General features: G+C 72.3%; 52 protein-coding genes and 1 riboswitch (2 of these 53 only partly in view). Of the genes, 24 read left to right on the plus strand and 28 right to left on the minus strand.

What is annotated here, in order from left to right:
- The 4 genes from ACIBTV_RS13615 to ACIBTV_RS13630 form a co-directional block, all read left to right on the plus strand.
- Positions 1-425, plus strand: partial view of a sugar transferase gene (locus tag ACIBTV_RS13615; RefSeq protein WP_396704581.1) — the 3' portion only. Its footprint begins 376 nt before the window's first position; 425 of the gene's 801 nt are visible here — the last part of the coding sequence; the start codon falls outside the window, past its left edge; it ends in the stop codon at positions 423-425.
- A gap of 20 nt (positions 426-445) precedes the next feature.
- Entirely contained in the window at positions 446-1594 is a 1149-nt protein-coding gene (locus tag ACIBTV_RS13620; protein WP_396704582.1) for a DegT/DnrJ/EryC1/StrS family aminotransferase, read from the plus strand.
- The gene (locus ACIBTV_RS13625) at positions 1591-2235 is read left to right on the plus strand and encodes a NeuD/PglB/VioB family sugar acetyltransferase (RefSeq protein WP_396704584.1); all 645 of its coding nucleotides are present in this window, start codon (positions 1591-1593) and stop codon (positions 2233-2235) included. Before ACIBTV_RS13620 ends, ACIBTV_RS13625 begins: the two co-directional genes overlap by 4 nt.
- A 147-nt stretch (positions 2236-2382) precedes the next feature.
- Complete coding sequence (locus tag ACIBTV_RS13630; protein WP_396704586.1) at positions 2383-4257, plus strand: polysaccharide biosynthesis protein; 1875 nt, start codon at positions 2383-2385, stop codon at positions 4255-4257.
- 180 nt (positions 4258-4437) lie between these two features.
- Here the strand turns inward: ACIBTV_RS13630 and wecB (ACIBTV_RS13635) are convergent, their stop codons facing one another.
- Genes wecB (ACIBTV_RS13635) through ACIBTV_RS13650 form a run of 4 tightly spaced genes read right to left on the minus strand, consistent with a single transcriptional unit; the run spans position 4438 to position 8997 of the window.
- On the minus strand, positions 4438-5562 hold the full coding sequence (gene wecB, locus ACIBTV_RS13635; protein ID WP_396704588.1) for a non-hydrolyzing UDP-N-acetylglucosamine 2-epimerase: 1125 nt from the start codon (positions 5560-5562) through the stop codon (positions 4438-4440).
- Positions 5559-6791: a glycosyltransferase family 4 protein gene (locus ACIBTV_RS13640; protein ID WP_396704590.1), complete on the minus strand. Its 1233-nt coding sequence runs from the start codon at positions 6789-6791 to the stop codon at positions 5559-5561. The genes wecB (ACIBTV_RS13635) and ACIBTV_RS13640 overlap by 4 nt, the downstream gene beginning before the upstream one ends.
- Positions 6788-7903, minus strand: a complete 1116-nt coding sequence (locus ACIBTV_RS13645; RefSeq protein WP_396704592.1) for an NAD-dependent epimerase/dehydratase family protein — start codon at positions 7901-7903, stop codon at positions 6788-6790. Before ACIBTV_RS13645 ends, ACIBTV_RS13640 begins: the two co-directional genes overlap by 4 nt.
- Positions 7897-8997, minus strand: a complete 1101-nt coding sequence (locus tag ACIBTV_RS13650; RefSeq protein ID WP_396704594.1) for an SDR family NAD(P)-dependent oxidoreductase — start codon at positions 8995-8997, stop codon at positions 7897-7899. Before ACIBTV_RS13650 ends, ACIBTV_RS13645 begins: the two co-directional genes overlap by 7 nt.
- Positions 8998-9347: 350 nt before the next feature.
- On the opposite strand from ACIBTV_RS13650, the gene ACIBTV_RS13655 reads away from it, so the two are divergent.
- Together ACIBTV_RS13655 and wecB (ACIBTV_RS13660) are read left to right on the plus strand one after the other, a co-directional pair.
- Positions 9348-10538 carry a glycosyltransferase family 4 protein gene (locus ACIBTV_RS13655; protein WP_396704596.1) on the plus strand — a complete coding sequence of 397 codons (1191 nt, stop codon included), beginning with the start codon at positions 9348-9350 and terminating at the stop codon, positions 10536-10538.
- 24 nt (positions 10539-10562) lie between these two features.
- The gene (wecB, locus tag ACIBTV_RS13660; RefSeq protein ID WP_396704598.1) at positions 10563-11639 is read left to right on the plus strand and encodes a non-hydrolyzing UDP-N-acetylglucosamine 2-epimerase; all 1077 of its coding nucleotides are present in this window, start codon (positions 10563-10565) and stop codon (positions 11637-11639) included.
- Positions 11640-11764: 125 nt separating this feature from the next.
- On the opposite strand, the gene ACIBTV_RS13665 is transcribed toward wecB (ACIBTV_RS13660), so the two are convergent.
- Positions 11765-13009, minus strand: coding sequence for a lipopolysaccharide biosynthesis protein (locus tag ACIBTV_RS13665; RefSeq protein ID WP_396704600.1), 1245 nt, complete (start codon positions 13007-13009; stop codon positions 11765-11767).
- A gap of 161 nt (positions 13010-13170) precedes the next feature.
- Positions 13171-14583, minus strand: coding sequence for an O-antigen polymerase (locus ACIBTV_RS13670; RefSeq protein WP_396704602.1), 1413 nt, complete (start codon positions 14581-14583; stop codon positions 13171-13173).
- Positions 14584-14799: 216 nt separating this feature from the next.
- Here ACIBTV_RS13670 and ACIBTV_RS13675 point away from each other — a divergent pair, with 216 nt between their 5' ends.
- Positions 14800-15732, plus strand: coding sequence for an NAD(+)/NADH kinase (locus ACIBTV_RS13675; RefSeq protein ID WP_396704605.1), 933 nt, complete (start codon positions 14800-14802; stop codon positions 15730-15732).
- Between the two features lie 5 nt (positions 15733-15737).
- Here ACIBTV_RS13675 and pgm read toward each other — a convergent pair whose 3' ends face one another.
- Together pgm and glgC are read right to left on the minus strand one after the other, a co-directional pair.
- Positions 15738-17381 carry a phosphoglucomutase (alpha-D-glucose-1,6-bisphosphate-dependent) gene (gene pgm / locus ACIBTV_RS13680; protein WP_396704607.1) on the minus strand — a complete coding sequence of 548 codons (1644 nt, stop codon included), beginning with the start codon at positions 17379-17381 and terminating at the stop codon, positions 15738-15740.
- 79 nt (positions 17382-17460) lie between these two features.
- A complete protein-coding gene (glgC, locus tag ACIBTV_RS13685) occupies positions 17461-18693 on the minus strand; it encodes a glucose-1-phosphate adenylyltransferase (protein ID WP_396704610.1) in 1233 nt (410 codons plus the stop codon).
- Positions 18694-18763: 70 nt separating this feature from the next.
- Between glgC and glgA the strand changes: the two genes are divergently transcribed.
- Genes glgA through glgB form a run of 3 tightly spaced genes read left to right on the plus strand, consistent with a single transcriptional unit; the run spans position 18764 to position 24209 of the window.
- A complete protein-coding gene (glgA, locus tag ACIBTV_RS13690) occupies positions 18764-19984 on the plus strand; it encodes a glycogen synthase (RefSeq protein ID WP_396704612.1) in 1221 nt (406 codons plus the stop codon).
- A gap of 38 nt (positions 19985-20022) precedes the next feature.
- Positions 20023-22119, plus strand: a complete 2097-nt coding sequence (locus ACIBTV_RS13695; RefSeq protein WP_396704615.1) for an alpha-1,4-glucan--maltose-1-phosphate maltosyltransferase — start codon at positions 20023-20025, stop codon at positions 22117-22119.
- Positions 22107-24209: a 1,4-alpha-glucan branching protein GlgB gene (gene glgB / locus ACIBTV_RS13700; protein ID WP_396704616.1), complete on the plus strand. Its 2103-nt coding sequence runs from the start codon at positions 22107-22109 to the stop codon at positions 24207-24209. Before ACIBTV_RS13695 ends, glgB begins: the two co-directional genes overlap by 13 nt.
- 171 nt (positions 24210-24380) lie before the next feature.
- Here the strand turns inward: glgB and ACIBTV_RS13705 are convergent, their stop codons facing one another.
- Both ACIBTV_RS13705 and ACIBTV_RS13710 read right to left on the minus strand, forming a co-directional pair.
- Positions 24381-24812, minus strand: a complete 432-nt coding sequence (locus tag ACIBTV_RS13705; RefSeq protein WP_396704618.1) for a hypothetical protein — start codon at positions 24810-24812, stop codon at positions 24381-24383.
- A 142-nt stretch (positions 24813-24954) separates the two neighbouring features.
- Positions 24955-25995 carry an App1 family protein gene (locus tag ACIBTV_RS13710; RefSeq protein ID WP_396704620.1) on the minus strand — a complete coding sequence of 347 codons (1041 nt, stop codon included), beginning with the start codon at positions 25993-25995 and terminating at the stop codon, positions 24955-24957.
- Positions 25996-26127: 132 nt separating this feature from the next.
- Here ACIBTV_RS13710 and ACIBTV_RS13715 point away from each other — a divergent pair, with 132 nt between their 5' ends.
- From ACIBTV_RS13715 to ACIBTV_RS13725, 3 genes are all read left to right on the plus strand, one after another.
- A complete protein-coding gene (locus tag ACIBTV_RS13715) occupies positions 26128-27747 on the plus strand; it encodes a hypothetical protein (RefSeq protein ID WP_396704622.1) in 1620 nt (539 codons plus the stop codon).
- Positions 27748-27756: 9 nt separating this feature from the next.
- Complete coding sequence (gene yaaA, locus ACIBTV_RS13720) at positions 27757-28554, plus strand: peroxide stress protein YaaA (protein WP_396704623.1); 798 nt, start codon at positions 27757-27759, stop codon at positions 28552-28554.
- 102 nt (positions 28555-28656) lie between these two features.
- On the plus strand, positions 28657-29334 hold the full coding sequence (locus tag ACIBTV_RS13725; RefSeq protein ID WP_396704625.1) for a hypothetical protein: 678 nt from the start codon (positions 28657-28659) through the stop codon (positions 29332-29334).
- Between the two features lie 46 nt (positions 29335-29380).
- Here the strand turns inward: ACIBTV_RS13725 and ACIBTV_RS13730 are convergent, their stop codons facing one another.
- Complete coding sequence (locus ACIBTV_RS13730) at positions 29381-30334, minus strand: SDR family NAD(P)-dependent oxidoreductase (RefSeq protein WP_396704627.1); 954 nt, start codon at positions 30332-30334, stop codon at positions 29381-29383.
- An 84-nt stretch (positions 30335-30418) separates the two neighbouring features.
- Here ACIBTV_RS13730 and ACIBTV_RS13735 point away from each other — a divergent pair, with 84 nt between their 5' ends.
- Both ACIBTV_RS13735 and ACIBTV_RS13740 read left to right on the plus strand, forming a co-directional pair.
- Positions 30419-31324, plus strand: a complete 906-nt coding sequence (locus ACIBTV_RS13735; RefSeq protein ID WP_396704629.1) for a cupin domain-containing protein — start codon at positions 30419-30421, stop codon at positions 31322-31324.
- A gap of 121 nt (positions 31325-31445) precedes the next feature.
- Positions 31446-32396 carry a TAXI family TRAP transporter solute-binding subunit gene (locus ACIBTV_RS13740; RefSeq protein WP_396704631.1) on the plus strand — a complete coding sequence of 317 codons (951 nt, stop codon included), beginning with the start codon at positions 31446-31448 and terminating at the stop codon, positions 32394-32396.
- 15 nt (positions 32397-32411) lie between these two features.
- Here ACIBTV_RS13740 and ACIBTV_RS13745 read toward each other — a convergent pair whose 3' ends face one another.
- The 3 genes from ACIBTV_RS13745 to ACIBTV_RS13755 form a co-directional block, all read right to left on the minus strand.
- The gene (locus tag ACIBTV_RS13745; RefSeq protein ID WP_396704633.1) at positions 32412-33851 is read right to left on the minus strand and encodes an ATP-binding protein; all 1440 of its coding nucleotides are present in this window, start codon (positions 33849-33851) and stop codon (positions 32412-32414) included.
- 10 nt (positions 33852-33861) lie between these two features.
- Positions 33862-34530: a response regulator transcription factor gene (locus ACIBTV_RS13750; protein ID WP_396704635.1), complete on the minus strand. Its 669-nt coding sequence runs from the start codon at positions 34528-34530 to the stop codon at positions 33862-33864.
- A gap of 120 nt (positions 34531-34650) precedes the next feature.
- Entirely contained in the window at positions 34651-34962 is a 312-nt protein-coding gene (locus tag ACIBTV_RS13755) for a hypothetical protein (RefSeq protein ID WP_396704637.1), read from the minus strand.
- A gap of 133 nt (positions 34963-35095) precedes the next feature.
- Between ACIBTV_RS13755 and ACIBTV_RS13760 the strand changes: the two genes are divergently transcribed.
- A complete protein-coding gene (locus tag ACIBTV_RS13760; protein ID WP_396704639.1) occupies positions 35096-35434 on the plus strand; it encodes a DUF952 domain-containing protein in 339 nt (112 codons plus the stop codon).
- Positions 35435-35452: 18 nt separating this feature from the next.
- On the opposite strand, the gene ACIBTV_RS13765 is transcribed toward ACIBTV_RS13760, so the two are convergent.
- The 3 genes from ACIBTV_RS13765 to ACIBTV_RS13775 form a co-directional block, all read right to left on the minus strand.
- The gene (locus ACIBTV_RS13765; protein WP_396704640.1) at positions 35453-37210 is read right to left on the minus strand and encodes a CDP-glycerol glycerophosphotransferase family protein; all 1758 of its coding nucleotides are present in this window, start codon (positions 37208-37210) and stop codon (positions 35453-35455) included.
- A gap of 170 nt (positions 37211-37380) precedes the next feature.
- On the minus strand, positions 37381-39486 hold the full coding sequence (locus tag ACIBTV_RS13770) for a DUF6077 domain-containing protein (protein ID WP_396704642.1): 2106 nt from the start codon (positions 39484-39486) through the stop codon (positions 37381-37383).
- A 146-nt stretch (positions 39487-39632) separates the two neighbouring features.
- The gene (locus tag ACIBTV_RS13775) at positions 39633-40232 is read right to left on the minus strand and encodes a TetR/AcrR family transcriptional regulator (RefSeq protein ID WP_396704909.1); all 600 of its coding nucleotides are present in this window, start codon (positions 40230-40232) and stop codon (positions 39633-39635) included.
- 217 nt (positions 40233-40449) lie between these two features.
- Between ACIBTV_RS13775 and ACIBTV_RS13780 the strand changes: the two genes are divergently transcribed.
- From ACIBTV_RS13780 to ACIBTV_RS13795, 4 genes are all read left to right on the plus strand, one after another.
- Entirely contained in the window at positions 40450-41346 is an 897-nt protein-coding gene (locus ACIBTV_RS13780) for an ABC transporter permease (RefSeq protein ID WP_396704644.1), read from the plus strand.
- Positions 41339-42157: an ABC transporter ATP-binding protein gene (locus tag ACIBTV_RS13785; RefSeq protein ID WP_396704646.1), complete on the plus strand. Its 819-nt coding sequence runs from the start codon at positions 41339-41341 to the stop codon at positions 42155-42157. Before ACIBTV_RS13780 ends, ACIBTV_RS13785 begins: the two co-directional genes overlap by 8 nt.
- Before the next feature lie 145 nt (positions 42158-42302).
- Complete coding sequence (locus ACIBTV_RS13790) at positions 42303-43805, plus strand: D-ribitol-5-phosphate cytidylyltransferase (protein ID WP_396704648.1); 1503 nt, start codon at positions 42303-42305, stop codon at positions 43803-43805.
- 42 nt (positions 43806-43847) lie between these two features.
- Positions 43848-45557 (plus strand): CDP-glycerol glycerophosphotransferase family protein, encoded by a 1710-nt coding sequence (locus tag ACIBTV_RS13795; protein WP_396704650.1) that lies wholly within the window; start codon positions 43848-43850, stop codon positions 45555-45557.
- Between the two features lie 97 nt (positions 45558-45654).
- Here the strand turns inward: ACIBTV_RS13795 and ACIBTV_RS13800 are convergent, their stop codons facing one another.
- Together ACIBTV_RS13800 and ACIBTV_RS13805 are read right to left on the minus strand one after the other, a co-directional pair.
- Entirely contained in the window at positions 45655-45921 is a 267-nt protein-coding gene (locus tag ACIBTV_RS13800) for an alpha/beta fold hydrolase (RefSeq protein ID WP_396704652.1), read from the minus strand.
- Between the two features lie 29 nt (positions 45922-45950).
- Positions 45951-46418: an alpha/beta fold hydrolase gene (locus ACIBTV_RS13805; RefSeq protein ID WP_396704654.1), complete on the minus strand. Its 468-nt coding sequence runs from the start codon at positions 46416-46418 to the stop codon at positions 45951-45953.
- 17 nt (positions 46419-46435) lie between these two features.
- On the opposite strand from ACIBTV_RS13805, the gene ACIBTV_RS13810 reads away from it, so the two are divergent.
- A complete protein-coding gene (locus ACIBTV_RS13810) occupies positions 46436-47020 on the plus strand; it encodes a hypothetical protein (RefSeq protein WP_396704656.1) in 585 nt (194 codons plus the stop codon).
- On the opposite strand, the gene ACIBTV_RS13815 is transcribed toward ACIBTV_RS13810, so the two are convergent.
- From ACIBTV_RS13815 to ACIBTV_RS13830, 4 genes are all read right to left on the minus strand, one after another.
- A complete protein-coding gene (locus tag ACIBTV_RS13815; RefSeq protein ID WP_396704658.1) occupies positions 47008-47853 on the minus strand; it encodes a C39 family peptidase in 846 nt (281 codons plus the stop codon). The two genes, ACIBTV_RS13810 and ACIBTV_RS13815, sit on opposite strands and share 13 nt — an antisense overlap.
- Before the next feature lie 228 nt (positions 47854-48081).
- Positions 48082-48223, minus strand: a riboswitch (cyclic di-AMP (ydaO/yuaA leader).
- A gap of 285 nt (positions 48224-48508) precedes the next feature.
- Complete coding sequence (locus ACIBTV_RS13820) at positions 48509-49288, minus strand: hypothetical protein (RefSeq protein WP_396704660.1); 780 nt, start codon at positions 49286-49288, stop codon at positions 48509-48511.
- A gap of 152 nt (positions 49289-49440) precedes the next feature.
- Positions 49441-49956, minus strand: coding sequence for a hypothetical protein (locus ACIBTV_RS13825; RefSeq protein WP_396704662.1), 516 nt, complete (start codon positions 49954-49956; stop codon positions 49441-49443).
- 91 nt (positions 49957-50047) lie between these two features.
- Entirely contained in the window at positions 50048-51313 is a 1266-nt protein-coding gene (locus ACIBTV_RS13830; RefSeq protein ID WP_396704664.1) for an acyltransferase family protein, read from the minus strand.
- A 311-nt stretch (positions 51314-51624) separates the two neighbouring features.
- Between ACIBTV_RS13830 and ACIBTV_RS13835 the strand changes: the two genes are divergently transcribed.
- Complete coding sequence (locus tag ACIBTV_RS13835) at positions 51625-52773, plus strand: glycosyltransferase family 2 protein (RefSeq protein WP_396704666.1); 1149 nt, start codon at positions 51625-51627, stop codon at positions 52771-52773.
- A gap of 136 nt (positions 52774-52909) precedes the next feature.
- The gene (gene pseI / locus ACIBTV_RS13840) at positions 52910-53962 is read left to right on the plus strand and encodes a pseudaminic acid synthase (protein WP_396704668.1); all 1053 of its coding nucleotides are present in this window, start codon (positions 52910-52912) and stop codon (positions 53960-53962) included.
- An 86-nt stretch (positions 53963-54048) separates the two neighbouring features.
- Here pseI and ACIBTV_RS13845 read toward each other — a convergent pair whose 3' ends face one another.
- Genes ACIBTV_RS13845 through ACIBTV_RS13860 form a run of 4 tightly spaced genes read right to left on the minus strand, consistent with a single transcriptional unit; the run spans position 54049 to position 56761 of the window.
- On the minus strand, positions 54049-54519 hold the full coding sequence (locus ACIBTV_RS13845; RefSeq protein WP_396704669.1) for a hypothetical protein: 471 nt from the start codon (positions 54517-54519) through the stop codon (positions 54049-54051).
- A complete protein-coding gene (locus ACIBTV_RS13850; RefSeq protein WP_396704671.1) occupies positions 54503-55216 on the minus strand; it encodes an SDR family NAD(P)-dependent oxidoreductase in 714 nt (237 codons plus the stop codon). The genes ACIBTV_RS13845 and ACIBTV_RS13850 overlap by 17 nt, the downstream gene beginning before the upstream one ends.
- 34 nt (positions 55217-55250) lie before the next feature.
- The gene (locus ACIBTV_RS13855) at positions 55251-56513 is read right to left on the minus strand and encodes an AMP-binding protein (protein ID WP_396704673.1); all 1263 of its coding nucleotides are present in this window, start codon (positions 56511-56513) and stop codon (positions 55251-55253) included.
- Positions 56510-56761 (minus strand): phosphopantetheine-binding protein, encoded by a 252-nt coding sequence (locus tag ACIBTV_RS13860; RefSeq protein WP_396704675.1) that lies wholly within the window; start codon positions 56759-56761, stop codon positions 56510-56512. The genes ACIBTV_RS13855 and ACIBTV_RS13860 overlap by 4 nt, the downstream gene beginning before the upstream one ends.
- A 99-nt stretch (positions 56762-56860) precedes the next feature.
- On the opposite strand from ACIBTV_RS13860, the gene ACIBTV_RS13865 reads away from it, so the two are divergent.
- Complete coding sequence (locus ACIBTV_RS13865; protein ID WP_396704677.1) at positions 56861-57370, plus strand: GNAT family N-acetyltransferase; 510 nt, start codon at positions 56861-56863, stop codon at positions 57368-57370.
- Between the two features lie 104 nt (positions 57371-57474).
- On the opposite strand, the gene ACIBTV_RS13870 is transcribed toward ACIBTV_RS13865, so the two are convergent.
- Positions 57475-57671, minus strand: the end of a protein-coding gene (locus ACIBTV_RS13870; protein ID WP_396704678.1) for a hypothetical protein. 1534 nt of this gene lie beyond the right edge of the window; only the last 197 of its 1731 coding nucleotides appear in the window; its start codon lies beyond the right edge, outside the window; its stop codon occupies positions 57475-57477.

Below are 57671 nucleotides of genomic sequence, written 5' to 3' on the forward strand. Positions count from 1 at the left end.
TTGGCGACGGCGACCGGCTCACTCCGCTGGGACGCTGGTTGCGGGCCACCAGCCTGGACGAACTGCCGACGCTGTGGAACGTCCTGCGCGGCGACATGAGCCTGGTCGGGCCGCGGCCGCTGCTGCCGGAGTACCTCGAGCGCTACTCGCCGTGGCAGGCCCGCCGTCACGAGGTGCGGCCGGGCGTCACCGGGCTGGCCCAGGTCCGCGGCCGCAACAGTCTGAGCTGGGAGGAGAAGCTCGACTACGACGTGGAGTACGTCGACACGCGCTGCCTTCGGCTCGATCTCTCGATCCTCGTCGCGACCGTGCGCACGGTGCTGCGCCGCGAGGGAATCACGGCCGCGGGAGCCGCGACCGCCCCGGAGTTCCTCGGCACGCCCCATCGCCCGGCGCCGCCGCAGCGCGACCGGACAACGGTATGACGAGCCGAGGAACTGACCCGATGACCGAGCCGATCCTGCTCTCGCCGCCCGACGTCGGACCGCTCGAGGAGTCGTACCTGATCGCCGCCCTGCGCTCCGGCTGGGTCGCGCCGGCGGGCCCGGACCTTCAGGCGTTCGAACGCGACATCGCCGAACGCATCGGCACCGGCGGCGCCGTTGCCGTCAGCTCAGGTACGGCGGCCCTGCACCTCGCGCTGCTCGGCGTCGGCGTACAGCCCGGTGACGTGGTCCTCGTACCCACCCTGACGTTCGTCGCCACGGCGAACGCGGTGCGGTACATCGGTGCACGCGCGGTCTTCGTCGACTGCGATCCGCAGACCGGAAACGTCGACGTCGGCCTGGTCGCCGACCTGATCGGACGACTGCGCGCCCGTGGCGAGCGGATCGGCGCCGTCGTCCCGGTGGACATGTTCGGCAGCTGCGCCGACTACGACGCGCTGGTCCCGCTCTGCGCCGACGCCGGAATCCCGCTGGTGGAGGACGCGGCGGAGGCCCTGGGGGCGACCCACCGGGGTCGCCCCGCCGGCTCCTTCGGCGCGGTCGCGGCGCTCTCCTTCAACGGCAACAAGATCATGACCACCTCCGGTGGCGGGATGCTCGTCTCCGACGATCCGGCGCTGCTCGCCCGGGCACGACACCTCTCCACCCAGGCACGGGAGCCCACGCCGCACTACGAGCACCGGGAGACCGGCTACAACTACCGACTCAGCAACCTCCTCGCCGCCCTCGGCCGGGCCCAGCTCGTCCGGTTGGACGGGATGATCGCCCGACGCCGCCAGCTCCGCGACCGCTACGCCAAGCTGTTCGCCCCGGTCCCGGGGGTCCGGCTGCTCGGGGCGGAGGACGCCGAGTCGAACTGCTGGCTGACGGTCGTCACGGTCGAGCAGCGGCGCAGCGGCTGGCGGGCCGCGGACCTGGCCGCGCACCTGAGGGAACGGAACATCGAGACTCGCCCGGTCTGGAAACCGATGCACCTGCAACCCGTGCACGACGGCGCCGAGAGCGCGCTCACCGGCGCGGCGGAACGGCTCTTCGCCGACGGACTCACCCTGCCCAGCGGGAGCGCCCTGACCGAGCCTCAGATCGGCCGGGTGCTCGCCGCGATCGACGAGTTCCTCACCGTACGGACCGGAGGATCGACGGCGTGACGACCGGACTCGTGGTGATCGGCTGCGGCGGGCACGGGCGGGAGGTGCTGACCATCGCGCGGGCGATGAACGACGCCGCCCTGCTGCCGACGTGGCGGCTGCTCGGGGTCGTCGACGACCGGCCGACCGAGGTGAACCTCAAGCGGTTGCAGCAGCTCGACGTGCCGTTCCTCGGTGACATCGCCTGGCTGCGCGACGCACCGCCGGAGGTTCAGCACGTCATCGGCATCGGTGACCCTCGGGTGCGCCGGGCGGTGGCCCGCCGACTCGACGGGTACCGGACGCCGGCCGCGAGCCTCGTGCACCCCGACGCCACGATCGGGTCGGACACCCGCTACGGGCCGGGATTCGTGGCCTTCGCCGGAGCGCGGGTCACCACGAACGTCACGATCGGCCGGCACGTACACCTCAACCAGAACGCGACGGTCGGCCACGACAGCACCCTCGCCGACTTCGTCGGGGTCAACCCGCTCGCCGCCGTGTCCGGTGACTGCCACTTGGGCGAGGGCGTCCTGATCGGGACCACGGCCGCGGTGCTGCAGGGCCTGCGGGTCGGGCGGGACAGCACGGTCGGTGCCGGCGCCTGCGTCGTGCGCGACGTGCCGGAGCAGGCCGTCGTGAAGGGCGTGCCGGCCCGCTGACATCGTCACGGCAGATTGGGATATTCGACTCATGCCAGCCGAATTCACCCAAACATGCAGCCATAGCCTGTAACAAGGACAAAGGTTATAAAGCTTCTCCTGCCCTACGGGCGGAAGCGGTCGGCAGACGAACAGGGAGCCACCCACATGCCGCAGGAAACAGAGAGCAGCGTGCAGACAGATCGCCGGACCCGTCGGGCCCGGGCACGTCGCCGCGCCGTCGGGTTCCTCACCACGGACACCACCGCATGGGTCGGTGGCTTCGTCGCGGCCGCCTGGACCCGGTACGAGTTTCAACCACCCCCGGGTCAGCTCGGCCGGGCGGCGGCGATCGGCGCCGTCGCCGCGGTCGTGCACGTGGCCGTGGCGGCGCTGCGCCGGCTCTACTCCGGACGACACCCCCTGGGCAGCCTCCAGGAGGTCCAGGGCGTCGCCGGGACGGCAATCGCCACCGCAGCCATCGTGCTGCTCGGTCTCCTGCCCTCGCACGACCGGCCGGTGCCCGCGAGCACCCCGCTGGTCGGCGGCGCCCTCGCCCTGCTGTTCATGCTCGGCGCCCGGTTCGCGTACCGGCACCGGCGCGACCTCGCCATGCGGCCGGACGTGCGGTCGTCGACGCCGGTGCTGCTGTTCGGCATGGGCGATGCCGGGCAGGGACTGCTCCGGGCGATGCTCAGCGACCCGCGCGGCCGCTACCTGCCGGTCGGTGCGCTCGACGACGACCCGGACAAGCACGACCTGCGCATCCGCGGGGTGCGGGTGCTCGGCGGTCGACGGGACGTCGCCGCCGCGGTGCGGCGTACCGGCGCAACCACCGTCATCTTCTCCGTGGCGAACGCCGAGGCCGCGCTCATCCGGGAGATCCGCGAGGCCACACTCCAGATCGGCGCGGCGTTCAAGGTGCTGCCACCGGTACGAGACCTGGTGGACCACCGGATCACCGTCACGGACGTACGCGACGTGCAGATCAGCGACCTCCTCGGCCGCCGGCAGGTGGTCAGCGACCTGCCGCTGCGCGGCAACAGCCTGACCGGGCGACGAATCCTGGTGACCGGGGCCGGCGGCTCGATCGGCTCGGAGCTGTGCCGCCAGGTGATGAAGGCCGACCCGGGCGAGCTGATGATGCTGGACCGCGACGAGTCCGCGCTGCACAGTCTCCAGATGTCGCTCGCGGGACGGGCCATGCTGGACGGCCCGGAGCTGATCCTCGCCGACCTGCGCGACGACGAGGGCATCCGGCGGATCATCCGGGAACGGCGGCCGGAGATCATCTTCCACGCCGCGGCGCTCAAGCACCTGACGCTGTTGCAGCGCCACCCCGGCGAGGCCGTCATGACGAACGTCTGGGGCACGCTGTCGGTGCTGGACGCCTGCCAGGACGTGGCCAAGTTCGTGAACATCTCCACCGACAAGGCGGCCGACCCGATCAGCGTGCTCGGCTACTCGAAGCGGATCACCGAGCGGTTGACCGCCCACGCCGCGTCCCGGTTCCCGGGGACCTTCCTCAGCGTGCGATTCGGCAACGTGTTGAGCAGCCGCGGCTCCGTCGTCACGGCGTTCCAGCGGCAGATCGAGGCCGGCAAGCCGCTGACCGTCACGCACCCGGAGGTCACCCGCTATCTGATGACCGTTCAGGAGGCCGTGCACCTGGTGCTCCAGGCCGCCGAGATCGGGCGGGACGGTGAGGCACTGGTGCTCGACATGGGTGAGCCGGTGCGCATCGCCGACCTGGCCAAGCAGATGGCCGAGCACGCCTCAAGCTCGGTGCCGATCGTCTACACCGGGCTGCGCCCCGGCGAGAAGCTGCACGAGGACCTGCTCGGGACCGGAGAGGTCGACACCCGGCCGTTCCACCCGCTGGTGTCGCACGTGGCCGTTCCCGCGCTGGACCCGATGGAGGTGAGCGGGCTCGACCCGTACGCCGAACCTGCGAAGGTGGTCGAGCAACTCGCGCTCCTCTGCGCCCAGCCAGTCCTCCCGGTGGTGGACGACCCGCTGGGTGTGCCGTTGTCGTCGCACTGAATCTGCCGGCTCCGCTTCAAGCGCGGAGGAGTCGGATCGGGGGTGGCACCGCGTCGCGGTTCCGCCCCCGACGTGTCGAGAGCGGGCCCGTCGATGCGCGATGAGCGCCGGGAAAACCGGCGACAGACATTGGGGCCGGCGAACGCGTGACGCGATCGCCGGCCCCTCGTGAGGTTGAAATCAGCGGCGGATGCCCGCCCAGTCGTGGTGCCGGCGAACGGTGGAGAGGATGAAGTCCACCACCCGCCGGGAGGTGTCCGGCACCTGGTAGTCGGCCGGGCATGGCACCCCGTGCGCGGCGACCTGGTCAACGGTGACCTGGACCGCTTCCACGACACCGGCCGGCTCAAGACCGGTCATGATGATGCCGCCGGCGTCCAGCGCCTCGGGCCGCTCGATCGACTCGCGCAGCGTGACCGCGGGGAAGCCGAGGATCGCGGCCTCCTCGCTGATCGTCCCGCTGTCCGAGAGCGTGCAGTACGCCCTCGTCTGGAGGTGTACGTAGTCGATCAGACCGAACGGCTCGTGAAAGGCGATCCCTTCCAACGCCGCGGGGTCCGGCGCCAGCGCCTCCAGCCGCTTGCGGGTGCGCGGATGGGTGGACACCAACACCGGGTAACCCCAGCGGTCGCGGACCGCTCGCAGGCAGTCGAGCAACCGCTGCAGCCGGTCCGGCCGGTCCACGTTCTCCTCGCGGTGGGCGCTGACCATGAAGTACCGCCGCGGGTCGAGCTCGAGTTGCCGCAGGATCGGCGACGCGTCGATCTCGGCGCGGTAGTGCTCCAACACCTCGCGCATCGGCGAGCCGGTGTGCAGGATCCGGCGCGGGTGCAGGCCCTCGGCCAGCAGGTTACGCCGGGCGTGCTCGGTGTAGACGAGGTTGAAGTCGGCGACGTGGTCGACCAGCCGACGGTTGGTCTCCTCCGGCACGTTCAGGTCGAAGCAGCGGTTGCCGGCCTCCATGTGGTAAACCGGCACCCGCATCCGCCGGGCCATCAGCGCGGCGATGCAGCTGTTCGTGTCGCCGAGCACCAGCAACGCGTCGGGCCGCAGGTCGGTGATCGCCTGCTCCATGCCGACGAGCACGCCGCCGAGGACCCGTCCGAGCGAGGTGGTGTCGACCTCCAGGAACCGGTCCGGCTGACGCAGCCTGAGCTCGGTGAAGAACACGTCGGACAGGGTGGGATCCCAGTTCTGGCCGGTATGCACCAGCACGTGGTCGACCGTGTCGTCCAGCCGGTCCAACACCCGGGACAACCGGATGATCTCCGGTCGGGTGCCGACCACCGTCATGACTCTCGTCATGCCCGTCCTCTCTCTGCTGCCACCTTGGTCAGGACGTCCTCGAACTGGTCGACGCCCACACGCAGCGACATTCGCTCCTGGTAGACCTGGCGGGCCTGATCGCCCAACTCCCGCCGGGCGGCGTCCGGCAGATCAGCCGCCGCCACGAACCGTTCGGCCAGTGCCCGCCAGTCCTCAGGCGGGCAGGCGAGACCAACCCCGGCCGACCGCACCAACGCGGCGGTGTCGCCGGCGGCCGAGGCGATCACCGGCACACCGCAGGCCAATGCCGCCTGCAGTTTCGACGGGACAGCGGCCCGCAGCGCAGGCACGTCGCGCAGACAGACCAACTGCCAGTCCGCGGCGGCGTACAGCTCGGCCATCTGGTCGGCCGGACGCCGGCCGACGAACCGGACGTTGTCGGCCCCGAGGTCCGCCGCGAGCCGGCGGGCGGCGTCCTCGCCAGCCCCCGACCCGACCAGCACCAGGTCGATCCGGTCAACGGCAGCGGCCGCCCGGATTGCCGTCTCGATGCCCTGCAACAGGCCGATGTTGCCGGCGAACATGATGGTGGTGCGCCCGCGGTGGCCCAGTATCGCGCGGGCCTCCTCCGTGACGGGCACGGGCCGGAAGAGAGCGTCGTCGGTCCAGTTCCAGATCACGCGCACCCGGTCCGGGTCGGCGCCTCGCGCCACGACCTGCTCGGCCATCGCCTGAGAGATCACGACGACCGCGTCGGCCAGCCGGTAGGTCTGGCGCATGAATCCGCCGAGCGCGCGTTCCAGGGTCCTCCCGGCCCGGCCGGTCGGCGCCATCCCGGATCCGAGCACCGACTCGGGCCACAGGTCCTGGATGTGCAGCACGACCGGCGTCCGTCGGGCGAGGCGCAGCACGGCCGCGGCGGCGATCGACGTGGGCGGCGGGTGGTAGACGTACGTGACGTCGACGCCGGCGAGCCACCCCACCGCCGCCGCGCTACTGGCGCCGAAGGAGAGGTGGCTCAGGGCCCGCCGGGCGGCTGACGTGTCGTGGCTGGGGTAGGCGGGCACCCTCTGGACGGCGACCGCTCCGTCGTTCTCCCGGTGCCGCCAACGTTGCCGCCAACCGGGGAAGATCCGACCGTACGGGTAGCTGGGGAACGTGGTCAGAACGCGTACCTCGTGCCCGCGATCGGCGAGTTGCTCGGCCAGGTTGCCCGGGATGAACACGCCCTCCGGCGGATACCACTGGCTGATCAGGCCGATCTTCACGCTCCGACCGCCACGGCCGCCTCCACCGGTTCGGGCCAGGTGTCCGGCCGGTCCGGATCGAACAGTTCGTTGGTCCAGAACATGGTGACCAACTCGTCGGGACCGGTGTTGACCAGCTTGTGCACCCACATCGTCGGCATGTCCACCAGCACCGGCTCGTCGCCGGTGACCGGGAACCGCAGCACCTCCGCGTCGCCGACGCGACGGAGGCTGATCTCGGCCGAGCCGCGCAGCACCACGAACCGCTCCACCTTTGCGAGGTGGAAGTGCTCACCGCGGGTGATACCGGGCCGGGTCGTGGAGCAGAACGTCTGCCCCGCCCCGCCGTGTGCCTTGACCGTCTCGACCAACTCGCCTCGCGCGTCGGCCCGACGCGGCAGCGGGATCGGGTAGTGCGCCGGGAAGCAGTGTGAGCGGTAGGTGTTGAACAGTCGCACGTCGTGCCGGTCCACCAGGGGCGGGATCTCCCCCGTCCGGTACGTCGTGGCCACCTCGGTGAGTCGGTCGGCCAGTGCGCGAACGCCGATCCGCAGCGCCGGCATCGCCGGGTCCCAGGAGCCGTCGACCGGCGCTCCGACGAGCCGGGCGGCCGCGTCGGTGACGTGCACGAGGTTCAGCTCGCGGTCGGCGTGCACCTCCGGCTGCCCGCCCTCGGCGAGCACTCGGCAGAAGGTCGCCACCGCTGAGTTGTAGTACGGCCGACCGTGCTCGCCGTAGAGGTTCGGCAGCAGCACGTCGTCCAGGTCGACGTCGATGTCGGCCAGCAGGCGTGCGGCCTCGGCCTTGGCATCGCCGTACGGAGTGCCGTTGCCCGCCTGCACGGAGTTCGCGTACACGATCCCGGCGGGCGGGGTCGCACAGTGCTTGAAGCCGTCGGCGAGCTGGACGGCGAGCTGGACGTTGCCGGCGGCGACGTCGGCCGGCTCCCCCCGGTTCACGCCTGCCAGGTGCAGCACCCGGTCGACTCCGGCCAGTTTCGCGGCGACGACGCCGGGGTCGGTGAGGTCCGCACGGCTGAGCAGGATCGGCTCCGGCCAGCCCATCGCGCGCAGCAGTACCCGGACGTGCCAGCCGAGGAATCCGCCGGCGCCGGTGACGGCGAGCCTCAGCACGCGAGCACCGGGTCCCGCAGGGCCAGCTCCGCGCGCACCTCGGGCAGCGTCTTCAACAGCTCGACGATCTCGGGTACGCCCAGCCTCGGCGCGTTCGCGGAGTTGAAGTCCTCAACCGGCCCCTTACCGAGCTCGCCCTCGGAGACGTACAGGGAGTAGTTGAGGTCACGAGCGTCCAGCGGCACCCGCAGGAACTCACCGAAGTCCTCGGCGCGGGTCAGCTCCTCCCGGCTGGCGAGTGTCTCGTCCAGCTTCTCGCCGTGCCGTACGCCGATGATGTCGAGTTTGAACGGCACGTCGAAGAGCTGGCACACCGCCTCGGCGAGGTCAGAGACGGTGCAGGCGGCAGCCTTGCGGATGAAGATGTCGCCGGGCCGTGCGTGTGCGAAGGCGTGCTCGACCAGTTCCACCGAGTCGGCCAACGACATCAGGAACCGGGTCATCCCCGGGTCGGTCACCGTCAGCGCTCGGCCGGCCTTGATCTGCTCGACGAAGAGCGGGATCACCGAGCCACGCGAATACATGACGTTGCCGTAGCGGACGCAGGAGACGGTGGTGGCGCTGTTCGGGTTGTTGCGGGCGTGAGCCTGGGCGACCTTCTCCATGAGAGCTTTGCTCATGCCCATCGCGTTGACCGGGTGGACGGCCTTGTCGGTGCTGAGCACCACCACCGAGCCCACCCCGTTACGCTCGGCGGCCTCGACGACGTTGCCGCTTCCCACGATGTTGGTTCGCACCGCCTCGAGCGGGAAGAACTCGCACGACGGCACCTGTTTGAGCGCGGCCGCGTGGAAGATGAAGTCGATTCCCCTGCTGGCCCGCAGCACGGAGTCGTAGTCGCGCACGTCGCCGACGTAGTAGCGGACCCGCCCATCGCCGAGCGACCGACGCATGGCGTCCTGCTTGGCCTCGTCCCGGCTGAACACCCGCACCTCGGTGGCGCCTCGGTCGAGCAACCTACGCACCATGGTCTGCCCGAAGGAACCGGTGCCTCCGGTAATCAGCACCCGGCGTCCGGCTGTCAATGAATTCACTGAAGCTCCGTTCGTCGCAGTGGGAGGCGCCAGCACACGCACGTGTGGAAACGCAGGCACCAGCCACCAATTCGGCAACGAGCCATCGTCCGGGATAGAAACGGATAATCCGCTTATAACAACGTCTTGGGCACCAGCCGATGCCGCGAAGATCGACGCCCGGTCGGACGGCCAGCTCATTGCAGCCTCGCGCACAGGGATCACCGCGGGAGTCGACTCGATCGGATGTTGACCGGTCTACCGAGGACCGACCTCCGACTCGGAGTCAACTCATAGCACCTGGATGGTCACTACACGTGACGAAGTCCGAGGTTTCTCGTTGAGCCCCTGGCAGCGCAGCAACCGCGGCCCGCCCGCCCAATCCCGGCACCGAGCCGGCTGACACCGTCGACGGACCAGAGAGAAGCGTGATGACCTCGATCACCCGTACCACTCTGCTGCTCTGTGACCTCGCCCCGTACCGCCACTCGACTCGCACTCGCAAGATCGCCGGCACGATGGCCCTGGGTCGCCCGGGCGAGGTTCGCGCGATCACCCTCGCCCGAGCCGGCCGTCTCGGCACGAGTGACGACCCGGGGGAGTCCGAGATCGACGGGGTCGAAGTCGAGCAACTTCCCGTGGGTGAGATCGACGACCGCCGCACGCTCGCGGCCTCGATCCGCAATCTGCTGGTGGGGTATCTGCCTGCGCTCTGGCGGCTTCGCCGCCGGATCCTCGCCACGCCCGCCCGGACGATCCTCGTGGGTCACAGCGCGCTCTTCTGGCTAGGCATCGCACATCGTCGTCGCTGGGGCAGCCAGGTTGTGATCAGCTGCCGCGAACGCCCGGGTGGCATCCGCACCAGAGGCTCTCTTGCCTCGTGGTTCTCCCGGATCGAACCATGGTTGCTCCGACGAGCAGCGCGCCGACACCCGTTCACGATCGTGGCGGTCTGCGAGAGTCATGCGGCGCTGTTCCGCGCGCTCAAGGTTGAGGACGTGTTGGTGATGCGGAACGTGCCGACAGCCTCTTTCGCGCCGACTTTCACGCCACCACCCGCTGGCCCCGAACTGCGGATCGCCTGTGTCGGCAGCCTATATCCGGGCCGAGGGGTCGAGGCCTTGATCGACGCCGTCGTCGCGGCACGAACCGCCGGCTCACCGGTGCAACTCACGATCACCGGTCCGGCCGGCACGGAGTACCGACAGTCGCTGCGCGACCGCATCGCCGCTGCTGGCGCCGGCGATTTCATCACGCTGGAGGGGGCCTGCGCCCCCCACGAGGTGCCGCTCTGCTACCAGCGGGCGCACGTCGGCACCGCGCTGTACGAGGCGGTGGACGCGGCGAACGACTCGCTCTCCAACAAGATATTCGAAGGGGTCGTCGCAGGCCGCCCAGTGATCGCCGGAAACCTTCCCGAGAATAGGGCGTTGGTCGAACGCCACCGGCTGGGTTGGACCTCCGCCGTCGAGGTCGAGCCACTGCGGGACCTGTTGATCGATTTGGCCGCCGATCTACCGACCGTGCTGACCCTGGCCAAACACTGCCACGAGATCGGTCGCACGGAGTTCGTCTGGGAGATCGAGACTCTGCCGCTGCAGAAACGCCTCATCAGCGCCTGAACCCAGCACACCCCAAGGAGAACCATGCCGGTCCAAGTCCTGCACGTCACGGGAGCCCGACCGAACTTCCCGAAGGCCGCTCCCGTCGTACGCGCGCTACGCGACCGTGGCATCGACCAGCGGCTGATCCATACCGGACAGCACTACGACGAACGGATGTCCGACGTCTTCTTCCGGCAACTCGGTCTACCCGAGCCGGACGTCAACCTCGGTGTGGGCTCGGGCAGTCACGCGGCCCAGACCGCCGCCATCATGACCGGCCTCGAAGCCCTTCTGCTGGAGGAGCGGCCCCGACTCTTGGTGGTCTACGGCGATGTCAACTCGACGCTTGCCGCCGCGCTGGTCGCCGCCAAGCTGGAGATCCCGATTGCTCACGTCGAGGCAGGTCTGCGTAGCTTCAATCGGGCCATGCCGGAGGAGATCAATCGGCTGGTGACCGACCGCCTCTCGGACCTGCTCTTCGCCACCAGCCCGGACGCCGTTGCGCACCTCGCCAGTGAAGGTGTCGCCGCCGACCGGATCCACTTCGTGGGTAACCCGATGATCGACACATTGTTGGCCAACCTCGAGCAGTTTGACGTGGCAGGCATCCGCGCCGCCGTACGGCTGCCCGAAAGTTACCTTGTAGCGACCCTGCACCGACCCGCCAACGTGGACGACCCTGGCGACGCTGCCGAACTCGCCAAGGCGGTCCACGCCGCCGCCGAAGACCTGCCGGTCGTCATACCGATTCATCCGCGCGGTCGGGCAAGCCTCGCAGCGGCGGGAATGTTTGACCACCCGCAGGTCCGGGCCGTCGATCCCCTGGGTTACATCGAGTTCCTCAGCTTGGTCCGTGGTGCGGCGGCAGTAATCACCGACTCGGGCGGGGTGCAGGAAGAAACCACGATTCTCGGTATTCCGTGCCTGACTCTACGACCGGACACGGAACGACCGGTGACCATCACTCACGGCACGAACGAACTGGTCGAACGGTCCGAGCTTGCGACGGCGATACGGGCAGCGCTCGGCCGGCCGCGGCCGGCCGAGACTGTCACACCGCCTTTGTGGGACGGCCGGGCAGGCGAACGGATTGCCCGTGTGATCACCAGCGCCCTCTGAGGACCTGCCCGACGGCTGGCCAGACAAGGCGCCGACCGAGTCGAACGAACTCGTCAGGACACCCCACGTCTCAAAGTGCGAGCCCAATGTCCTCCAACCGACGCCCAACTGAGATGCCTGCCGCCTTACGCAACAACTCGGTCGCCGCGGTCATCCGCCGGCCGCAACGACTCACGCCGCTGCTCCCGCTCTACGGCCCAGAGCGACAGCAGCCAGCCGCACACGTACGAGACTGCCGCCGACGCCCCGAACGTCCACACCGCTGCCAACGCGGAGGCTCCCGACAGTGCCGCCGCACAGACAGCTCCCGTCACCACCAACACCCGACCAGCGTCCCAGGCGAGTTGAAGGCCCTGCCTCTCGAGGACGACGAGCGTCTGCGACAAGGGTGAAGCGACGAGTTGGGTGGCGACGAAGATCGCCAGCGCCTGCGCGTAGCGGCCGCTGTTCGCCCATTCAGGGCCGAAAACCGCAGTGAAGGCCGACGGCGCGACGAGAACCAGAACCACGAACGCTACGCTGGCGACCACGGTCAGCTGCCGGCTCGCCTTCACGAACAGCTTCCGTGGATGTCCGCGGTCGGCGCTACGGGCAGCGCGGGACAACTCCGCGAGGTACACCTGCGCGACTGCCGATCCGATCAATGCCGCCGGCATCGCCAAGATCCGCTGCGTCAGCCCGAGCCATCCAGCTACCTCGGCCCCGTAATGGTAGGCAATGAACAGGACGGGAGCCTGTAACCCGATTACGTTGAGTAGGCCGGACGGCGCCAGCAGAAGAGGAAAGCGTCGGTATCGCACGGCCATCTGCCACAGCGTCGGACGCGGCGTCGCGCTTGCCTTGACTGTTCGTCCACGGACACCGCGTAGCAGACTCATCGCGGCGACGACCTGGCCGACCGCGAGACCCAGCGCCATACCGCCCGACCGGAGCCCGGCCACGCCGGCACCGACTTGGCTGATCAACATCGCGCTGTACTGGAGCAGATTCCGCCGGCCGATCGCGCCGTATCGTCGATACCTGACGGCCAACTGATTAAGAACGACGACTGCGCCCATGGCGGCGGCGGTCCACGGGGTCAGCCAGAGCCAGGACCGCAGCGACGGCTGTCCGAAGAGTTCGGCGATCTCGTCTCTCGCCGTTGCAACGACAACCGTCCCGAACAACGCGGTGGCAAGGGTCACGACTAGGCCGAGGGCGACGAGGACATGCGCGTCGCGGTCTCGCTCGGGAAGTGGTACCGCCAGTTCGAACCGGCCGGCAGCCACCGATCCGACTATCGCCGCAAGGGTTGAGAGCACCGCGAAGACACCGAAGTCCGATGGAGTGTACAGACGTGCGAGCAACGGTGCTGCGAGCAGCAGGAGCACTTGGCCGATAACGCTACCGGCTGCAATCGTCAGCACACCTCGTCGGTTGTCGCCGAGTCTGTTGCGAAGCACCGCAAACAGTGCCCCTACACCCCGAGCGTGCCCAATCCCCGAACTCTCGCCGCCTTCTCGAGAGGTATCGTGTTGCCGGACCAGCCCGGTCAAGGACGTCTGGCCCCGTACACGACTTGGGGCGAGTGACGAGGGTCGTACGCCCCTCCCGCCGCCACACCGACAAATACGGGTGCCCGTGGTGGTCGTTCCGTCAGCGCGCCCCGACGGTGACTGCTTTGCCGCCTACCCACACCGATTCGACTGCCCCAGTACCACAGGCCCAGATATGCGACCAGACCGACGTTCAGCGGCGTCTCGGGCCCCCCTGCCATCCACGTGCCGAGCACAACGGTGACCCCAGAGAATCCCACGAGTTCCAGGGAATTGTAACTTGCGCGCCGCATGGTCCGCTGAGTCAGCAGTTGCATGAGCACCCCGAGTAGCGCGGCGATAAGAATCAATCCAATGGTGCCGAAGTTGTAGTGGATGGAACCCCACAACGACGGCGGAGACGTGCCCCGGGTTGACCCGTACATCGTGTAGAAAACCTCGGCGCTCAGGGTGCTCCCACGATTGCCTGGCAGTATGCCGGCCAACCCATCGAGCCACTCTCCGCCGTTTTGGACCCGACTGCCCATCGTGTAGTTGAAGGCAGCAAGCCCAGAAACCTGGTTGTCGTTCATGAACCGGGCTATGAGGTCGTTCATGGCTGCGCGCGCCGGACTCTCCGTGCTGTCGGCACTCCGCGCCAGCACGTAGGTGGACAACAGCATGAGTGGTAAGCCGATGGCCACCGGCACCAGCAGAGCCGCCCGAGGCATCCGCCTGCGGTTGTGCAGGAACGTGTAGACCATCGCCGTCAGCACGAAGAGCACCAATGCGCCGCGTTGACCGGTAGCCATCAACGCAAGTAGGGCGACTCCGCCAAGCGCAACCGAGAGGACTCGGGCGAGGAGTCCGCCACGATTGAACGACCAGACGATCAGAACGAGAGCCAGCGACGGTAGTATCGCATTCTTGAACTGATTGACGTATCCGGGATAGAAGTACTTGTCGCCCGCGTACGACTCGAGACGGAGCGTGGCGATGTCCGCAGGAACGCCACTTAGTTGACCCCGGAGGCCCTCTATGAAGGCGCTGTATCCGACCGCTGCAAAGTAGGCTGCCGTCACCACGATCGAGATCAGGACGACGAACAGAATTGCACCTGTCGGTCGCACGGGCGAGACCTGGTATGTCGCTTGGCCGGCCGGACGATTTGCCGCCATCATCTCGCTGTGCCTGACCGAGAGGAAGGTCACCAGACTGGCGGCGATGTAGATAGCAATTGCCGCAGCCATGATCTGTCCGTAGAAGACCTCAACCTTGGACACCGGATCAATCAATCGCAATGTCCCGTACAGCATCAGCAACTGACACAGCACGAACAGCCCGTCCGGCGAAAGCACGCCGTAACGCCGAATTGCGACCAGGTAATGAACAGCAGCCAATCCGAGGACCGGCAAGAACAGCAGGATCATCTCGGCCCCCGTTATCCACCGACGGTAGGCTCAACGAGGGTGGTCACGGGAGGTCACGCGCTTCGGCCCGGATCAGCCTCTCGGCAGAGCCGAACGCACGAACCGCCTCAGCTCGGGCGGGCTGCAAGGCGACTGCGAGGAGTGTACAGCCGGGCCGAGCCGTCCCCTGCCATCCAACTGCGCGCGTCAGGGCTCGGTTTGTGGTGAGGTGGAGGCATGGACCGCACCCTGCTCGGGCTGGTGCTGCACCCGACGAGGGATGTCTCCGAGGTCGTCGAGATCATCGCCGACTGGGCGACCCGGCACGGCAAGGGCCTCGCCGTACGCGCGGAGGACCGGGATCGGGTGCCCGCGTCCGTCGAGGCGCTGCCCGCCGACGAGCTGCCCCGCACCGTGAACGCGTTGATCAGCATCGGCGGCGACGGCACGATGCTCGGCGCGCTGCGCATGGTGGTCGACGACCCGAAGCCGGTGCTGGGCGTGCACCTCGGCCGCCTGGGGTTCCTGATCGAGGTGGAGCCGCCGGAGCTGCCGGCGGCGCTGGACCGGCTGGCGAACAAGGATTTCACGGTGGAGACGCACAGTTGCCTGGTCTGCGGCGTGTGCGGTGACGATCTGGTGGCGTTCAACGACATCGCCCTGGTGCGTCAGCCCGGGGCCGGTTTCGTGACCGCCACCCTGGCGGTGGACGGGCAACGGTACGGCTACTACCGCTGCGACGCGATCGTGGTGAGCACGCCGACCGGGTCGACCGCGTACAGCTACGCGGCGGGCGGTCCGTTGGTCTCCCCGGCGGCCCAGGCGGTGGTGGTCACGCCGTCGGCGCCGATGGCGGGGATCTCCCGGGCGGTGGTGCTCTCCCCCGACGAGACGATCCGCCTGGAGTTGACGCCCGGGTCGGCGCCGGTGGCGGTGGAGGTGGACGGCCTGGTGATCCGGGACGCGGCGACCCAGGGGGCGGTCGAGATCAGCTTCCGCCGGGAGGCGGGGCTGGTGGTGCGGTTGGATCCGCGCCGCTACCAGGAACGCAACCAGCTGAAGCTCAGCCTGTTGGACCTGCCGCTGCTGCCGGAGCAGCTGCGGGAGCTGCTCCCGGAGGGGCTGCGGGAGCAGCTGAGCCGCCGGGAGCTGCCGCCACCGACCCGGTGACCGGGTCAGGCCTGCTTGAGCACCTCGGCGACGAGGTCCTTCGCCTCCTGCTGGATGCGGGTGAGGTGGTCGGCCCCCTGGAACGACTCGGCGTAGATCTTGTAGACGTCCTCGGTGCCGGAGGGGCGGGCGGCGAACCAGCCGGACTCGGTGGTGACCTTGAGGCCGCCGATGGGGGCGCCGTTGCCGGGCGCGGAGGTGAGGGTCGCGGTGATCGGCTCGCCGGCCAACTCGGTGGCGGTCACCTGCTCCGGGGAGAGCTTGCCGAGCACCGCCTTCTCCTCCCGGGTGGCGGGCGCGTCGATCCGGGCGTACGCGGGGGCGCCGAAGCGCTCGGCCAGCTCCGTCCAGTGTTCGCTGGGCGTCCGGCCGGTGGTGGCGATGATCTCGGAGGCGAGCAGGCAGAGCAGGATGCCGTCCTTGTCGGTGGTCCAGGTCCGCCCGTCGCGGCGCAGGAACGAGGCGCCGGCGCTCTCCTCGCCGCCGAAGCCGACGGTGCCGTCGAGCAGCCCGGGCACGAACCACTTGAAGCCGACCGGCACCTCCAGCAGCGGCCGACCGAGGTCGGCGGCGACCCGGTCGATCATGGAGGAGGAGACGAGGGTCTTGCCGACGGCCGCGGCGGGGCCCCACTGGGAGCGGGTGCGGAACAGGTGCCCGATCGCCACGGCGAGGTAGTGGTTGGGGTTCATGAGGCCGCCGTCGGGGGTGACGATGCCGTGCCGGTCGGCGTCGGCGTCGTTGCCGGTGGAGACCTGGTAGTCGGCGCGGGCGGCGATCAGCGAGGCCATCGCGTTGGGCGAGGAGCAGTCCATCCGGATCTTGCCGTCGCCGTCGAGGGTCATGAACCGCCAGGTTGGGTCGACGGTCGGGTTGATCACGGTGAGGTCGAGCCGGTGCCGTTCGGCGATCTCGCCCCAGTAGGCCACGCTGGCCCCGCCGAGGGGGTCGGCGCCGATCCGGACGCCGGCGGACCGGATCGCGTCGATGTCGATGGCCGCCGGCAGGTCGTCGACGTAGGCGCCGAGGAAGTCGTACGTCCCGGTGGTGTCGGCGGCGCGGGCCCGCGCGTAGGGGATGCGGCGGACGACGGCGAGCCCACCGGCGAGGATGGCGTTGGCCCGGTCCTGGATCCACCGGGTGACGTCGGTGTCGGCGGGGCCGCCGTGGGTGGGGTTGTACTTGAAGCCGCCGTCGTCGGGCGGGTTGTGCGACGGGGTGATGACGATGCCGTCGGCGAGGCCGGTGGTGCGGCCCCGGTTGTGGGTTCCGATGGCGTGCGACAGGGCCGGGGTGGGTGTGTAGCCGTCACGGCTGTCGACGAGCACGGTGACGTCGTTGGCGGCGAGCACCTCCAGGGCGTCGACCGCGGCCGGGGTGGACAGCGCGTGGGTGTCGCGGCCGAGGAAGAGCGGGCCGTCGATGCCGGCCTCGCGCCGGTAGTCGCACAACGCCTGGGTGACGGCGAGGATGTGGTCCGAGTTGAACGCGCGGCGCAGGCTCGACCCGCGGTGGCCGGAGGTGCCGAAGGAGACCTGCTGCGCCGGGTCCTGCGGGTCCGGGTGCTCCGCGTAGTAGGCGGTCACCAGGCGTGGCACGTCGACCAGGTCGGTGGGCTCGGCGGGCTGGCCGGCACGGGGGTGGGTCACTGCGGCAACCTCCTCGCGGATGGGGCGGACGCCGCTTGCTACCCGGCGGCGGGCGGTCTCATGCGTGTCGCGACCGGTGTCACGGCTCGACCCGCTGGCCCTTTCCGATCACCACTATGCCATTCTCCGAGACGGTGTAACGCTGCCGGTCCTTCTCCAGGTCGACGCCGATCTCGGCCCCCTCGGGCACGAAGACGTTCTTGTCCAGGATGGCCCGGCGGACGACGGCGTGCCGGCCGATCTCGACGCCCTCCATGAGCACCGCGCCGTCGACGTGGGCCCACGAGTGCACCTTGACCTTCGGGGAGACCACCGAGTTCTCGACGAGCGAGCCGGAGATGACCGCGCCGGGCGAGACCATCGAGCCGACCGCGCGGCCGACCCGCTCGCCCCACTGGTGGACGAACTTCGCCGGGGGGTACGGCGGCTGCTCGGTGTAGATGGGCCAGTCGAAGTTGTAGAGGTTGAACACGGGGTGGACGTTGATCAGGTCCATGTGCGCGTCGTAGAACGAGTCGAGGGTCCCCACGTCCCGCCAGTAGCCGCGGTCGCGGTCGGTGCTGCCGGGGACCTCGTTGTCCTTGAAGTCGTAGACGTTCGCCTCGCCCTTCTCGACCAGCATGGGGATGATGCTGCCGCCCATGTCGTGCTTGCTGGTCTTGTCCCCCGCGTCGCGCTCGACGGCCTCGCAGAGCGCCCTGGTGGTGAAGACGTAGTTGCCCATGGAGGCGTAGATCTGGTCGGGCGCGTCGGGCAGGCCGACGGCGTCGGTGGGCTTCTCGCGGAACGCGCGGATCCGCCGGCCGTCCTCGCCCACCTCGATGACGCCGAACTGGTCGGCGGTCGACAGCGGCTGGCGGATGCCGGCGACGGTCACCCCGGCGCCGGAGGCGATGTGGTCGTCCACCATCTGCCGGGGGTCCATCCGGTAGATGTGGTCGGCGCCGAACACGATCACATAGTCGGGCTGCTCGTCGTTGATGAGGTTGAAGCTCTGGTAGATGGCGTCGGCCGAGCCGGCGAACCACCACGGACCGCGGCGCTGCTGCGCCGGCACCGGGGTGACGTAGTTGCCGAGCAGGGTGGACATCCGCCAGGTCTTGGTGATGTGCCGGTCCAGCGAGTGCGACTTGTACTGGGTCAGCACCACGATCTTGAGGAAGCCGGCGTTGGCCAGGTTGGAGAGGACGAAGTCGACCATGCGGTACATCCCGCCGAACGGCACGGCGGGCTTGGCCCGGTCCGTGGTCAGCGGCATCAGGCGCTTGCCCTCTCCGCCGGCCAGGACGATCGCGAGCACCTTGGCAGCCATGCTCAGACGCTAACCACCCGCGTCCGACTTCACCACTCGTACGGTCGGACTTCTGCACTAGGGTGCGGGGATGACCGACTCCTCCCCGGCCACCGGACAGCTTCGCGTCGATCTGCTCACCCGTGAATACCCGCCGGAGGTCTACGGCGGCGCCGGGGTGCACGTGGAGTATCTGGCCCGGGAGTTGCGTCGGCTCGCCGACGTGCGGGTGCACTGCTTCGGCGCGCCCCGCACCGAGCCGGGCGTCACCGCGTACGCCGAACCGCCGGGCCTGACCGGCGCAAACGCCGCGCTGCGCACGATGGGCGTGGACCTGGAGATGGCCGCCGGCACGGCCGGCACCGACGTGGTGCACAGCCACACGTGGTACGCGAACCTGGCCGGGCACACCGCGAAGCTGCTGCACGGGGTGCCGCACGTGGTGACCGCGCACAGCCTGGAGCCGCTGCGGCCGTGGAAGGCCGAGCAACTCGGCGGCGGCTACGCCCTCTCCTCGTGGTGCGAGCGGACGGCGGTGGAGGCGGCCGACGCGGTGATCGCGGTCAGCGAGGGGATGCGACGGGACGTGCTGGCCGCCTACCCGGCGGTGGACCCGGGCCGGGTTCGGGTGGTCTACAACGGCATCGACACGGTGCAGTACGCGCCGGACAAGGGCACGGACGTGCTCGACCGGCTCGGCGTCGACCCGGCGCTGCCCAGCGTGGTCTACGTCGGGCGGATCACCCGGCAGAAGGGTCTGCCGTATCTGCTGCGGGCGGCGCGGGAGCTGCCGTCGGACACCCAGCTGGTGTTGCTCGCCGGGGCGCCGGACACGGCGGAGATCGCCGCCGAGGTGGAGGATCTGGTGGCCGAGCTGCGGGCGACGCGTTCCGGTGTGGTCTGGGTGGCCGCGATGCTGCCCAAGCACGAGGTGATCCAGGTGCTGACCCACGCCACGATCTTCGTCTGCCCGTCGGTCTACGAGCCGATGGGCATCGTCAACCTGGAGGCGATGGCGTGCGAGACCGCGGTGGTCGCGACGGCCACCGGCGGCATCCCGGAGGTGGTGGCCGACGACGAGACGGGGCTGCTGGTCCCCATCGAGCAGGCCACCGACGGGTCGGGGCGGCCGCTGGATCCGCAGCGCTTCGTGGCCGACCTGGCGGCCCGGCTGAACGAGTTGCTGGCCGACCCGGCGCGGATCGCCGAGTTCGGCCGGGCGGGTCGGCGGCGGGCGGTGGAGCATTTCTCCTGGGACGCGATCGCGGCGCGCACGCTGGAGGTCTACCGGTCGGTGGGAGCGGCGGGCTGAGCCGAGCGCGAAGCGATCTCGGGCAGTAGGTTGGCGGGGTGACTGGACGGTTCCCCATCGAAGACGTCTCCCCCGTCGTCTCGTGCGGTCGCTACCCCGCGAAGGCGGTGGTGGGCGAGCGGGTGCCGGTGGCGGCCCGCGCCTACCGCGAGGGGCACGACGCGCTGGGCTGCAACGTGGTCTGGCGCGGCCCGGACGGCGTGACCCGCCCGTTCACCCGGATGCGGCCCGGCGAGCCGGGGCAGGACCGGTGGCACGCCACCATCACACCGGACGCGGTCGGCGAGTGGACCTTCTCCGTCGAGGCGTTCCAGGACCCGTACCTGACGTGGCAGAACGCGGTCACCAAGAAGATCGCCGCCGGGCAGGGGGCGGCGGAGCTGGCCAACGACCTGGCCGAGGGCGCGCGGGTGCTGGAGGCCGCGGCGGCGCTGGTGCCGGCCGCCGAGCGGGAGCGGGTCGTCGCGGCGGCGGCCGCCCTGCGGGACGACGACCTGGCGCCGCCGGCGCGGGTGGCGGTGGCGCTCGACCTGGCCGACCTGCTGTGGGCGCACCCGGTGCGGGAGTTGGTGACCGCCGGCGAGGAGCACCGGCTGTGGGTGGACCGCGAGCGGGCCCTCTTCTCCGCCTGGTACGAGTTCTTCCCCCGCTCCGAGGGGGCGGTGCCGGCGACCGTCGACACGCCGGCCCGCTCGGGCACGTTCGCCACCGCCACGCAGCGGCTGCCCGGGGTGGCCGCGATGGGTTTCGACGTGCTCTACCTGCCGCCGATCCACCCGATCGGGCGGGTCAACCGCAAGGGCCGCAACAACGCGCTCACCGCCGGCCCGGACGACGTCGGCTCGCCGTGGGCGATCGGCGCCGAGGAGGGCGGGCACGACGCCATCCACCCCGATCTGGGTACGCCGGAGGACTTCCGGGACTTCGTCGCGGCGGCCGCCGAGCAGGGCCTGGAGGTGGCGATGGACCTGGCGTTGCAGTGCGCGCCGGACCACCCCTGGGTGACCGAGCACCCGGAGTGGTTCACCACCCGGGCCGACGGCACGATCGCGTACGCGGAGAACCCGCCGAAGAAGTACCAGGACATCTATCCGCTGAACTTCGACAACGACCCGGAGGGCATCCGGGCGGAGATCCTGCGGGTGGTGCTGCACTGGGTGGGCGAGGGCATCCGGATCTTCCGGGTGGACAACCCGCACACGAAGCCGTTCGACTTCTGGCACTGGCTGATCTCGGAGGTCAAGCAGGTCGACCCGGACGTGCTGTTCCTGGCCGAGGCGTTCACCCGCCCGGCGATCATGCACGGCCTCGGCAAGATCGGCTTCACCCAGTCGTACACGTACTTCACCTGGCGCACCTCGGCGGCGGAGATGCGCGCGTACTGCGAGGAGCTGGTCGCGGCCGCCGACTACATGCGACCGAACTTCTGGCCCAACACCCCGGACATCCTGCACGAGTCGTTGCAGCACGGCGGCCCGCCGATGTTCAAGATCCGGGCGGTGCTGGCCGCGCTGCTCTCCCCCTCCTGGGGGCTGTACGCCGGCTACGAGCTCTTCGAGCACGTCGCCCGCCCCGGCGCGGAGGAGTACCTGGACAACGAGAAGTACGAGCTGCGCCCCCGGGACTGGGCCGGCGCACAGGCGCAGGGCCGCTCCCTCGCCCCGTTCATCGCGGTGCTCAACCGCGTACGCCGGGACAACCCCGCCCTGCGCCGGCTGCGCAACCTGGTCTTCCACGACATCGACAACCCGGCGCTGCTCTGCTGGTCCAAGCACGACCCGGAGACCGGCAACACCGTCATCGTGGTCTGCTCGTTCGACCCGCAGGGCGTGCAGTGGGGCAACACCACCCTGGACATGCCGGCGCTCGGCTTCGACTGGCACGACCGGTTCACCGTCCACGACGAGCTGACCGGCACCAGCTACGACTGGGGGCAGCGCAACGCGGTACGGCTCGACCCGTACCTGCAACCGGCCCACGTGCTGACCGTGCGCCGGCCGGTTCCCCCCGAGGTGCCGACCGCCGCACCGACCGGCCCGGCGGACCTCACCGTCGAAGCCGTCCCCGACGACCTCTCGGCTGGCACCGCCCCGACCACCCCCGCCCCGAAGGACGACGACCGATGGACCAGCTGATCGCCGGCCACGCCCACGACCCGCACGCCGTGCTCGGCGCGCACCCGGCCGACGGCCGGACGACCATCCGCACCCTGCGTCGCGGGGCGGGCGACGTCGCCGTGCTGGTCGACGGGGAGCGACACCCGATGAAGCGGGTGCACGACGTCGGCGTCTTCGAGGCCACCGTGCCGGGCACCGTGCTGGACTACCGGGTCGAGGTCGACGGTGTGCCGCGCGACGACCCCTACCGCTACCCGCCCACCCTGGGCGAGCTCGACCTGCACCTGATCGGTGAGGGGCGGCACGAGCGGCTGTGGGAGGCGCTCGGCGCGCGGGTCTTCGACGAGGGCGTGGCGTTCGCGGTCTGGGCGCCGAACGCGCGCGGCGTCCGCGTCGTCGGTGACTTCACCGGCTGGGCCCCGGACGACGGATGGCCGATGCGGTCGCTCGGCTCCACCGGCGTGTGGGAGATCTTCGTCCCGGACGCCGCGGCCGGCGCCCGCTACAAGTACCGGATCCTCGGCGCCGACGGGCGCTGGCGGGACAAGGCCGACCCCCTGGCGGCGTACGCGGAGGTGCCGCCGGCCACCGCGTCGGTCGTGCACCACTCCCGCTACGAGTGGTCCGACGAGGCGTGGCTGGCCCGGCGGGCCCGGCAGCAGCCGCACCAGGAGCCGATGAGCGTGTACGAGGTGCACCTCGGCTCGTGGCGGCCCGGGCTCGGCTACCGGGAGCTGGCCGACGAGCTGACCGCGTACGTCACAGAGCTGGGCTTCACCCACGTCGAGTTCCTGCCGGTGATGGAGCACCCGTTCGGCGGTTCGTGGGGCTACCAGGTGACCGGCTACTACGCGCCGACCTCCCGCTTCGGCGACCCCGACGACTTCCGTTACCTGGTGGACCGGCTGCACCGGGCGGGGATCGGGGTGCTGCTCGACTGGGTGCCGGCGCACTTCCCCCGCGACGAGTGGGCCCTCGCCCGCTTCGACGGCACCCCGCTCTACGAGCACCCGGACCCGCGCCGCGGCGAGCACCCCGACTGGGGCACGTACGTCTTCGACTTCGGCCGCCGCGAGGTGCGCAACTTCCTGGTCGCCAACGCGCTCTACTGGCTGGACGAGTTCCACGTCGACGGGCTGCGGGTGGACGCCGTCGCCTCGATGCTCTACCTGGACTACTCCCGTCAGGAGGGCCAGTGGGCCCCCAACCAGTACGGCGGTCGGGAGAACCTGGAGGCCATCGCGTTCCTCCAGGAGGTGAACGCGACCGTCTACAAGCACCACCCGGGGGTGCTGATGGTCGCCGAGGAGTCCACCGCGTGGCCGGGCGTGACCCGGTCGACGGCCGACGGCGGGCTCGGCTTCGGGTTCAAGTGGAACATGGGCTGGATGCACGACACCCTGCTCTACACGTCGAAGGACCCGATCTACCGCCAGCACCACCACCATCAGCTCACGTTCTCCCTCGCGTACGCCTGGAGCGAGAACTACGTGCTGCCCATCAGCCACGACGAGGTGGTGCACGGCAAGGGTTCGCTGGCCGCCAAGATGCCCGGCGACACGTGGCAGCGGCTGGCCAACGTGCGGGCGCTGCTGGCGTACATGTGGGCGCACCCCGGCAAACAGTTGCTCTTCATGGGCTGCGAGCTTGCCGACGACCGGGAGTGGAGCGAGGAGCGCGGCCTCGACTGGTACCTGACGCACGACCCGGCGCGGGCCGGCGTGCAGCGGCTGGTGGGTGACCTGAACCGGCTCTACCGGGACGCGCCGGCGCTGTGGGCGCAGGACACGGACCCGGCCGGGTTCCGCTGGATCGCCGGGGACGACGTCGCCAACAACACGGTGTCGTTCGTCCGGATCGCCCCGGACGGTTCGACGCTGGTGTGCGTGGCGAACTTCTCCGCCCTGCCGCTGCACGACTACCGGGTCGGCCTGCCCGCCGGGGGGACGTGGCGGGAGGTGCTCAACACCGACGCGCACCACTACGGCGGCTCCGGCGTGGGCAACCTCGGCGAGGTGCGCGCGGAGGACGTGCCGTGGCACGGTTTCCCCGCGTCGGCGGCGCTCCGGGTGCCGCCGCTCGGCGTGCTCTGGCTCCGCCCGGCGTGACCCGTCACGCCGCCCGGGCTGAGCCGGCACCGCCCGGCTCCGGCCGTTGTGGGTCGGCGCCGCCCGCCCCGGCCGTTGTGGGCCGGTGCCGCCGGCTCCGGCCGCCGACAACTGTTGATTGCTATGACGCAGAGTCATAATCATGCCTCTGCGTCATGGCGCTCAGGATGATTACCGGCTCGGCAGTGGACGCCTACGCGTCGCGGCTCGGCGCACTCTCCGGCCGCGGATCCACAGCGACACCAGGCCGCGCTCCCTCCGATAGGGCGGCGCGACCAGCGACCTGGGGCGGTTCCAGAGCATGATGGCCAACGCGGTGACCATGGCTGTCCAGGGCACAGCGAGGGCGACGAACATGAGAACGCTGACGCCGGCGACGACACCGGCTATCACCGCCAGGAACATCGCCGCAGTTGCGACGTAGATGAGCGGGAAGGTCCGCCACATCGCCCTCTTCGCGGCCGATGAGACAGGCAGGAACCACAAACCGCGCACCAGCTCGCGTCGCCCCTGACCGCGCCAGTGGCGCCGCAACTGGTAGCCGCTGAGCACGAACATCGCCGCGAAGGCGGACAACATGATGGCGTCCTTCGGACCCGTCAACCTGGTCTCCTGCCCCACGACTCGGCGGCCCGGCGGGCCACCATCCGGCGGATCACCGTAGAAGGGCTGCGCAAGAGGCCAGGGAGTCGCGGGGGGCGGCGCGTCGAGGCGCGCGGCGGCGCGGGAGGTCTCCGGGCGTACGTCAGACCAGGCCGGCGTCGCGGAGCAGCTGCCACAGGCCGGCGCCGTCCGGCGCGGAGAGCCACTTCTGCCCCACCGGCCCCGCCGACGGCTTGTCGTGCGGCACCGGCAGGCTGCCCGCGAGCACCGCCTGCGTCGGTGAGAGCCGGCGGATCGCCACGCCGGCCACGTTGTCCGGGTGGGCCGCCGCGAACTCGCGGTAGATCTCCGGGTCGTGCTGGCCGTCGTCGCCGACCAGCAGCCAGCGCACGTCGGGGAACTCCCGGGCCAGCCGGGCGAGGGTGGCGCGCTTGTGCTCGCGTCCGCTGCGGAACCACCGGTCGGCGGTGGGGCCCCAGTCGGTCAGCAGCAGCGGCCCGGCCGGGTAGAGGTGCCGGGACAGGAACCGGGTGAGCGTCGGCGCGACGTTCCAGGCGCCGGTGGACAGGTAGAAGACCGGGGCGCCCGGGTGGGCGGTGACCAGCCGCTCGTAGAGGACCGCCATGCCGGGCACGGCCGCGCGGGCGTGCTCGTCGAGGACGAAGGTGTTCCACGCGGCGAGCAGCGGCCGGGGCAGCGCCGTCACCATCACCGTGTCGTCGATGTCGGAGAGGATGCCGAAGCGGACATCGGGGTCGAGGATGCGTACCGGCGCCTCGACCGGCTCGGCGTCCCGCACGCTCAGCCGGACCGTCCCCCAGCCCGGCGGCAGGTCGGCCTCGACCACCGTGTCGACGAACCCGCTCCGGTCCGCCTGCGCCTCGTGCCGCACCCCGCCGGTCTCGATCGACACCGTGACGTGCTTGGCGGGCAGGGTGGTGAAGCTGCGCCACCCGCGCACCTTCTCCAACCGGGCCCGCTGGCGGGTGTCCGGGCGGCCCAGCAGCACCCGGCACATCACCCGCACCCAGCCCGGCCCGCCGTAGCCCGTGTAGGCGACGATGTTGATCCGCCAGCCGGTGCGCCGCAGCCGGCGCTCCACGAGCTGGTGCACGGCGTCCTCGATCCGCGCCGCCCGGTGCAGGCGCGGGACGGCCAGTTGGCCGGCGGGAGTCGATGGCACGCTGCCACCCTGCCACACCGCCGCGGTCCCGGCCACGCGAGGCGATCTTCCCCGACCGGTCTGCCCCGATCCACCCCGCCCGACGTCGGGGTCGTGAAACACTCCGGTCGGGACGACGACGGGGGCGTGGTCGTGTCGCAACCAGTGCAGGACAGAAGGTGGTGGCGTCCGCGGCTCGACCGGCCGGCGCTGGTCGCGCTGCTGCTCGGGCTGGTCGGGGTCGGCTACCGCCTGGTCCTGACGCTCTACACGGTGCCCGCGTCGAACAGTGACGAGGCCACCTTCGGGTTGGCGGCGCTGCACATCTCCGAGGGCCGGGCGCACCCGGTCTTCCTCTACGGGCAGCGCTACATGGGGATGCTGGAGTCGTACCTGGCCGCGCCTTTGATCTGGCTGGCCGGGCCGAGCTGGCCCGTGCTGCGGCTGCCGATGCTCGTCCTCTACGCGCTCTTCCTGTACCTGATCCACCGACTCACCCGACGCGTCTGCGCGCCCTGGTTCGCCACGTTCGTCGTCGGTCTCCTGGCCCTCGGCCCGGAACGGGTGGTCCGGGACCAGCTGACCGTGGTCGGCGGGCGACCCGAGGCGAAACCGGCGGTGGTGCTGATGCTGCTGGTCGCCGTGGGGTTGGCCGCCGGCACGATCCACCGTCGGCGGCCGGCCGTCGGCCTGTTCGGCCTCCTCGCCGGGCTGGCGCTCTGGTCGGACTGGCTGATCGCGCCGTACCTGCTGGTCTCCGGTCTGCTGCTGCTCTACGCGATCCGCCGGGAGCTGCTCGGCTGGGCCGGGGCGCTGCTGGTGGCGGGCTTCGTCGTGGGCGTCGCCCCGATGATCTGGGCGAACGTGGTCGCCCCGCCGGGGCAGGACTCGTGGTCGGTGCTCCGGGAGATCAGCACCCGCCCCGGGCCGGAGCCGTCGTGGGCGCTGCGACTGCGGGGCGGCCTGGTGGAGGGGGTGCCGCTGGCCGGTGGGCTCTGCCCGATCGACGGCTGCGGCCGCTGGCAGGAGTGGTTCGGCTACCTCTATCCGCTGCTGCTGCTCGTCGCGGCGGCCCTCGCCGTGATCTTCTACCGGCGCACCGCCGGGGGGCCACGCGGTCGGCGGATCGGCCCGGTCACGCACCTCGCCCTGGTCGCGGGCGCGGCGCTCACCCTCCTGTCGTACGTGCGCAGCCCGCTGGCCGCTCTCGACCCGCTGGCCAACGCGCGCTACCTGTCGCTGCTGCAGATCTCGCTGCCGGCGGTGCTCTGGCCGCTCTGGCTGGCGGCGGTGGCCGGCTGGCGGGGCACGGTCGGCGCGTTCGGTCGGCTGAGCGGCGCGGTGGCCGCCGTGGTGCTGGCCGCGCTGGCCGTGACGAGCCTGGTGGTGACCGTGCGGTACGCCACGGACGGCGTCGCGGCGTCGCGGGACGAGGAGCGTCAGGCCCGGGAGCTGGCCACGGTGCTGCGCGCCGACGGGCCGCACGAGGTGTACGGGGACTACTGGATCTGCAACCGGCTCGTCTTCGACACCGCCGAGGAGGTGGTGTGCGGGGTCGTCGACGACAACCTCCGGCCGGGGCAGAACCGCTACCTGCCGTACTGGCGGCAGGTGGGGCGGGCGGCGCGTCCCGGGTACGTGGTAGAGGCCGATTCGGTGGCGGACTTCCGGCTGCGCCGCCTGCTCGGCGACGAACTGGACCGCACCCCGGTGCGTGACGTGGGCGGCTACCGCGTCTACCACCCGCCGAGCCCGGTGCGCCCGTGGCGGTAGATTCCAGCGGTGCTCATCCTGCTGCCGCCCTCGGAGGGGAAGGCCGACGCCGGCACCGGCCGCCGCCTGGACCTGTCCCGGCTGTCCCTGCCCGAGCTGAACCCGGCCCGCGAGGAGGTGCTGACCGCGCTCGTCGCGCTCTGCGACGGGCCGGACGAGGCGGCGGCCCGGGCCGTGCTGGGGCTCAGCGAGGGTCAGCGCGACGAGCTGCGGCGCAACGTCCGGCTGGCCCGGGCCGCGACCGCGCCGGCCGCCCACATCTACACCGGCGTGCTCTACGAGGCGCTGGACCTGGGCTCCCTGCCGCCGGCCGCCCAGCGGGCCGCCCGCCGGTCGGTGCTGATCAGCTCCGGGCTGTGGGGCGCCGTACGACTCACCGACCGCATTCCGCCCTACCGCTGCCCGATCGGGGTGAAGCTGCCCGGCCCGGGTGGGCTGTCGGCGTACTGGCGTCGGGCCCTCGCGCCGGCGCTGGCGGCCGCGGCCGGTGAGCGCGCGGTGCTCGACCTGCGCTCCGGCGCGTACGCGGCGACGTGGACCCCCCGCGGCGAGCTGGCGGATCGGACCGTGACCGTGCGGGTGCTCCACGAGCGGGAGGTCGACGGCGTGCCCGTCCGCTCGGTGGTCAGCCACTTCAACAAGGCGACCAAGGGCCGCCTGGTCCGGGACCTGCTGCTGGCCGGCGCCCGGCCCCGCACCGCCGAGCAGGTGATCGCGGCGCTGCGCGACCTGAAGTACACGGTGGTGGAGCAGCCGGTGCCGGCGGGCCGGCCGCGCCAGGCGGACGTGGTCGTCACCGAGCTCTGAGCCACCCGCAAGATTTCCTCAAGCCTGGGCCGCACCCGTTCCGTCACGGCCACCCAGCGTTCACGGTAGGGAGACCACGACTCCGACAAGGGAGCATCTCCGTTGGCCAGTGAACCCGCAGTGCTCGACCGGCGCCCACCGCTGTCCCTACCGTCACCACCGCTGGACTGGTTGACACTGGCCGACGCGTTCGAGGCCGCCTGCCTGCTGCGGTGCATGCCGCCGCCGGCGGGTGTCCGGCCGGCGCGGGCGGCGGTCGCGTACCCGGCGCCGGTCGTGGAGTTCAACCGGGAGGACGCCGCCCAGCGGATGCGGCAGCTCCTGGACCGGGTGGGCATCCCGGTCGGGCACGAGCTGGCCGTGGGGGGCCTTCGCCGCCGCTACGAGCTGCACCGGCTGCGGGTGCCCCACGAGCACCGGGTCGACTACGCGCGGCTGATGGCGGTGGGCTGGCGGCAGGGGCGCCGGGAGCTGTTCACCCCGTCGGTGCCCGGCGCGTCCACGGCCCGCCGGATCTGGGTGCCCCGGCTGGCCGAGGCGGCCTGGCGTTCGGCGCTGCTCGCCGGTGGGCGGCACGTCCGCCGGCACATCCTGGGCGTCCGGCTCACCGACCGGGAGCTCGCCGCCGTGCTGATCCGCAGCGCCGCGCTGCTCGGCGTGCCGGCGCAGCTGCGGCCGGGGACCGGATGTTTCCTGGTCAGCGTGGCGAAAGGCCCGGACCGGGACCGGATCCTGGATCGCACCACCCTGGCCCCCGCCCGGGCCGCCGGCCCGGCCTGACCGCGACGGCGCCGCGTCGGCGTGGTCGGCCGGGCCGGATCCCGCGTCAGCGCGCGGCGAGCGCCTGCTCGGCGTACGTCCAGAGGCGGTCGGCGGCGGCCACGTCCAGGGCGTGGGCGGCGACCCCGCCGGTGGCCTCCGGGCCGCCGACGACGACCTCGGCCTCCTGGTTGTCGTCGAAGTACCGGCCGGTGACCCCCTCGACCAGCGGCGACGCGGCCAGTAGCACGCTGGTCGACGCGCCCTGCGCGGGCGTCTTGTAGTACTCCAGGTCGATCCGGTTGCCCGCCTCGTCCAGGACCCCGAACGCGCGGAGCGTCTCGTCGTCCATGTGCCGCTGCAGGTTCGTGTTGATGTAGCCGGGGTTGAGGGCGTTTGCGGTGACGCCGTCGGCGGCCCAGCGCCGGGCGATGCCCACGGCGAGCAGGACGTCGGCGGTCTTCGACCGACCATAGGCGGACCACGGGTCGTACGGCTGCCGCTCGAACTGCGGGTCGTCGAAGTCGAACGCCTCCCGCAGGTGCGCGCCGGAGCTGACGACCACCACCCGGGCGGTGCCGGCGGCGCGCAGGTTGTCGTGCAGCCCGAGGGCGAGCGCGAAGTGACCGAGGTAGTTGGTGGCGAGCTGGAGCTCCCAGCCCATCGGGCTGAGCTGGCGGGTCGGCAGGGCCATGATCCCGGCGTTGGCGACCAGCGCGTGCAGGGGCCCGTCCCAGCCGGCGACGAAGGCGTCGACGGAGGAGAGGTCGGCCAGGTCGAGGGTGGCGGCGCGTACCCGCTCGGGGAACTCGGCCACCAGGGCGTCGGCGCTGGACATGGTGCGGACGGCCACCGTGACGTCGGCGCCGGCCCCGGCCAGGGCGCGGACGGTCTCCGCGCCGATGCCGGAGGCGCCGCCGGTGACGATCATCCGCCGACCGGTGAGGTCAACCCCGTCGACGATCTCGGCGGCGGTGGTGCGGGCGGTGAACGGGGTGCGGAGCGGGGTCTGTGCTGTCATGACATCCACGCTACGAACGACCGCCCTGGACTGTCTGTAGTCTGGAATCCATCACTCTTTAGCCGGCGTCCAGCAGGAGCGTTCATGGATCCCTTGGAGGACGTACTCGCCCTCGTCGGCGCCACCAGCAGCCTCTCCACCGCCATGGCGGCCGGTGGTCGGTGGGCGGTCCGGTTCGGCCCACCGGCCGGCGTCAAATTCAACGCCGTACGCCGGGGCGGCTGCGTGCTGCGGGTCGACGGCGTGACCGAGCCGGTGACCCTCGCCGAGGGCGACTGTTTCCTGCTCACCCAACCCCGGTGCTTCACCCTCGCCAGCGACCTCGACACACCGCCGGAACCGGCCGGGCCGATCTTCTCCGCCGCCGTCGACGGTGTCGCCCGCGCCGGCACGGGCGAGGACGTGTTCCTCATCGGCGGCGCGTTCTCCTTCACCGAACGGGGCCGCGCCCTGCTGCTCGACGGTCTGCCGCCGGTCATCCACGTGCCCGCCGCGACCCCCGAGGCCGGCACCGTCCGGTGGGCCGTCGAGCAGATCGACGCCGAGCTGCGGGCGCAGCCGCTCGGCGGCCGGCTGGTGGCCGAGCACCTCGCCCTGGTCATGCTGATCCGGATCCTGCGCCTGCACCTCGCCCGCGACGGCGGCTCCGGCTGGCTGGCCGGGCTGGCCGACCCGGTGCTCGCCCCCGTGCTGCGGGCGCTGCACGCCCACCCCGACCGCCCCTGGACGGTGGCGGAGCTGGCCCGGGTCGCCTCGGTGTCCCGGTCCACGCTGGCCGCCCGCTTCAAGGAGGTCGTCGACCGAGGGCCCCTGGAGTACCTCACCGGCTGGCGGATCGAGCTGGCCGCCGAGCGGATCCGGCGCAGCGACGACACCATGGCCAGCATCGCCCGCGCGGTCGGATACGGCTCGGAGAGCGCGCTGAGCGTCGCGTTCAAACGCACCACCGGCCTGTCGCCGCGCGCCTACCGCAGCCGGGCACGGCGGTGACCCCGCCCCCGCCGCCCGCCCACCACCGACCGGATCGGGCGGAAGATCAAGCCGCACGGGCCGCCCACCACGGGAGCAACGGGGGTTGCGTCGGTCCGGTCCCGGGCGCAGAGTGCAGCCGATGAGTCGCACCCGGCCCGGGCTCCGCGCCCTGCCCGCCGCCCTGCTGGCGGCGCTGCTGGTCGCGGGCGTCGGCCTGGCCGGATGCCGGGAGACGCCCGCGGAACCGATACGCATCCGCATCGCCACGGGCAGCCCGACCGCCGTCTACCACGCCTTCGGGGAGTCCCTGGCCGCGATCCTCAACCGGGAACTGCCCGGGGTGCGGGCCAGCGTGGTGGTCACCCCCGCGTCGGCGGAGAACGTCCGGCTGGTGGCCTCGGGCGAGGCCGAGCTCGGCTTCACCCAGGCCGACGTGCTGCCCGCCGGGCCCGACGCCGACCCGCGGGTGGCCGCGGTGGCCCGCGTGTACGACGACCAGCTGCACCTGGTCAGCTTCGGTGGCGGTCCGGTGCACACCGTCGCCGACCTGCGCGGCCGTCGGGTGTCCGTGGGCGCGGCCGGGTCCGGCACCGAGATCACCGCCACCCGCCTGCTCGACGTGGCCGGGCTCGGCGGCGACGGCGTACGCCGGGCGCGCCTCAACCTGGACGACTCGGTGACCGCACTGCGGTCCGGCCGGATCGACGCGTTCTTCTTCTCCGGCGGGCTGCCGGTGCGCGGCATCGCCGACCTGGCCCAGGGCTCCCCGACCCGCATCGTCGACCTCGGTGAGTGGACCGAGCCGTTGCGGGCGCGCTACGGCGAGGTCTACGTCTCGCGGGACATCCCCCGGTCGGTCTACGGCGTCGGCCCGGTCACCACCGTCGCCGACCCGAACTTCCTGATCGTCCGGGCGGACCTGCCGGATCGGGTGGTCCGGGACGTGACGCGGCTGCTGATGGAGCGCCGGTCCGAGTTGGCGGCGGCGCACCCGGCGGCCGGGCGGATAAGCCCTCGGTCGGCGATCGCCACCTCGCCGCTACCGCTGCATCCGGGCGCCGCCGCCTGGTATCGCGCGGCGAAGCCCTGACCTGGGCCGCGCCGGTCAGCCGGCGCCGGCCGGCAGCCGGTCGACGGCCGGCGGAGCAGCCTCTTCGCCGGCGTCGCCCGGCTCCTCGGCGGGGCCGGGGAACCAGAGGCCGGCGACCAGACCGCGGGGCTTCCCCGTCCGCATGGTGAGCCGCCCGCCCGACGCGTCCACGAGCACGGCGGCGATGGTCAGCCCCAGCCCGGCGCCGTCGACGTTCTGCACGTCCGGGGCGCGCCAGAACCGCTCGGTCGCCTGGCCCAGCTGGCTCTCGGTCATCCCGGGACCGGTGTCCCGCACCTCGACGACCACTCCGCCGTCGCGGCGCGCCACGGTCACGGTGACCTCCCCGCCGGGCCCGCTGAACTTGACCGCGTTGTCGATGAGCGCGTCGAGCGCCTGGTCGACGGCGGTCGGCACGGTCCGCGCGTACGCCGGCACGGCCGTCGTGGCCAGCCGCAGCGCCACCGACCGGTGCCGGGCCAGGGGCATCCAGGCGGCGACCCGGGACGCGGCGACCTCGGCCGCGTCGACGGTGACCCGCTCGTTCTCCTGGCGTTCCGCGCGGGCCAGCGTGAGCAGCGCGTCGAGCACCAGCGCCAGCCGGTCGGTCTCCTCCAGGGCGAGGCGGTGCTCGGCCCGCCCCTGCGGGTCGGTCAGGCTGGGCCCCAGCTCCTCCACGCGCAGCCGCAGCGCCGTCAGCGGGTTGCGCAGCTGATGGCTGGCGTGTGCCACGAAGGCCCGCTGCCGGTCCATCACGTCGGACACGACGTCGGCCATGTTGTTGAAGCTGGCGGCGAGTCGGCGCAGCTCGGGCGGGCCGAGCCGGTGCTGCACCCGGGCACCGCGGTCGCCCTCGGCGATCTCGTGGGTGACCGCGTCCAGCTCGGTGACCGGCCGCAGCACCCAGCCGGCCAGACCGAACGCGAGCACCACGCAGGCCACCACGGCGAGCGTCCCGATCCCGGCGAGCAGGGCCCACCAGGCGCCGACCGTACCTCGCAGGTCCTCGGTGGGGGTCACCGTGACGACCGCCCCGAGCACCTCGCCGCCGTCGTTGATCGGCACCGCCACCACCACCCGGCCGACCTCCCACGGCCAGACCGACTCCGGGCCGCTGGACTGCTGACCGGCCAGGGCGGTGTCGAGCGCCTCGGCGGCGCCGACGGCGGTGCGCCAACTCGGGGAGGCGACGACCGTGCGGCGGTCCCGGTCCACCACCGCCGCGCCGATGCCGTAGAGCTCGTCGTAGCTGCGCAGCTCGGTGTCGAGCGGGCCCGGAACGCCGCCGCGCAGCGCGGGCCCGGCGAGCGAGGCGAACCGGGTGGCGTCGGCGAGCCGGTCGGCCCGCACCCGGTCGGTCTCCCGGGTGGCGAGGGTGAGCGCGAGCGGCGTCTCCAGCGCGATGAGGACCAGCACCATCAGCAGGAGGTAGCTGATCACCAGCCGACGGCGCACCCGACGGCCCTCACTCGCCGCGCAGCCGGTAGCCGACCCCGCGTACGGTCTCCACCAGGCCGGGGTCGCCGAGCTTGCCGCGCAGCGACCCGACGTGCACCTCGACGGTGTGCCGGTCGGTCCAGGTGGTGCCCCAGGCGTCCAGCAGGATCCGTTCCCGAGGCACCGCCACCCCCGGCTGGCGGGCCAGGGAGAGCAGGACGTCGAACTCCTTGCGGGTCAGCGTCACGGCCCGCCCGCCGACGCTGACCGTGCGCGCGGAGACGTCGATCCGGACCACACCCGCCTCGATCAGGCTCCGCTCGGGCACCGCGTGCGCGGCGCGGCGGAGCACCGCCTCGATCCGGGCCTGCAACTCCACCATCGAGAACGGCTTCACCACGTAGTCGTCCGCGCCGAGCCGCAGGCCGAGCACCCGGTCCCGCTCCTCGCCCCGGGCGGTGACCGCGATGATGCCGAGCTGACCGCTGCGCCGGCGCAGCTCCCGGCACAGGTCGGTGCCGTCGCCGTCGGGCAGGGTCAGGTCGAGCAGGACGAGGTCGCACGGTGCGGCGGAGAGCGCGGCGGCGACGGTGGCGGCGTGCTCCACCTCGTAGCCGCGCCGGGTCAGCGCGGACGACAGCGCGGCGGCCACCCGGCGGTCGTCCTCGACCAGCAGGATCCGCACCCGTGCCCCCATCCGTCGAACTGTCGTCCTGGAATGGTGGCAGAAGCGCGGCCCGGGCGGGAGAGCCGACCCGTCCGGATCCCGGCGGTCACCGCGACCGCCGGACCTCGGGCCGCCCCTCGGCGGGCGGCGTCAGAGCCCGAAGACGTCGTCGGACGTCGCGTCGCGTACGCCGTCGGTGAAGCCACGGAAGGCCGGGTCCCCGTGGGTGGCCGGGACGCTGGTGGCGTTCTCGCCGGTGGCCTGGGTGACCGCGTCGACCAGCGGCCCGAAGTCGATCTCGGAGTCGCCGATGCTGTCGTCGTCCCCCTCGGCCAGGTTGATCACGTACTGCACCTCGTCGGAGGAGGTGTCCGGGTCCTCGGCCCAGTCGCCGCCGGCCTGGTAGCACTCGTCGTACAGCGCGCGCTGGCTGTCGGTCCAGTCGTCGTCGTAGTTCGCCATCGCCCATCCCTCCGCGACCTGCTCCACCTGTGAGCATGCCCGCCCGGTACGGACGACCGGGGCGGTACCGCGAAACGGCGGCCGGCGTCGGCCGTGGCCGGGCCGGTACGGCGGCGACCCGTACGCTGGCCGGGTGATCTACAAACTGCTGCCGACCACGGAGTGGAACGACGCGCGGGCGGCCGGACACCTGGTCGGCTCGGCGGTGGATCGGCAGGACGGCTTCATCCACCTCTCCGGCCCCGACCAGGTGGTGGAGACCGCGCGGCGACACTTCGCCGGGGCGACCGGCCTCACGCTGCTCACCGTCGACCCGGACCGGCTCGGCGATCGGCTGCGCTGGGAGCCGTCGCGCGGCGGTGCGCTCTTCCCGCACCTGTACGGCCCGCTGCCGGTCGACGCGGTGGTCGCCGCCGAGGCGCTGCCGGTCGACGCCCCGGCCGCCGAGGCGGTGGCCGCCCTGCTGGGCTGACCACCGCCGGCACGCCGGTCAGCGGCAGAGCCGCCCGATCTCCTCCTGGAAGCGGTCCATCGGGTTCGCCTCGGCCGGGCCGAGCAGGTAGGTCTTCAGCTCCCGCCGCGCCTCGGTCATCGGGTCGTCCCCGGCGCGGGTCACCGCGACGATCTTCTCCAGCTCACCGCAGTCCCGGGCGAGCAGGTAGGCGGCCCGCGACGTCGGGTACTCGCGGCGGAACTCGTCCTCCGGCAGCCCGCCCGGGTTGGCCACCACGTACGGCCGCTGGCTCTGCACGAAGTCCGAGACCACGCTCGACACGTCGCTGATGAGCAGGTCGGTCTGGTTGAAGCAGTCGAACAGCGCCGGCACGCGGCCGGTCACCACCAGGTGCCGGGTGCCGTCGAGTGAGGACGCGTCGCCGTCGCCGCCGGCGGCGCGGATCCGCTCCACGATCCGCTCGTGCACCGCCTTGGCCTGCTTGGACCGGGAGCCGGTGAGCGGGTGCGGCTTGTAGATGAGCCGGACCCCCGGCGTGACGGCCAGCAGCCCCTTGACGATCCGCTCGCCCATCAGCACCAGCGAGGTGTGGTAGGGGTCGTCGTCGAGCCAGCCCTCCCAGGTGGGGGCGTAGAGCACGGTGAACGGCCGGTCGATCGACTCGGCGCCGAAGGTGTGCACACCGGCCAGCTGCGGGCGTCCGATCTCGACGATGTCGGAGTCGAGCACCCCGACGCCGGCGCGGGCGTACCGCTCCCGCCCGGCGAGACCGGCGACCCAGACCTCGTCGTACACCTTGCTGTAGGGGTTGACGCTCGCCTGCTTGTCGCTGTCGCCGTGGCCCACGAAGACGTGCTTCGTCCCCGGCTCGCGGAGCATGTGGATGTTCGCGCCGACGTTCGCCGCGTAGAGGGCGACCCGGATGCTGCTCAGTTCGAGGTTCATGAAGTCCACACCGGCGGGTACGCAGATCACCGGCAGGCGGGTGTCGGCCAGTTCGAGGAACGCCTCGCGGCTGCGCATCAGCACCACGGCCCGCTGCCGCAGCGCCTCGGTCGGGGCGAGCCACATGTTGGCCTGGTAGACGTCCTTGGCCGGGCCGGCGAAGTAGAGCGCCACCTCGGGGCGGTGGCCGTCCAGCCAGCGCTGCACGGCGGGCAGCAGCGGACCCTGTCCGCTGCCCCGGCCACGCAGCCAGGTCACCGCGACGATCGCGCCGACCACGGCCGTCGCGGCGAGCGCCACCGCGCCGGCGACGAGGAACGGGGTCACGTCGTCCTGCACCGCGGCGGCCACGGCGGCCGGCACCAGCAGGAGGTTCAGCAGCGGCATCCGCTCACCGGCGACGGCGGCGGCCCACGCCGGCGGCTGCGGGGCGGACTTCAGCGGACCGAGGTCGATGTTGCGCACCATCGCGGAGAGCGGGTTGCGCCGCTCGATCATGGTGGAGAGCGCGCCCGAGAAGATCGAGATCACCCAGACTGCGGCGGGCAGCGCGAGCAGCAGCGTCAGGTCGGTCCCGCCGAGCACCACCTCCGCGGCGACCAGCAGCACGGCCGCGAGGTCCCGGGTCAGCTGCCGGTACGACCAGAGCAGGCCGACCTTCTCCAGCAGCAGCGCCGACGCCGGTGACCAGCGGGCGAGCGCGAACTCGCCGATGACCGCGGCCAGCCCGGCCACGGCGAAGACGGCGACCCAACCCAGGGCACCCGAGACGAGCATGACCAGGTAGGCCAGTACGAGCAGCGCGCCCCGGGCGGCCACTCCGATCCGTCCTGTCAACGTGCCGAACAACGAGAACGCTCCCTACGAGAGTGACGAGGGGCCCGGCCCGGATCCATCGCGAGCCGTCAGCAGGTGACTGCGACCTTAACGCGAAGGGACAGCCGGGCGCCGCTCGGGTATCCCGCCCCATACCGGTCAAAGCCGCACGCCGCCGCACCGTCGCCGAAGCGGTGGCGGGCTCAGCCGTCCCGGCGGAAGCAGGTCACCGCACCCGGTGCCTTCCGGTGGGCGAACTCGGTGTAGCCGAGCTGCGGCGCCAACTCCCGGGCGTACGTGTTGCCCGAGTAGACGCAGATGGTCCCGACGTCCAACCGTTGCAGGGCCGGGGCGAGCTGGTCGCGGCCGGGCTGCTCCTTCCCGTCGGCCCACCCGGTCAGCAGCAGGCGGTCCTTGGCGAAGTCGGAGTTCAGGTCGTACTCGATGAGGTAGAAGTCCCGGGGCAGGACGACCCGGACCCGACTGGTGACGATCAGCGACGTCCGCATGATCACCCCGGGCGCGAGGACCAGGCCGTCCGGCCGGTCGAGGTCCTTGATCCAGAAGGCGATCCGCTGCCGCTGCTGCGGCAGCTTCCAGGTGGGCCGGTCATGCACCTCCACCCAGCTCTGCGCCGACCACATGGGGGTGGCGAACACCGCGAACGAGGCGACCATCGCGACGGCGACGCCGGCGCTCACCGCCCGCCGCACCAGCGGCTTCGGCGAGGGCACGTTGACCGTGCACAGCAGGCCGATCAGCGTCGGCAACGCGAGCAGCCACGGCACCCGCCACAGCACCACGGAGATACCGCTCGCGGCGCTCAGCGCCTGCAGCACACCGGGGACGAACAGCACGCTGAGGGCGAGGGTGCCGCCGGCCGCGAGCAGCGCCGGGGTGCGCCGGCGGGCCAGCAGCGGGCCGCACCAGAGCGCCAGACCGCTGATCACCCCGACCACACCGAAGAGCAGCGTGCGCCGGTAGGTCTGCCCGGCGTCGAAGAAGACGTCGTCGGCGCCGGCGGCGGCCCCGGTCTGGAGCACCAGCTGGGAGACGATCACCGAACCGACCGGGTAGAACACGGCGGCGGCGCCCGCGATCAGGGCGTCCTTCCAACGGCCGACCAGCAGCATGGCGAACGCCGCGGCGCCGGCCAGCATCGGCAGGATGATCGCGGCGGTGGTGGTGAGGCCGACCGCGGTGATCGACAGGGCGGCCACCAGGATCAGGGAGCGCCGCGACCGGGTGTCGAACCACTTGGTCAGGTAGAGCCACATCAGCGGGATGACCGCCGAGACGAACATGCCCTTACCCTCGTAGAGCCGGGGCAGGTGGAAGGTGCCGAGCGCGGCGTCGTCACCGGCGACGAGGTACAGGTAGGCGACGGCCACCGTGAAGGCGAGCAGCGCGCGGCGCGGCGCCCACCGGTGCACCAGCCGCCAGAGGGCGAGCACCGCGATCACGGCCATGATCGGCAGCAGCACGTACCAGGTGGCCGAGGCGGCGTGGATGCCGAACACCCGGGCGAGCGCGCCCGCGAACACCTCGATCGAGGCGATCGGCGGCTGGGAGCCCATCGCCGGCGCGACGTTCTCGGTGAACAGGAAGTCCCGCAGGGGGACCAGGTCCCGCTCCGCCACCCAGACCGACCGGCCCACGTAGTAGACGTCGTCGGGCGTGTTGCGGGCCAGGAAGAACGACGAGATGCCGACCAGCACCGACACGACCAGCGCGTACCCCGACTGGACGGCGGTCGGTGCGGGCACGGCGGGCACCGGCTGCGGGGTGGCCAGCCACGCGCGACGCAGCAGCAGCATGCCGCCGACCGCGGCGACCGCCCCGGCGACCGCGGGGATCCACCAGATCGCGCCGGTGCCGTCGGCCGCCCCGCTGGCTGCGATCCCGGCGCTGACCGCGGCGACGACCGCGGCCGCGAGCACCACGACCAGGCCGCGGCGCGGAAGGGCGGCGGGCGTGGCGGCTCCGGCGTCGGCCCGCGGCTCGTCGGTCGCCGCCCGCAGCCGCCGACGGGCGCGCACCCCGGCCACGACGGCGAGCGCGACGCAGCCGGCGAGCCAGATCTTGAAGGTCACCGACGGGGCGAGCCGGACGGCGAACGCCGCGTGGTAAAGCACCGTCCAGAGCGCGAACGCCAGCACGGCGGCGTCCGTGATCAGGGCCGGCGCCACCGCGATCAGCGCGCCGAGCCGGCCGGACCGGACCGGACGGGGCCGGTCGTCCGCGACGTCGGGCGTCGCGGGGTCGGGGGACGGCGCGACGGCGACGGTGGCGTGGTCGACGTTCGACACGGGGAGTCCTTGTCGTTGTGCGGGTGAGGGCGGCGGTGGCGCACGGTGGGCGGCGTCGGTGGCTCCGCTCCGACCTGGCTAAGGAGAGTAGCGGCTGGCACCCGCCCGCCGGGGTCCGGCGGACGGGGGTGTCGCGGGTCGTCTGGTCATCCGGCGACGGGCCTGGCCCGGGGGTGGGGCACCTCCCGCTCCGCGCCGAGGCCGGCCACGACCGACTCCACCAGGGCGTCCAGGTAGCTGTCGGTCAGCGGCAGCCGGGCGATCGCCAGCCGCCAGTAGAGCGGGCCGATGATGAGGTCGATCGCCGCGTCGGGGTCGCTGTCGGGCGGAAGTTCGCCCCGCTCGACGGCCAGCCGGATCAGCCGGCCGCCGATGTCCTGCTGGCGGGCCCGCAGCACCTGCTGGAGGGTCTGGTCGATGGTCGGGTTGCGGGCGGCCTCGGCGAGCAGGTCGGGAATGATCTGCGAGGCCAGCGGGTGGCGCAGCGCGTGCGCCACGACCTGGAACAGCAGCGTGAGGTCGCCCCGGAGGCTGCCGGTGTCCAGCGCCGGCAGCTTGCCGTGCGCGGCGGCGGCGACGATCTCCAGCACCAGGTCCAGCTTCGAACTCCACCGCCGGTAGATCGCGGTCTTGCTCACCCCCGCCCGGCGGGCCACCGCCTCGATGGAGAGCCGGCCGTAGCCGACGGCGGCCAACTCCTGCATCAACGCGCGGCGGATGGCCGTGGTGATGTCGTCACGGAGCACCGCCGCACCGGCCGGTGGGCGTCTCTTCTCGGTCGTCACCTGGGGCTCTTTCCGCACGTCACGGCGACCAGGGTAGCGCAACGACGATACGGTTGCGTCCCGACGTGTTTCGGACTAGTGTCCACGCAGCGACGAGGCGGCGCTCCCCCGCACCGGCCACGTCCGGATCATCCTCGCGCGCATCCCGTTGATTCGAAAGATCGGAGCGCCACATCCCATGGCCAACACGGCGCTGGCCGACCCCGACTCCGGCCTCACCCAGGCGCAGCTGGCCGCCCGCTACGGACTGCGGGTAGCCGACCAGCCGCCGTCCCTGGCGGAGTACAGCCGGCGGCTCTGGCACTACCGGCACTTCATCGCCACGTACGCGAACGCGAAGCTGGTCGCCTCGTTCAGCAACGCCCGGCTCGGGCAGCTGTGGCAGGTGCTCACCCCGCTGACCAACGCGGCGGTCTACTACCTGATCTTCGGTCTGGTGCTGGAGCAGAGGAGCATCCCGAACTTCATCGCGTACCTCTGCACCGGGTTGTTCATCTTCAACTTCACCCAGACCGCCGTGCAGAACGGGACCACGGCGATCAGCGGCAACCTCGGGCTGATCCGCGCGCTGCACTTCCCCCGGGCCTGCCTGCCGCTCGCGGTCACGGTCACCCAGTTCCAGCAGCTGCTCGGCTCGATGGTGGTGCTGATCGCGATCGTGCTGGTGACCGGCGAGCCGATCTCCTTCGCGTGGCTGATCCTGGTGCCGGCGGTGCTGCTCCAGACGGTCTTCAACGCCGGGGTCACCATGATGGTGGCCCGGATGGGCGCGAAGGTCTCCGACCTGCGGCAGGTCATCCCGTTCGTGATGCGCGCCTGGATGTACGGCTCGGGCGTGCTCTACAGCGTCACCCTCTTCGAGGACAACCTGCCCGGCTGGGCCAGCCGGCTGGTCGAGTTCAACCCGATGCTGGTCTACATCGAGCTGGCCCGGGTGGCGCTGCTGGAGGAGGCGCCGGTGCTCAACTCCTCCCTGCTCCAGCTCTGGCTGGTCGCGGTGGGTTGGGCGATCGTGATGGGCGTCGGGGGTTTCGTCTACTTCTGGCGCGGCGAACAGGAGTACGGCCGTGGTTGACCAGTTCGAGGCGTCGAACGACGCGACCCTGACGCTGACGCCGGCGCAGGAGCGGATCCCCACCGTGGTGGTGGACGACGCGCACGTCATCTACCGGGTGCACAAGGGCGCCGGCGGCGGCACCAGCCCGGTGGCGGCGCTGCGCCGGATCGTCACCCGCACCTCCGCACCGGAGGTGCGGGAGGTGCACGCGGTCAAGGGCGTCACCTTCACCGCGTACCGGGGCGAGGCGATCGGCCTCATCGGCAGCAACGGGTCGGGCAAGTCGACCCTGCTGCGGGCGATCGCCGGCCTGCTGCCGGTGAACCGCGGCGCCGTGTACACACAGGGCCAGCCCTCGCTGCTCGGGGTCAACGCCGCGCTGCTCAACGACCTCTCCGGCGAGCGCAACGTGACCCTGGGCTGCCTCGCGATGGGCATGACCCCGGCCGAGGTGCAGCGGGAGGCCCCGGGCATCATCGAGTTCTCCGGGATCAACGAGCGGGGTGACTTCGCCTCGCTGCCGATGCGGACGTACTCGTCGGGCATGGCCGCCCGGCTGCGCTTCTCCATCGCGGCGGCGAAGAAGCACGACGTGCTGCTGATCGACGAGGCGCTGGCCACCGGCGACAAGGGCTTCCGCAAGCGCAGCGAACAGCGGGTACGCGAGCTGCGGGAGAGCGCTGGCACGGTGTTCCTGGTCAGCCACCAGCTCTCCTCCGTACGCGACACTTGTGAACGGACGATCTGGCTGGAATCGGGCGTCCTGCGGATGGACGGCCCGACCGACGAGGTGATCCGCGCGTACGAGGCGTACGCCAACAGCAAGTGACCTGACGGCGGGTCGGACGCATCGACACGGATGTCGTCCGGCCCGCCGCCGACGTTGGGGTGGGCGGCGGCGCGCGTTAAGGTTCATCCGGTCGCCGCCTGGGCGGAACCTCTTGTTCACGCACCCCCGGAAGTGAGGATCGGCAATGACGCAGGACCACACCACTGGCCCGGACGCCGCACCGGAGAACCCGGCGCCGTGGCGGCCGTCCCGCACAGTGGCGGTGGTGCTGGCCGGCGGCACCGGCACCCGGCTGGGCCTCGGCATCCCGAAGCAGCTGCTCAAGATCGCCGGTAAGCCGATCATCGAGCACACCCTGGCCGTCTTCGAGGCCGCGCCGGAGATCGACGAGATCATCGTGCTGATGGCCCCCGGTCACGTCGCCGACGCCCGGCAGATCGTCGAAAAGGCCGGCTTCCGCAAGGTCACCAAGGTCATCGAGGGCGGCGACACGCGCAACGCCACCACCCGCATCGCCCTGGACGCCGTCGGCCCGGAGGACTGCAACATCCTCTTCCACGACGCGGTGCGTCCCCTGGTCAGCAGCCGGATCGTCCGGGAGTGCGTGAACGCGCTCTGGACCTACTCCGCCGTCGACGTGGCCATCCCCTCGGCGGACACGATCATCCAGGTGGACGAGAACGACTGCATCACCGACATCCCGGTGCGCTCCTCGCTGCGCCGGGGGCAGACCCCGCAGGCGTTCCGGTCCGGCACCATCCGCGAGGCGTACCGGCACGCCGAGGGTGACCCGAACTTCGCCGCCACCGACGACTGTGGCGTGGTGCTGCGCTACCTCCCCCACACGCCGATCAAGGTGATCGACGGGTCGGACGAGAACATCAAGGTCACCCACCCGGTCGACGTGCACCTCGCCGACAAGCTCTTCCAGCTCGCCGCCGCGCAGCCGCCCCGGCTGGCCGACCACCGCAGCTACCGCGAGGAGCTGACGGGGCGGACGATGGTGATCTTCGGCGGCAGCTACGGCATCGGCCACGACCTGGCGGAGCTGGCCTCCCGCTACGGCGCCCAGGTCTTCCCGTTCAGCCGCAGCAGCACCGGCACCCACGTCGAGCGTCCGGAGGACGTCGAGGCGGCCCTGAAGACCGCCTTCGAGGCGACCGGCCGCATCGACCACGTGGTGGTGACCGCCGGCATCCTGGAGCGGGGCGCCCTGGCGGAGATGGACGAGGAGACGATGGACCGCCTCCTCCAGGTCAACTTCGTGGGACCGGTGACGGTGGCCCGGCAGGCCCTGCCGTACCTCCAGCAGACCAGGGGGCAGCTGCTGCTCTACACCTCCAGCTCCTACACCCGGGGCCGCGCCCGTTACGCGCTCTACTCGGCCACCAAGGCCGCGCTGGTCAACCTCACCCAGGCCCTCGCCGACGAGTGGGCCGAGGACGGCGTCCGGGTCAACTGCATCAACCCGGAGCGGACGGCCACCCCGATGCGCACCCGCGCCTTCGGTGAGGAGCCGGAGCACACCCTGCTCTCGGCCGAGGCGGTGGCCCAGGCCTCGCTGGACGTCCTGATCTCCGAGCTGACCGGTCAGGTCATCGACGTACGCCGGGCGCCGGGTGAGGCCGCGCAGGCCGTGCCGACGCAGACGACGTCGACCGACGCCGCCCCCGCGGTCGTCGGCTGACCGCCCGACACCTGCGGCCGGGACGGCGGTGAACGGAGCGACATGCGTGGTGACCTGGTCCGGAAACTGATCGCACGGTGCCTGAGCACCGGGCTGGCCGTGCTGGCCTTCCTCGTCGTCGCGCTGACCGGCGCGACCGGCTGGGGGTTGGGGCTCGTCGTGGCCGCGCTCGCCGCGACCGCCGCGGAGCGGCGGGTCCGCCCGGGCGCCGACACCACGGCCGAGACGACCCTGATCGCGGCCGCCGTCCTGGTCGGCTACGCGCGGCGGTCCGACGGCGGGTTCGACCCCGCGCTTGCCGCCACCGCACTGGTGCTGCTGGGGCTGGTGCTCCTGGTCGGGCCGCTGCGCCAGGCGGGCAACCTGGAGATCCGGGCGGCGAACCTGCCGGTGCGGTCGTGGACGCCGCTGGTCGCCACGCACCTGGGCGACGCGTTGCTCGGGCTGCTCGCCGTCGTGGCGGTGGCCGCCGCGGCGACCCTGCCCGCCGTGGTCGCCCTGGTGGTCGCGCTGCTGGTCGCCGCCGGCGCCGGCGCGGTCGCCCTGGACCTCGCCCGGCGCCGCTTCCGGCCGGCGGCCGGCGGCGGCCCGGTGAGCCGGGCGCTGCGCCGGCACCAGCCGGAGTTCCTGCTCCACTTCTCCGCCCCGCCCGGTTCCGAGTACCAGGTCACCATGTGGCTGCCCTACCTGGAGCGGATCGGCCGGCCGTTCCTGGTGCTGGTGCGCGAGCCGGAGTTCCTGGCGCCGATCGCCGCGGCCACGACCGCTCCGGTGGTCTACTGCCCGGCCCTGCGCGCGATGGACGAGGTGCTCGTACCGAGCCTCAAGGTGGCGTTCTACGTCAACCACGGCGCGAAGAACAGCCACTGCATCCGCTTCACGCAGCTGACCCACGTGCAGCTGCACCACGGCGACAGCGACAAGGCGCCCAGCGCCAACCCGGTCTCCGGCATCTTCGACCGGATCTTCGTCGCCGGCCAGGCGGCCATCGACCGGTACGCCCGCGCCGGAGTGAGCATCCCGGCGGAGAAGTTCGTGGTGGTGGGCCGCCCGCAGGTCGAGTCGATCGACGTACGCCCCGAGCCGCTGCCCGCCGACGCGCCGCGCACGGTCCTGTACACGCCGACCTGGACGGGGCACCACGCGGACGCGGACTACTGCTCGCTGCCGGTGGCCGAGCCGCTGCTGCGGCGGCTGCTCGACCGGGGTGCGACGGTCATCCTGCGCGCCCACCCCTACACCACGCAGAACCCGGCGTCGGCCCGGCAGCTGGGCCGGCTCACCGAGCTGCTGGCCGCGGACCGGGCACGCACCGGCCGGCCGCACCTGTGGGGTGCCGCCGCGAGCCGGGACCTGAGCCTGGTGGAGTGCGTCAACCGCTCCGACGCGCTGGTCTCCGACGTCTCCGGCGTCATCTCCGACTACCTCTACTCCGGCAAGCCGTTCGCGGTGACCGACATGGCCGACGAGGGCGACCGGTTCCGGGAGCTGTTCCCGCTGGCCGGCGCCGGTTACGTGCTGCGGCGGGACATGGCGAACGTCGACGACGTGCTCGACCGGCTGCTCGGCGACGACCCGCTGGCGCCGGAGCGCTGGGCGACCCGCCGCCGCTACCTGGGCGACTTCCCGGCCGACTCGTACGCCGACGCGTTCCTCGACGCGGCCCGCCGCGAGCTGGAGTCGGGGTGGAACCCGCCGGCGCCGCGGGTCGGGCCGCCGGTGGAGCCGGCGCCGCTCTCCCCCACCGCCTGAACCGACCACCACCTGAACCGGCCGCCGGTCTGAACCGACCGCCGGCCGGCGACGCGCCGCTCTCCCCGGCGGTCCGGGGCGAGCGGCGCTGCCGTGCTCAGCGGTACGCGTCGGCGAGCGCCAGCACCGCCTGCGGGTCCTCGACGTGGGCGTTGTGCCCGAGCCCGGGCAGCGTGACCACCGGCGCGCCCAGCTCGGCGAGCTGCGCGTCGGTGACCATCGGGTCGTGCTCGCCGCGGGCCAGCAGCACCGGCACGTCGGTGGCGGCGAGCAGCGCCGGCAGGGCCGGGTCGCCCACCGCGAACGCGCCCGGGTCCATGGCCAGCCGCCACCGCCCGCCCTCAGCGCGCAGGCCCGCGTCCACCACCGCGTGGTCGGGGTCGACCAGCCCGGTCAGGCCGGAGACCCGCAGGTAGCGCGGGCCGCCTCCTCGCGGGTGGCGAACCAGGTGACCGGCCGTTCGGCCAGCTCGGCCGCCTTCGCCAGCTCGGCGGGTGACCACACCGCCTTGATCCCGAGGCCGATGACCGCGGCCACCGGCAGACCGCCGGCCCGCGCCGCCAGGGCCAGCCCGACCACCCCGCCCAGGGAGTGGCCCAGCACCACGAGTCGCTCGCCGGAACCGAGGCCCGCCGCCGCACGCCCGCCGGAGCCGAGACCCGCCGCGACCCGCTCGGCCAGACCGGCGAACGAGTATGCCGGCAGCGGCGGAGAGGCGCCGTGCCCGGCGAGATCCGGAGCGAGCCAGCGGCCCGGCCAGCGTTCTTCGAGCAGCGGGGCCCACGGCAGCCAGACGTCACCGCTCGCGCCCATGCCGTGCAGCAGCAGGAGGACCGACCGCCCACCGGAGTCATCGACCATGGGCGCAGTCTGCCACGGTGGACGACCGTCGCACGATCGGTCGGCCGGCGGACGATCGGCGGGGCAACACAGCGACGACGGTCACTGTAGAGTTCGGCGCTGGGCGGCGGCCGGAAGCCGTCCGGCGCCACCTCACCTCGATGCTGGTGGACGACAACGGCGCGAAGGGCACGGCCGGGGTGGCGCCGCCGGACATCCTGATCGTGCAGCAGGTGCGCGGCACCGGCCAGGCCGAGGCGTACGCCGACCAGCTGTCGGCCGAGTTCGGCTACCCGGCCGACACCTACGGCGCGACCGTGGCGTTCGTGGGGATCGACGCCAACCGCACCGGCATCCCGTCGTCCACGTTGGGCGGCTTCGGGATGACCGGCTACGGGGCGAAGGCGACGAGCGGATCCAGCAAGATCGAATATCTGTTCATCAGGGGCACGGTGCGGCCGTCCGCCATCGACCACACGGTGACCGGCACGAAGTCCAACCACCTGGCGCTGTACGGCTTCGTCACCTACTCACGAACCGGGCGGCCGGCAAAGGCCACGGGCGCCGGTCCCCTCGAAGGAGGGGGCCGGCGCCCGGGTGTCGGATCGGGTCAGGCGGAGTAGCCGCGGGTGGCCATCCAGTTCGCCAGGTCGATCGTGCTGATCCAGTACGAGGGCACCGCCGGGTTCGCCGAGTCGGCGATCTTCACGGTGCGGCCCTCGTCCCGGTAGCCGACCACGGCGATGTAGTGACCACCGGAGAAGGAGTGCCAGCCGCCGTCGGTGTCCACCGCGTCGCCGACGATGTTGGCGACCACGCCACGGCCGTCGGTGATGGCCTTGACCACGTCGGCCTGGAGCTGGTCCATCTGGGCCGGGCTCGGGGCGCCGTCGAACATCCGGGTCCGGTACGGGCTGCCCTTGACCACCGCGTTCAGCACCCGGGTCGTGTCCTGGGCGGAGTTGGTGCCCATCTCGGTGGTGCCGAGCTGCGCGGCCAGGTCGTCCTGGTTCCGTTCGATGCCGCTGGCGCTGAGGGCGTTGCGGGTCGCCGCCGGGCCGCAGTAGTAGTACGTCGTCTGCGCCTGGTAGTCGTAGTCGAGCACCTTGCTCTTCGGGGGCTTCGGCGGTGTCGGCTTGCGGGTCAGGTCGGGGTTCGCGGCCTTCGGGGCGGCCGGGGACGCGCTCGACGCCGAGGGAGCGCTGGTCTCGGGCGCGGCGGTGGTGGGCTCCGCGGTCCGGTCCTGGCTGCGCGAGGCGACGGTCGCGTCGCTGCGCAGCTCGGCCACCGCGGCGGAGGCCGGCTGGCCGCTGGGCGCGTCATCGATGCCGCTGGCCAGCACGCCGGCGGTGGACGCCAGCACGAGGGCCGCGGCGGCGCCGGTGATCTGGTATGGGCGCTGCGTCGCCAGTCGACGGAGCTGACGCTTCAGGGTGTGCTTCACGTGTTCCTCCACGGGCTCGGGGGAGAGCGGCCCTACCACGCCCACGCCGGTGGGCGGGCAGGCGTCACCGCGCGGACGTCGTCCGCGACTGGTGGACCGCTCAGGGGATCGCCCGGTAGGCCGGGCGGGAGACGCGGGTGCCGGGTCAGCTCGCCACGACGGGACGGGCGAGGGCGGGTACCGCGGTGCCGTGGAGGTGCGGGGAGGAACGAGGGGTGGGCTGGTGCTGCACGAGGATGGAGCTCCTTCCGACGCCGCCTACCGGGTTAGCTGACGGATTCGGGCGGGAAGATCGCCCTACCGCGGGCCGTGGCTCGCGGATTCACCCCGGACGTGCGTGTGGGTCCCCGGCTCGGAACTGCCGATTAGGCGGGTCGGCGCGGCGTCGCCTCTTGCGATCGGTTACCGCACCGGACGGGCCGACACTACTAAGCGGTACTCACCCTGCCAACCCTGCCTGACCTGCGTAAACACTGATCATGGAAATTTTTTCCAGGCGTACGGACACTGGCGTGACTCAATGGGACGCGGGGCGTGGGAGGCGCCGTCGGGCGACAACGGGACAGCCGGCCGGAAAGGCGCTCCACAACGCCCGGAAATCGTTCCCGATCATTCCCGCTGACCGTTTCCGGCCGACTGTGACCGGGCTCACGGAACAACCCCGGTGTCACCCGACCCGGGCGGGCCGCCAGCGGCGCGCCGGCACCGGACGGGTCGCCGCGGCGACCGTGGCCGGCCGGGCCGCCGGCGCCCGCAGCGGCCGGAGCCGGGCCGCGGCGGCGTACGCCTCGGCGGCGAGCGTCCGGGCGGCCTCGGCGGCCAGCTCGGCGTCCCGCCATCCGGCCCGCTCCCGCTCCTCGGCCAGCCGGTAGTCGGCGTGTCGACTGTCTCGCACCACCCGCGCCAGCCGCACCTCCTGCTCGACCGGGTGCAGCCGGGGATCCCACCCGTTGCGGTGCCCGAACACCTCGCCGAGCTGACGCAGGGTCAACTCGCCGCGCCAGTGCGCCGCCGTGGCCGCGCGGTGCAGGTGCCGCTCCCGGGCCGCGTACTCGGCCGGCGTCCGGGGCGTCCGCGGCGGGGGCAGCGCACCCGTGCCCGCGAACCGACGCGCGGCCGTCTCCGCCTCGTCGTACGCGGCCCAGGCCCGTTCCAGGTCGCGGTGGGCGGCCAGCCACTCCGCCCGCCGCCGGCGGGCCGTCTGCGCCGCGCCGGCCGCGGCGACGGCCACCTCCTCGGCGTACCGGCGCAGGTCGGCGGCCTCGGCCTCGGCCAGCTCACGGGCCGTCGGGGTGGCGGGAGCGGCGGCGTCACCGTCGGCGCGGTCCCGCTCCGGGCGGGCGACCAGCACGGTGAGCACGGTCAGGGCCAGCACCAGCAGGACCGACCAGATGGCGACGGCGAGCGGGACCTGGACGAGGAACTGGTAGAGGACGGTCTTCTCCATGTCGGCACCTCGGGAGGAACGGCTGCGATGGGGGGCGCGCGGGGCGCCGGGGGCGGTGGCGCGGGCCACGGGTGACCGGGGCGGCGCCCCGGGGCGGGGCCGGCGGGGACGCGGGGTGGCGGGATCGGCGGGATCGACGCCCGCCGTCGGGCTCAGGCCCCGGGCGGGGCGCGGGGCGCCGAGGGGGCCGGGCCGGTGCTCGTCGGCCTGCGGGGCTCGGCGGCCGGGATGCCGGCCGTCGCCATTGACGGGGGCCGGACGCCGGTGCGGTCGACGGCGGCCGGGTGCGGGGCGGCGCCGGCCGCGACCGGGGTGGCTCCGTCGTCGGCGGTGACCCTGGTGCGGACGGTGACGGCCCTGGCGACGGTGTCGGCCCCGGTGAGCGCGGCGACCCCGGTGAGAGTGGCGACCCCGGTGACGGTGGTGCCGCCGACGCCGCGGGGCCGGGTGTCGGCGGCGCGGTGCGCGGCCGGGTCGACCGGGGCGTGGCTTCCCTGCCCGTCGGCGACGGCCGGCGCGGCCGGGAACGCGGTGCCGGACGCCGCCAGGGCGCCGGACGGCGAGCCGGCGCCGACGGTCAGCGCGCCGACGACCGCGAGGCTGGCCAACAGACGGCCGGCCCATCGCGCCACCCACCACAGGGGACAGGTGAACGCGACGGGAAGCATCCGACAACGCTACCGCCGGCAACGCCCGGTCGCACTCGATGCCGGGCGTGTCGGCGCGCCGCGCCGGGCGGTGTGACCAGGGTGGACGGCGTCAGCGGGAATCCACGTACGCCGGCTGGTCGTCGCTGTGGTCGACGGCGCGCCGGGGCCGCGGGACGCGGGGCGCGGCGGGCGCCTCCGGCCCGGTGGCCGCCGGCTCGGACCGGCCCGATGGAGCGACGGTCACCGGCGCGGCGGGGTTCCCGGGGCGGGCGGCGGTCGCGCGGGCCCGGCGTGGTCCGAGCAGCCGCATCATGGGCGTCTCGACCCAGCGGTGCACGAGCCCGGCCAGCACCAGGTTGAGCAGCAGGAACCCGAACACCGCGGTGAGCCCCCACCAGCCGGGCAGGCCGGTGCCCCAGTCGCCGGTCAGCCGCAGCACGGTCATCATCACCAGGACGTGCACCAGGTAGAAGGCGAACGACACCTCGCCGAGCCACACCATCGGACGGGACCGCCACGGAGAGCGCAGCCCGCGCACGTCGGCGTCCGCCGCCGCGGTGATGACCAGGAGGTACGCCGCCGACAGCAGCGCCGCCCACAGCTCGGCGCGGATCCACTCGGCGGCGACCACCCAGGTCACCACGAAGACCGCGCTGGCGACGGGGAGCTTCGGCCCCCGCCACCGGCCGCGCCGCATCAGCTCGGCGGCGGCCACCCCCATCCAGAACTCCAGCGACCGGATCGGCGGAAAGACCTGCGTGAACCACCACCGGCTCTCCTCCGGCACCAGCAGCTGCGCCGGCCAGAGGGCCAGGATCAGCAGCGGCACCGCGACCACGACGGCCCACAGCGCCCAGGGGCGAGCCCGGCGGATCAGCGGCAGTGCCAGCGGCAGACAGAGATAGAAGAAGAACTCGCAGGACAGCGACCAGCTCACCGTGTTGATGCTGTAGAAGTGGCCGGGCCGGGGATCCCACGCCTGGAGCAGGAAGAGGTTCTCGATCGCGATGTCGAGCCGGACCGGGTCGGCGAACCAGAACGCGGCGAGCAGCGCGAGCGCCCACAGCAGCACGTGGTTCGGCCAGATCTTGGCGACGCGTCGCCGCCAGAACCGCAGCGGAGTGTCGCTCGCGCGGGCGGACCACACCAGGACGAACCCGCTGAGGATGAAGAAGAACTGCACCCCGCTCAGGCCCAGGGTGAACAGCCAGTTCACCACGGCCTGGTGGTCAGGCTCGATGACGATCCGCATGGTGGCGGCGTGGAAGCCGAAGACCAGCAGGGCGGCGATCCAGCGCAGCCCGGTCAGCGAGGGCAGGCGGTTGGCGGCGGGCGCCGGTGGGGCGTCCGGCGTGACGGTGGGCGCGCTCGTCATGCCGGGCTCCCCGGAGTCACCGTTCGCCACACCAGATCTCCTCCCCGGGGGGTCACGCACCGCGCGGTGCCGAGCGCGGCCCGGACACGACCGCATCGGGGCAATCTACCCGCCAGGCCACGGACCGGCACCAGGGCGGTCCGACCGGCGGTATCGGCGCGAATGGCGGAACGGAACCGGCCGGTCGCTCAGGGTGTGGAAGGCGGAAGCGCCCGCCGTTAACCCGACGCTCCTGGGGAGTTCAGGGACTCCACCATCGCCGGACACGTCAGGTTCCAGGGCCGGCCACCCCGGGAGTCGAAGGTGGCGGCGTGGTCAACGAGCCGTCCCCGCCGCCGCTGCTCAGCATCGTCGTGCCCGTGTACGGCGTCGAGGCGTACCTCTATCAGTGCCTCGAGTCGATCCGGGCGGACATCCCGGCGGGTGAGGCCGACGCGGTCGAGATCATCGCGGTGGACGACGCCTCCCCGGACCGGTGCGGGGAGATGCTGCGGTCGTACGCCAATGGCCGGGCCGGGATCCGGACGGTCCACCTGACCACGAACGTGGGCCTCGGGCTGGCCCGCAACGCCGGCCTCGACGAGGCGACCGGGCGCTACGTCTGGTTCGTCGACAGCGACGACTGGCTCCCGCCGGGCACCATCGCCACCGTGCTGGACCGGCTGCGTCAGCACGAACCGGACGTCCTGATGCTGGACCACCTCCGCGTCCACGAGGACGGACGGCGTGAGGTGGACGCGAGCAGTCATCTGCTGCGCGACACCCCCGGGGTGGTCCGCCTCGCCGACGCGCCGCACCTGCTGCGGGTGCAGCACACCGCCTGGAACAAGGTGGTACGCCGGGCGTTCATGGACGAGTTGGAGCTGCGCTTCTTCCCCGGCTGGTACGAGGACATCCCGTTCAGCCACCCACTGCTGATCGGCGCGGAGAAGATCTCGGTGCTGGACCAGGTCTGCTACCTCTACCGGCAGGGCCGGAAGGGCGCCATCACCTCCACCCGCAGCGGCCGGCACTTCGACGCCTTCGACCAGTACGAGCGGCTGATGGAGTGGGTGCGGCGCCGGCATCCGGACGAGGGGCTGCAGGCCGAGCTGTTCCAGCTGATGGTGAACCACTACCTGGTGGTGGTGGGCAACGACGACCGGCTCCACCCGCACCTGCGCCGCCCCTTCTTCGCGCGGGTGGCGGAGCACTACCGCCGCTACCTGCCCCCCGGCGGCTACCCGATGCCGGGCGGGGTGGCCGGTCTGAAGCACCGGCTGGTCGGGCGCAACGACTACCGGGCGTACGCGGCGCTGCGCCAGGCGCACCGGGTGGCCGGGCGGCTGCGGCACCCCGGTTCCGGCGGTGATTCGGCGAGCACGTCGGCCGACGACGGCGCGTCCGGCCGAGCGGCGGGCGACGACGCGGCGGTCCGGTCGCTCCGCGACGACGTGCTGGTGGGCCGCGGCGTCTCGTGACCGCACCCCGTGGCAGCATCCCCGCCGGGAGCCGGGTCGGCTCCCGGCGCCCTGGTTTTCCAGGTCGTCCCCGCGAACGGTGGACGACGACGGTAGGACCGCACCGTGGTGCGGAGGCAACTGAGCAGAGGTCGGTATGACGGCGACACTGAAGATCGGACCGCACGCGGTCGGTGCCGGGGAGCGACCCTTCGTGGTCGCCGAGATGTCCGGCAACCACAACGGTGACCTGGACCGGGCGCTGGCCATCGTCGACGCGGTGGCGGCCAGCGGCGCGCACGCGCTGAAGCTCCAGACGTACCGGCCGGACACGATCACGATCGACGTCGACACCCCCGCCTTCCGCATCTCCAGCGGGCACGAGCTGTGGGGCGGGCAGAACCTCTACCGGCTCTACGAGAAGGCGCACACCCCGTACGAGTTCCACGCCCCGATCTTCGAGCGGGCGCGGCGGCACGGCCTGACCGTCTTCTCCTCCCCCTTCGACGCCACCGCGGTGGAGCTGCTGGAGTCGCTGGACGCGCCGGCGTACAAGATCGCCTCTTCGGAGCTGGTCGACCTGCCGCTGATCCGGCTGGTCGCGAGCACCGGCAAGCCCATGGTGATCTCGACCGGGATGGCCACCATGGCGGAGATCGACGCCGCGGTGCGGACCGCGCGCGAGGGCGGCGCCGGCGGGATCATCCTGCTCGCGTGCACGGCGTCCTACCCGGCGCCGCCGCAGGACAGCAACCTGCGCCGCATCCCGGTGCTCGCCGACGCGTTCGGCGTGCCGGTCGGGCTCTCCGACCACACCCCCGGCATCGGCGTGCCGGTCGCCTCGGTGGCGCTCGGCGCCTGCTTCATCGAGAAGCACGTGACGCTGGACCGCGCCGACGGGGGTGTCGACTCCGACTTCTCGCTCAATCCTGACGAGCTGGCCGCGTTGGTGGTCGAGTCCGAGCGGGCGTACGCGGCGCTCGGCGGCACCGCGATCGGCCCCACCCCGGCCGAGCGGGAGGGGCTGCGCTTCCGCCGATCGCTCTTCGTGGTCGAGGACGTCCGCGCCGGCGACCCGGTGACCGACCGCAACGTCCGGTCCATCCGCCCCGCCGGTGGGCTCCCGCCGGTGGAGATCGACCGGGTGCTGGGCCGCACCTTCACCACCGACGTCCCGCGGGGCACCCCGCTGAGCTGGGACCTGATCTGATCGGGCGCCCGGCCTCGTGCCGGGCCCCTCGTCCGACCATCCGCGGCCGCCGGTTCCTCCCTCCCCGTGTGGGAGGGACCGGTGGATCACGTTGCGGGCTGCTCCGGCGCGAAGGCGACGGTGACCACCAGGTCGGCCAGTCGCAGAGTCCGCCAGACCACGACGTTGTCCGGCGGCGTGCCCAGCCCGTACCGGCGCCACCAGGTGGCCACCGGCACGTCGGCGAGCTTGCAGAAGCACTCGGCGCGCGTCCAGCGGGCCCAGAAGTCGGCCGATCCGAAGCGCCGGGCCAGGGCCGCCGGCACCGGATTGTCGGCGCGCTCGGCGTCGATCACCACCCGCCAGCCGGGGGCGAGCGGGCCGTGCCAGCCGACGCAGCGGCCGTCGTCCAGGTGGCTGCGGGTGACCGCCGTGGCGAGGTCGGCCGGGCTGCCCACCCGCAGGTACCGCTCGGCCCCGGCCACCAGCGCCGGCACCGGCCGGGCCGCGACGACGAGCCCGGCCCCGGCGGACAGCCGGTGCCGGGCGCGCCCGTCCGCCTCAGACGGAGGCGGCACCGTCCACCACGATGACCTGGCCGTTGATGTTGGTCTGCTCGCACAGCAGCATCCGGACCACCGGCACGACCTCCTCCGGCTCGGTCAGGTGCCCGGTGGGCGTGCGGCGCACGATCTGGTCGAGCTGGGTCTGACCGAGCACCGCGGACATCTCCGAGGCGAAGAATCCGGGGGCCACCGCGTTGACCAGCATCCGGCCGCCCAGTTCGCGGGCGAGCGAGCGGGTCGCGGCGTCCATGCCGCCCTTGGTCGCGGAGTACGCCACCAGGCCCGGGAAGCCGCGCTGCGCGCAGATCGAGGTGATGTTGACGATCCGGCCGCGCAGCCCCTTGGCGAGCATCCGCCGGATCACCAGGCGGGTGAGCTGCAGCGGCGCGGTCAGGTTGGTCTCGATGATCCGGGCGATGTCACCGTTGGCGGTGTGCACGTGCAGCGAGTCCTGCCCGACGGCGGCGTTGTTGACGACGGCGTCGATGGGCCCGAGCCGCTCCTCCACCTCCCGGACGAAGGACTGCGCGGCGGCCAGGTCGGTGACGTCGACCGATCCGACGTGCACCCGGTCGGGGTGCTCGGCGGCGAGCTTCGCCAGCTCCGGCGTGACGGTCCGGGCGAAGGCGGCCACCCGCAGGCCCTGGTCGAGCAGGTCGGTGACGATCGCCAGCCCCAGCCCGCGCGAACCGCCGGAGACGAGGACCACGGAGCTGGGGGGTACGAGAGGGGTTTCGGCGCGGTCAGACATCGCTCTTCAGGGTCTCCTTGACGGGGATCTCGGTCAGGACGCGGATCCGGCGGGGCACCGCGTGCTCGGGCAGCCGGTCGGCGCACCAGCGGACCAGTTCGGCCTCGTCCGGCTGGTCGGCGGCGGGCTGGAGCACCACCTCGGCGACCACCATGCGGCCCAGCACCGGGGCCCGCCGGCCGGTCACCCGGGCCCAGGCCACGCCGGGGTGCGCGGTGAGGACACCGCGCACCAGGCCGGCGGAGACCTTGCTGCCACCGACGTTGATCTCGTCGGAGTCGAGCCGGCCGGTGATCAGCACCCGCTCGTCGACGACCTCGACGCGGTCGCCGGTGCGGACCGCCCCGTCCAGCCCGGCGCCGTGGAACGGCGAAGTGATCACGAGCTCGTCGCCCCGCACGCTGAGCGTCGGTCGGCCCGGGGCTTCCCGGTCGAGCCAGGCCACCGGGAATCCGGCCCGACCGTCGTGGACGACGATCGAGGCGCCGACCTCGGACGAGGCGTAGATCCAGGAGATCCGGGCGGTGGGGAACAGCTCCCGCAGCTGGTCGAGGATCGCCTGGTCGACCGGCTCGCCGCCGAGCGTGATCTGGCGCAGCGGCACCCGGGCCAGCGCGGCGGCGTCCCGGTAGACGGTGCGGCGCCAGAAGGTCGGGGTGCCGGAGGCGGCGTCGACGCCGTGGGCGGCGGCCAGCGCCGGCCAGTCGTCGAGCTGCTCCGGGTCGACGACGACCAGGTGCTGCCCGGGCTGGGTCAGCGACAGCGTCACCACCTGCCACCAGGCATAGGTCCCCGGCGCGTACGGGCAGAGCCAGGTGCGGTCGGGCTGCTCGCCGCGCACCGTGGTCAGCGAGTCCAGGGTGTGCCCGACCCGCTTGGGGCGGCCGGTCGAACCGGAGGTCAGCAGCCACAGCCGGCCGGGCTCGGCGGGACGCGGCCTCGCCGGCGGCTCGCCGTGCGCGCCGTCGTCGGTCAGGTCGGTGAGCGCGAAGCCGGCGTCGCGCAGCTCGGCCCGCAGCGCCGGGTCGACCCGGCTGTCGCTGCTGAGCAGCAACTCGGTGCCGTGCACGGCGTGGTGTCGGGCGGCGGCGAGAGCGTGCCGCGCGGAGTGCGCGAGTACCGCCGCCGGGTCGGCGAGCGTCAGCTCCGGCAGCTCCCGCCAGGTCAGCTCCGCGCCGCCGACGACGATCCGGTTGTCGACGCCACCGGGCTCCCGGCCCGGAACGGCCCAGCGGTGCGGGGTCGCGACGGTCACTGCTTCTGCAGCTCGACGAGGAAGTCGAGGACGTCGCCGACGGTCGCGATGCGGCGCAGGCCCGGGGCGTCGAAGTTGAGCTCCTCGCCCGTCTCGTCCTCGACGCGCAACGCCAGCTCGGAGAAGTCGAGCGAGCGGAAACCGATCTCCCGAAGATCGGCGGCGTCGTCGTCCGGGAGCACCTTGCCCTGGTTCCTGAGCACCTGCGCCATGAGGTCGCGGATCTGCGCGCGACTCAATTCCTTCATGCGCGGAAGTCTACAGGCCGGCCAATGGACGTCACATTTCCCGTGGGCTGCGGGTAGGGTGCCACAGGTCATTGACGGGAACCGGAAAGCGAGAGGCACGTGCTGCGCGAAGCGACGCCGGAAGACGTTCATCTGATGTTGTCCTGGCGTAATCAGGAAACCAACCGCCAGGTCAGCAAGACCAGCCACGAGATCACCGCGCGGGAGCACACGCGGTGGTGGTCGGCGGTGCGGGTGGACCCGACCCGGCGGGTGCTCGTCTACCTGCGCGACGGGGTGCCCAGCGGCGTCGTCACCTTCTTCGACCTGCGGCTGGACGAGCCGCGGAGCGGTTCGTGGGGCTTCTACCTCGACGCCGACGGCCTGGCCGGGCGGGGCGAGACGCTGCCCGCGTGGCTGGAGGTGATGCGCGAGGCGGTGGACCACGCGTTCGACGACCTCGGGCTCGACCGTCTCGACGGCGAGGTGCTCGCGCACAACACCGTGGTGCGGCAGATGAATCGGCGTTTCCGATTCGTGGAGGGCACCCCCCGCACCGAACTGTCCGACGGGCGGGAAATCACCGTCATCCCCATTTCTCTGCACCGCGACAACCGCCGCCGACGCTGATTCACGCCGCCCGTCGACAATTGTCCGAACACCATTCATCGGGCGGACACCTGACGTTAACGGCCCCGTCGGGAAATGGCGAGCGACCGGGATACCGGCCGGGTTCAGCGCCGCCGCCAGGCCGCCCACTGCTGGGTCGGGTTGCCGCCGAGGCGGACGAACCCGTACCGCTCGCCGTGCCAGTCGCCCGGCGTGCCCGGCTTCCACGCGACGAGGACCACCTCGGCCGTGGCCGGCGGCGTCTCGTCGAACCAGCGCACGTCGGCCCAGGTCACCTGGTGGCTCAGGTTGAACCGGTAGA

Source organism: Micromonospora sp. NPDC049366 (assembly GCF_044466625.1).
Classification (GTDB): Bacteria; Actinomycetota; Actinomycetes; order Mycobacteriales; family Micromonosporaceae; genus Micromonospora.

Coding starts and splice junctions, on each gene's coding strand:
- ACIBTV_RS13750 (WP_396704635.1), bottom strand. CDS start 34,530: ATGGGGGCACGGGTGCGGATCCTGCTGGTCGAGGACGACCGCCGGGTG.
- ACIBTV_RS13805 (WP_396704654.1), bottom strand. CDS start 46,418: ATGGTCGATGACTCCGGTGGGCGGTCGGTCCTCCTGCTGCTGCACGGC.
- ACIBTV_RS13795 (WP_396704650.1), top strand. CDS start 43,848: ATGCGTGGTGACCTGGTCCGGAAACTGATCGCACGGTGCCTGAGCACC.
- ACIBTV_RS13740 (WP_396704631.1), top strand. CDS start 31,446: ATGAGTCGCACCCGGCCCGGGCTCCGCGCCCTGCCCGCCGCCCTGCTG.
- ACIBTV_RS13825 (WP_396704662.1), bottom strand. CDS start 49,956: ATGCTTCCCGTCGCGTTCACCTGTCCCCTGTGGTGGGTGGCGCGATGG.
- ACIBTV_RS13730 (WP_396704627.1), bottom strand. CDS start 30,334: ATGACAGCACAGACCCCGCTCCGCACCCCGTTCACCGCCCGCACCACC.
- wecB (WP_396704588.1), bottom strand. CDS start 5,562: ATGACGAGAGTCATGACGGTGGTCGGCACCCGACCGGAGATCATCCGG.
- ACIBTV_RS13790 (WP_396704648.1), top strand. CDS start 42,303: ATGACGCAGGACCACACCACTGGCCCGGACGCCGCACCGGAGAACCCG.
- glgB (WP_396704616.1), top strand. CDS start 22,107: ATGGACCAGCTGATCGCCGGCCACGCCCACGACCCGCACGCCGTGCTC.
- glgA (WP_396704612.1), top strand. CDS start 18,764: ATGACCGACTCCTCCCCGGCCACCGGACAGCTTCGCGTCGATCTGCTC.
- ACIBTV_RS13735 (WP_396704629.1), top strand. CDS start 30,419: ATGGATCCCTTGGAGGACGTACTCGCCCTCGTCGGCGCCACCAGCAGC.
- ACIBTV_RS13670 (WP_396704602.1), bottom strand. CDS start 14,583: ATGATCCTGCTGTTCTTGCCGGTCCTCGGATTGGCTGCTGTTCATTAC.
- ACIBTV_RS13755 (WP_396704637.1), bottom strand. CDS start 34,962: ATGGCGAACTACGACGACGACTGGACCGACAGCCAGCGCGCGCTGTAC.
- ACIBTV_RS13860 (WP_396704675.1), bottom strand. CDS start 56,761: ATGAAGGAATTGAGTCGCGCGCAGATCCGCGACCTCATGGCGCAGGTG.
- ACIBTV_RS13675 (WP_396704605.1), top strand. CDS start 14,800: ATGGACCGCACCCTGCTCGGGCTGGTGCTGCACCCGACGAGGGATGTC.
- ACIBTV_RS13830 (WP_396704664.1), bottom strand. CDS start 51,313: ATGACGAGCGCGCCCACCGTCACGCCGGACGCCCCACCGGCGCCCGCC.
- ACIBTV_RS13630 (WP_396704586.1), top strand. CDS start 2,383: ATGCCGCAGGAAACAGAGAGCAGCGTGCAGACAGATCGCCGGACCCGT.
- ACIBTV_RS13620 (WP_396704582.1), top strand. CDS start 446: ATGACCGAGCCGATCCTGCTCTCGCCGCCCGACGTCGGACCGCTCGAG.
- ACIBTV_RS13780 (WP_396704644.1), top strand. CDS start 40,450: ATGGCCAACACGGCGCTGGCCGACCCCGACTCCGGCCTCACCCAGGCG.
- glgC (WP_396704610.1), bottom strand. CDS start 18,693: ATGGCTGCCAAGGTGCTCGCGATCGTCCTGGCCGGCGGAGAGGGCAAG.
- ACIBTV_RS13820 (WP_396704660.1), bottom strand. CDS start 49,288: ATGGAGAAGACCGTCCTCTACCAGTTCCTCGTCCAGGTCCCGCTCGCC.
- ACIBTV_RS13655 (WP_396704596.1), top strand. CDS start 9,348: ATGACCTCGATCACCCGTACCACTCTGCTGCTCTGTGACCTCGCCCCG.
- pseI (WP_396704668.1), top strand. CDS start 52,910: ATGACGGCGACACTGAAGATCGGACCGCACGCGGTCGGTGCCGGGGAG.
- wecB (WP_396704598.1), top strand. CDS start 10,563: ATGCCGGTCCAAGTCCTGCACGTCACGGGAGCCCGACCGAACTTCCCG.